Source organism: Vibrio sp. Vb1554 (assembly GCF_033344235.1).
This window is the reverse complement of sequence record NZ_JAWPOJ010000001.1, coordinates 346,029-403,699: the sequence shown is the minus strand read 5'-3', so window position 1 is coordinate 403,699 and position 57,671 is coordinate 346,029. Positions and strand designations below refer to the sequence as shown.

Genomic DNA, 57,671 nt, shown 5'->3' with positions numbered 1-57,671 from the left:
AAATCATTATGTTCAAGGCGCTTGTCTAAGACAGGCAGAAATTCGTAGACGCGTTGTTTTGATTCTTCGCCCCATGCTTCAACGCAACGTTCTCTGTCTCCATAAACTCCGGTCATGTTTCGAAACGCCTGAAATGCCGCATTTAGTCCTTGGAACTCCACCACACGATGCCACATTTCCACCTGAGCACGTTCGAGCTGGTTAGCACCAAACAGCGCCAGATCATTTTCAAACGCTTCATCTAGGTAGCGACAAATCGCCACGCTTTCACAGATCGTCGTACCATCATCCAGTTCCAGCAGAGGCACTTTGCCATTCACGCTTTTCGATTTAAACGGTTCAGATAGGTTATCGCCCTCACGAACGTTCAGCGCAATTCGCTCAACCTCGCCACCGATTTCCTTCAGAAAAATGCTAACTCGCTTACAACTTGGAGTCATTGCGGTTTCATAGAGCTTCATTTCACATCCTTTTATCTTTTTCTAACCGATTGGTTAGGATATACTGTAGTCAGTTTATAAACGATCAGTCAAGAACTTCACTATCAAAAATTTTCAAACAGTTGTGGGTCTGTTTGCTGAGCGAGATTTTTGATGCCGTTTGTGAGTTCACATGAATTTGGAGGCTGATACCCAAGAATAGATGGGTATTCATCATATTGGTTCAGTTCGAACGCTAGAGGTTCTCTGTACTATCCCTCCAAAGCAATTTAATTACCCGATAAGCAGGCCCAGGCAGGTAATTTATGGCAAGAAAAGCCAACTTCGACCGAGATGAAAAGCTTCTCGTGGCTATGGATGTGTTTTGGCGCAAAGGCTTTGCGAACACGTCTATCTCAGATCTCACCGACGAGTTGAACATCAACCGCTTCAGTCTTTACAACACCTATGGTGACAAGCAACAGCTCTACTACGAAGCGCTCGATACTTACTTAAAAAAGGTCTCGCTACCGTCACTGAATGATTTAGAAAAAGACGATGCGTCTTTACCTGAGTTGGAATCGTTCCTTAAATCTTTTGCTGAGCTGCAACGAAAACGCAGCTGCGGGTGTTTTATCCAAAATGCGTTGATTGAGCACGCTGGTGAAGACGATGATGTACTGCGTAAAGGGCATTTCTTATTTGACCATCTTATCGACATCATTGCAGATGCGCTGACCAATGCACAAAAAGAAACCTTAGTGCCGAAAACGCTTAAACCAGAAGAGCTTGCTCGTTTTGTTCTCAACAACATGCAAGGCATGCGCGTGCTTGGCAAAGCCAAACGTTATGCCGATTTGGATACGGCGCTTTCCTGCTTGCTGGTTTTGATTAGGAAGTGACATGTCGATTGAAGTGATAGCGGTACGTCTTACCAAAGGCATGGACTTAAAGCTGAACCTAGCGAAATTGGTCGAGCAGTATGGTATCAAAGCAGGCTCGATTGCTTCATGCGTTGGTTGTGTCTCTGACCTCAACCTTCGTTTGGCAGGTGCAGAGAGTACGTTAACCAAACAAGAGCCATTTGAAATCGTCTCTGTGATGGGAACCCTAACGCCTGAACATCAGCACGTTCATATCTCGGTGTCTGATCGTGAAGGACGAGTCTGGGGCGGGCATTTAATGGAAGGCACGGTTATAGATACCACCGCAGAATTGATCATCCATTCTTACTCAGAACTTGAGTTTACCAGAACGATGGACGACTCGACCGGCTATACCGAACTGCAAGTGAATCCTTCCAAATAGTAAAAAGCTCCAGAGCCATACTGTGCTGTCTCTGGAGCTCTATTCGCTTGTCTCTTACGCTAAAAATTCACTCATACAGAGCAAGCTAATTTCGAGGATCATTCTTCGACTATATGACAAACCTGATTATCGTCGACCGTTACTTGCCAAGTTTTTAGACCGTGCGCTTCGTCTTCTAAACACTGCCCGCTCTTTAAACTGAAGTGCTGTTTATACAGTGGTGATGCAACACACATCTCACCATCAATATCACCGACAATCCCTCGACTCATCACATTAGCCTTACCAATTGGATCCCAATCTTGAACGGCGTAAACACCGCTATCTGGAATGTAGAATAGCGCAACGTGCTCGCCTTCAATCAATACAGTAGCACCGATAAACGGCATTAAGTCATCAAGCTGACACAATTTCACTTTGGTTAAAGCTGCCATTTACACCTCCTGTTTCACTGGAATACGCTGACCGCGCACACGTTGGTACGGCAAGACTTTGCTGCCCGACGTGCTGTTCAAGAAAGGACGGAAGCGTTGCAATTTCTGAGGATTATCCAACGTACTCTTCCACTCACATTGATACGTATCTACGACTCGTGCCATTTGTTCATCCAAAGAATCACATAGGTTGAGAGAGTCATCCAAAATCACTTGTTTAAGGTAATCTAGGCCCCCTTCCATGTTCTCCATCCACACCGACGTGCGCTGCAAGCGATCTGCGGTGCTGACGTAGAACATCAATACTCGGTCGATCATGGTGATCAACTCTGATTTGGATAAGTCAGATGCAAACAAATCAGCGTGTCGTGGTCTCATGCCGCCATTACCACAAACGTATAGATTCCAGCCGTTTTCGGTGGCGATCACCCCAATGTCTTTACTTTGCGCTTCTGCACACTCGCGAGTACAGCCCGATACGGCAAACTTAAGCTTATGGGGCGCTCGCAATCCTTTGTAGCGGTTCTCTAACTCAATGGCTAACCCAACCGAATCATCAACACCATAACGACACCAAGTAGAACCGACGCAAGATTTCACGGTGCGCACCGATTTGCCGTAGGCGTGCCCTGTTTCAAAACCAGCATCAATCAAGGTTTGCCAGATTTCAGGAAGCTGTTCTAACTGCGCACCAAATAAATCTACGCGCTGACCGCCAGTGATCTTGGTGTACAGATCGTATTGCTGAGCAACTTCACCTAGCACGATAAGTTTGTCTGGTGTGATTTCGCCGCCCGGAACACGAGGCACAATCGAGTAAGAACCATCTTTTTGCAGGTTTGCCATAAAGGCATCATTAGAATCTTGCAGAGATTGATGCTGTGGCTCCATGATGTGTTCATTCCACAAAGAAGCAAACACAGATGCCGCTGTCGGCTTACAGATATCACACCCATGCCCTTTGCCATGCAGTGCAATTAAGGTGTCGAAGTCTTTGATCTGTTCCACTTGGCAAATATGGAACATCTCTTGGCGACTGAGCTCAAAGTGCTCACAAAGGTGGTTGTTAACCTCTACCCCCATGGCTGCCAGTTGAGTATCCAATACCGACTTCACCATATTGCTACAGCCACCACAGCCAGTACCGGCTTTAGTGTTGGCTTTAAGGTCCGTCAGGTTGGTAGTGCCAGCTTGAATCTCGGCAACTAAGTCGCCTTTTGTGACGTTGTGACAAGAACAGATGATGGCGCTGTCTGGCATCTCTCCATCTAACATTCCGGTATCAAACAGCAGGTTCGCCGCGTGGTCTGGCAGGACCGTTTTGTTCAAATAACACTGTAAGAGCGCATCGTAATCGCTGTTGTCACCAACGAGAATCGCACCGAGCAATTGGGTACCGCTCGCATCAACCACCAGCTTTTTGTAGATACCTGCAACCGCATCTTGCAACACCATTTCCTGTGCGCCTTCAGTTTGCATTTGTGCATCGCCGATAGACGCCACATCCACCCCAAGCAGCTTGAGTTTGGTGCTCATGTCTGCACCTTTAAAACCTTCGCTCGGCATACCAGTCAAGACATCGGCAGTGGTTCTCGCCATGGTGTAACCGGGAGCGACCAAGCCAAAGATCTTCTGCTCCCAAAGGGCACATTCGCCAATCGCGTAAATGTTCTCATCGCTGGTTTGGCATTGGTTATTAATCACAATGCCGCCTCGCTCGCCTATTTCTAGCTCAGCCAGCCTTGCCAACTCATCTTGAGGACGAATGCCTGCGGAGAAGACAATCACATCCACTTCGAGAGGATCTTTGTCTTTAAACACCATACGATGCTTAGCCGTTTCACCATCACAGATTCGTTCCGTACCCGTTGAGGTGTGAACGGTTAGCCCTAGCGCTTCAATCTTCTCTTTTAGCACTAAGCCAGCACCATCGTCTAACTGCACGGGCATCAGGCGGGGAGCAAATTCAATAACGTGAGTTTCTAACCCCAATAGTTTAAGTGCGTTTGCCGCTTCTAAACCCAACAAGCCGCCGCCAATCACTGCGCCCGTTCTTGCGCCTTCACATGCTTTTTTGATTTGTGAAAGGTCATCAAGCGTGCGATAGACAAACACGTTGTCTCGGTCTTTACCTTCAATTGGAGGCACAAACGGGTAAGAACCGGTCGCGAGCACAAGTTCGTCGTAACCCAGCACATCTTCACCATCAAGGAGAATGCGCTTTTGCTCTCTGTCGATGCCTGTTACTTGGCTGCCAAGTACGAGTTGGATGCCATGCATGTCGTACCATTCTTGGTTACTCAGCATCAAATCATCATGAGACTTACCCGCAAACAAAGAGGACAACTGTACACGGTCATACGCGATAAAACGCTCTGCACCAATCACGGTAATTCGGTGCTCCAAATGCGCGTTTTTCTGCACTAATTGCTCGACGAGGTGTTGCCCAACCATACCGTTACCTACCACAACGATGTGGCTCAATGCGTTCTTTACTGGAATCGTTAAAGGACTGTTCATCGCTGCCTCCTTATGCCGTTTGCGCTGCGGTTTTGGGTTTGTCTTCTTTCGAAGCAGGAATCTCGACTTTGGATTGCTTCTCGTAAAGGAACTTCAGCACCGCTTGTCGACACTTCTGATACTGCGCATCATCTGCCAGTGCGACACGCTCGCGAGGACGCGGTAGATTCACTTCCAACACTTCACCAATGGTCGCTGCCGGACCGTTAGTCATCATCACGATTTTGTCGGATAGCAGCACCGCTTCATCCACGTCATGTGTAATCATGATGACGGTATTGTTTAACTCGGCTTGAATCTTCATCAGTGCATCCTGTAAATGCGCACGAGTTAACGCATCCAACGCGCCAAATGGTTCATCCATCAGTAGAACCTTTGGTTGAAGTGCCAGTGCTCTGGCGATGCCGACTCGCTGCTTCATACCGCCCGAGATTTCATCCGGCTTTTTGTGCGCAGCATGCTGCATTTGAATCAACTCTAAATAGTGGTTCACTTGTTCCTGAATCCACGCTTTGCCCTTTTTGCCGGCGATTTGTTTTACTGCAAGCTCAACGTTTTGATACACGGTTAACCAAGGCAATAATGAATGGTTTTGGAACACCACTGCGCGGTCTGGTCCCGGTCCAGCTACTTCTCGTCCATCGACGATCACGCCGCCGTCTGTTGGCATGTGTAGCCCTGCGACTAAGTTCAATACCGTTGATTTACCACAGCCAGAGTGCCCAATTAGAGACACAAACTCGCCTTTATTGATTTGTAAATCGACGTTCTTAAGCGCGATGAACTCGCCATCTGGCGTTGGGAATCGCATCCCTAAACGCGTTAGATCTAATAATGCTTTTTCCATGATCTTTTCCCTTATCTCAACGCTTGTTGTTTATTCCAAGACAGCCACTTTTGAAGTTGCAACATGCCTCTATCGAGCATCAAACCTATAAAGCCGATGGTGATGACCGCCACCATGATGCGCCCCAATGATGCTGAGCTGCCGTTCTGGAACTCATCCCAAACAAACTTGCCTAACCCTGGGTTTTGCGCGAGCATTTCTGCCGCAATCAACACCATCCAAGCGATACCTAAAGAAAGACGTAAACCGGTGAAGATCATCGGAATGGCAGAAGGTAAAACGATGGTGCGAATGTGCTGCCACCACGAAAGTTGAAGCACTTTGCTCACGTTGATTAAGTCTTTATCAACGCTCGTTACACCCACTGCAGTGTTAATCAGCGTCGGCCATAAGCTACACAGCGCCACTGTGATCAGAGAGTTAATGAACGACTTTGCAAACATCGGGTCATCACTCACATAAGTGGCACTCACCACCATGGTTACGATAGGCAACCAAGCTAAAGGTGAGACAGGCTTGAGCAGTTGAATGATTGGGTTGAACGCTTGATACAATCCTTGATTCAGACCAAGCACGATGCCAAGTGGAATCGCAATGACAGTCGCCAACAGAAAGCCGGCAGTTACAGTCACTAAGCTCGTGACGATTTGGTCGAAGAACGTCGGTTTACCTGTGTAAGGACGAATCTTCACTTCCGCGTCTGGATTCTTCGCTAACTTCGCAGCATTGCGCTTTTCCTGACGCTCGATAAACGCTTGTTCCTTTTCTCGCTCTTGCCAATGGTCATCGACAAGGTTGCTGAACTGCTGAAAAGTTTGCACTGGCCCTGGTAGCGTACCTAATGAGGTTTGCACTTCTCTCGCTGCTAAGTGCCACATTGCCAAAAAGATCAGCAAACCAATGACGGGTAAAAGCACCAACCGACTTCGGTTCACTACCTGCTTAGCAGGAAACAGGGAAATGACATTACTAGACATACTCACTCCTAAGAAATTTACATCCTTGTTGCCACAAACGAATCCCCCTCGCCTGTGGCGTTTATCGTTATGGTTAAACCTTGTCTTTTCCTTTAAGCCCGATAGAGAACTTCTCTAGATATTTATTTGGCTCGCGACCGTCATAAACGATGTTGTCGATAAAGTGTGTTTGTGGCGCACGAAAACCATCTTCAGCACTGAAATCTGGGAAGTCTTTTTTGCTCAACACACCATCTTCAATTAGCGCTTGAGCCGCTTGTTGGTAAATGTCCGGACGGTAAACCTCTTTTGCGACATCCATGTACCAATCATCGGATTTCTCGCTTGAGATCTGTCCCCAGCGACGCATTTGAGTCAGGTACCAAATCGCATCGCTGTAATACGGATAAGTGGCGTTATGACGGAAGAACACGTTGAAGTCTGGCACGTCTCGTTTGTCGCCTTTCTCGTATTCAAATGTGCCCGTCATCGAGTTAGCAATAACTTCGGCATCGGCTCCAACGTATTCGCTTTTTGATAGCATCTTCACTGCTTCTTGGCGGTTGGCATTGTCGTTTTCATCCAACCAATGTGCCGCTCGAATCAAGGCTTTCACTACGCGAATGTGCGTGTTTGGATACTTCTCAGCCCAAGCTTTGGAAACACCAAACACTTTCTCTGGGTTGTTCTTCCAGATCTCGTAATCGGTCACGACTGGCGTACCAATACCTTTGAATACGGCTTGTTGGTTCCATGGTTCGCCTACGCAGTACCCTTTGATCGTGCCCGCTTCCATTGTTGCTGGCATTTGTGGTGGCGGTGTAACACTCAAAAGAACGTCAGCATCCAATTGGCCACTGTTATCACCTGAGTCTGGTGCATAAAAACCTGGATGAATCCCGCCTGCCGCTAACCAGTAACGCAGCTCATAGTTGTGCGTCGATACAGGGAACACCATGCCCATGTTGAACGGTTTACCTTTATCCAGATAGCTGTCGACCACAGGCTTCAGTGCATCCGCTTTGATTGGGTGAACAGGTTTGCCATCTGGTTGTTTTGGAATGTATTGCTTCATCTGCTCCCAAGTATCATTGGAAACCGTGATTGCGTTGCCGTTCAAATCCATACTGAACGCGGTAATCACTTCTGCTTTTGTGCCGACACCAATCGTTGCGCCCAATGGCTGACCAGCAAGCATGTGCGCACCAGCAAGCTCACCATCGATGACTCGGTCTAAAAGCACCTTCCAGTTTGCTTGCGCTTCTAAAGTGACGTACAAGCCTTCGTCTTCAAAAAAACCTTTCTCATAAGCAACCGCCAGCGGTGCCATATCGGTTAACTTAATAAAACCAAACTTCAGGTCTTCAATTTCTGGCTCACCCAACTCTGCCTTTACGCTGACCGTGGTGAATACCGATAACGAAATTGCTGACACTTTCAGCATCGAACTCCATTTCATTGGTTTGCTCCCATAAAAAAAGCGCCACTACTCCGAAGAGCAGTAGCGCCGTTGCTAAGTCTACAATTACCGCCGTTGATAATTGAGATAAGCGATTCAACAATAAACCCAATTCTACTAATCCAATTACTGTGCCAACTTATTTTTCACAGTAAATACAATGAATTAGTTTATTCTACCGTTTCTAATTCCCTGTTATTGCTTGCTGATAGTGCAACACGCACCACGTTAGAAAACGCACCCTAACCCCAAAGAGGTAGAGCGACTAATCCAACACTTCCAAAGTAGTTATCAAATTCTTGGCAACTTGTGCGAGCGTTTGGCTCGATTGCATGGCTGAATTTCGTAGCGCTTTATAAGCCTGTTCTTCATCAACGCTGTGCATCTTCATCAGCAGCCCCTTGGCTTTTTCCACCAGCTTGCGCTCTTCGATCTTAAAGGTCAGCGATTCAATTTTCGATTGCATACTTTCGAATTTCGCTCTCACTAGTGTCGCATGTTCAATCCAAGGCTGAAGCGCAAACTCACTATCGTGCGGCATGAGCACATAGTCCATTTTTTCTGATAACCGATTGATATCATTAGATGATAACTGCTTTAAGACGATAAGAAGTGGTGCCGATTTTCTGCGGCAGAAATCGACGATCAAACGCAGTTCCGCGGTTGGTTGCTGCCATCCAACCACAACGCTTGCCGACGGTTCTCGTTGCATTAACGTTTCTAGTTGTGCCAATTGGCAACCGATGATGTTGTCGTAATCTTTGCTCAATAAGCCGGACAATCGAGCCTGCTCTTGTAGGCTATCACAGCACACTATGATGGGTGTTTTTGACGTTGATTGAGTCATGCACATTCCTTGTTTATATCTCACTCACTAAGAGAGACATAACAAGGAATGTGCCAACTAAAGCTGAAGCGTTTTAACTAGAGGCAAGATGTTCTTTGAAGAAGCCGAGTGTGCGCTCCCAAGCGAGTGCTGCTTCTTCCGGTGCGTAGCGTGCTGTTGAGTCGTTATGGAAGCCGTGGTTGACGTTCTCATACATTAACGCTTGATACTGTGCGTCGGTTGCGATCAATTGCTGCTCATAAGCAGGCCATGTGTCGTTAACACGCTTATCGAGCCCTGCAAAGTGAATCATCAACGGCCCTTTGACTTGCTTTTGGATCTCTTGCGCCGCTGGCGTTCCATAGAAAGGCACACCTGCATCGAGCTCTTCTGGCATTACCGCTGCAAGCATGTTGACAATGTATCCACCGAAGCAGAATCCAACCGCGCCCAATTTACCGTTGCCACCCTCGTATTGTTTGAGGAAGTTAGCGGCTGCAATAAAGTCTTGTTCGATCTTGGCTCTGTCCATCTCTTTCTGCATGGCGCGACCTTCATCGTCGTTCCCCGGATAGCCGCCGAGTGGATAAAGTGCGTCTGGAGCGAAAGCAATAAAGCCATCTTTTGCAAGTCGTCTTGCGACATCTTTGATATAAGGGTTCAGACCTCGATTTTCATGAATCACCAACACGGTCGGCGATTTTAAGGTCTTCTTCTGTGGCATCACCAAATAACCACGCCCTTCTCCATGCCCATTTGGAGATGGAAAGGTTTCGTAAGTTGCTTTGATGTCAGGATCGTTAAATGAAACTTGTTCTGCCAGTGCGTAATTCGGGGTTAGCGCGTCGACCAGTGCTGTCATGCTAAAGCCAAGCACAGCAAGGCCACCCAGCCTATTTAGAAACTCACGGCGCGAGATTTTTCCGTGGGCGTATTCGTCGTACCAATCGAAGGCTTCTTGCGGGATCGGATGAGAAGCCTTTTCACTAGGAGTGGTATGCTTTAGAACCATTATCCATGTCCTCTGTGTCTTACCATATGGGATTTTCTCATTCTCAAACGCGAAGCGAGAAACGAACGCGATTGAGGCTAAAACTGCGGTTTCACCACTCTGATACGGAGCAACGTGGTGAAACACATCATTGGCGAGCTAGGATCTTTTACCTTCTTCAAACAATAGATAATGGATTCAGATTCAACAACTTTGCGTCGTTGGTTTTACATTAATTGACAATAGTATCTTATTGCTGGCCGCAATAGGCTTGCCAGTAAGAGAAAGCTCGTTCGAATGCTTTTTCCCTGTCATGCATTTGTGCAAATAGCACCACTGTCATGGTGGCAAGAACCGTATTTGCCATTTGGTTCATGTCGTCTTCTGACGTTCCAAACGGGCAGTTTGCAGGCATTGGCACCTCAGACAGCATTTGTTCCGTCCAGTAATGCGATGTCACGCCGCTTGTTTGGCTTAACCATACTGTTTGGCTTACTTTCGGGTTGTATTCTGACTCACCCGATTGTCCTTTGAATGACACAACAGCGTGAGCGGTTTGACCGATCTCGTATTCGACTTCAGCATGAAGTTGTTGGAAACCAGGATGGAAGCTACCACGAATACCAACCGTTGCTTGCCCCGGATTCAATGCTCGAACCACGGTATTAATCGGCGTTCTAAGCCCATAACGATTCTTCCAACCGATCATGGTTTCTGCTTGTGGAGCAAATGCGCTGAGCGGTAGATACACGATGTTTTGTGTTTCTAAGACACGCTTTGCTTCTTCTGCTGATTCCGCTTTCTCGATAGCAAACTTGTCGAGGTAATCTTCTGCGTGTAAACGTCCAGATTGACGGTCGTGATAGCCATGCATCAGCACTTTATGACCATTATCGGCAAGGATCTTCGCTGCTAACAGGTGCCAAGGCTGACCCGCCGCTTCACGTTTGCCTGCGTAACATGGCCAGTCGATGTCTGCACCAATAGCAGGCATGCGGGATTGGAATGCTTTCACAAAGCCAGCGATTTCTTGTTGAGTCTCGTTTTGTACGCGGATCAGCATCAGCAGCATTGCCATTTGATCATCATCGCACTCTCCGTTTAGGTATTCATCCATAACTCGAAACGCTTGGTCAAAGTTCAGTGGTTTTCTACCACGTTCGCCACGACCGACTGTTCTAATACATTCCAAAATGCTGCTCATATTCCCTCGTATTCCGTCACTGACTGTACGGTTTCTATTAGTTGTTCGCGCAGTTTGACAACTTCTCCCATCACAATCAATGCTGGGCTCACGCCTTTAAGTGTAATCGATAAATCATTGAGCTGATTGAGTTGTGTAACATGCACTTGTTGTTGAGGGCTGCAACCATGAGTGATGATCGCGACTGGAAAATCTTCTCTCAAACCAGAGCCTATTAAACCCGTTTGTATTTGCGATGACTTTTCTAACCCCATATAGAAGACTAACGTTTGTCCGCTTTGCATCAGTTGGCTCCACGCTTCAAATGCGCCTGTTACCACTTGCCCCGTCACAAAGGTAACGCTACGAGCAACGCCACGATGAGTCAGCGGAATCAAGCTGTTTGCTGAACATCCAATCGCAGCGGTAATGCCGGGAATGACTTCGTACGCGATTGAGTGTTTGACGAGTGCTAACGCCTCTTCGCCTCCACGGCCAAATACGAATGGATCTCCCCCTTTTAAGCGCACAACTCGCTTTCCTTGTTGAGCGAGCGATACCATCAAATCACAAATTTCTTCCTGACCAATGCTAGGTTGTCCGCATCGTTTGCCCACGTAAATCCAATCGGCTTGTGGCGAAGCCAACTCCAAAATATCTTTGTTCACCAAACGGTCGTACAGCAGAACCTCTGCCGACATAATCGCTTTCACAGCCTTTACCGTTAACAATTCAGGATCGTGCGGTCCTGCTCCGACGATCGAGACAAAACCTTTGTGGTTCGCGTCGAGGTCTACTGAATGGTCTTCTAAAAGTTGGTTCAGTTTGCTTGCTTGGTCATGCTTAGAAAAGCGAGACGAGCGTTCTTGTTTCTGACTCGCTTGTCCTTTCTTAAACCAAGACTTTTGATAAGGCGCTTCCATGTGCTTATCCTCTTTATGACTTACATTATTTGAATAGCCAAACTTTGCTGGTTCGCTTGCTGTTTGCCCTTTTGATGCTGATGGCTGTCGACCATTTGTTTGATTTGAGAGACGCACGAGCCACAGTTAGTACCGCATTTGAGTTTGTTTTGAAGTTGGGTCACTGACGTGCAGTCTTGTTTCTCCATCGCGTCATGTATTTGTTTATCGGTAACGCGGAAACAGCTACAAACCAGTTTGGCACTGCTTTGCGATTGAGTGATGGTAAGCAGTTGCGATAGCTCCATCGGCTTGCCAATCAAGCCGGTAAAGTTGGTGTAGTCGGTTTGAATCGGTTCACTAGACACCACCAAAACAGAGCGAATGATACGCACGTCTCCAACAAGGTCATAGTCCACCGCTAGCCAACCTTGGGCAATATCTATCGTAATTCTGCGGCTCTTTTCCGTTCGACAAAAACTCTGCTTCTTTGGTCGCTTATCATGTGCAAAGCGCCAAATGCCCAAATTGCTTTCTGCTTGAAATGCGCTGTAGAGAAATTTAACGGAATCAAACTGTGTACCGATGAACATACCGTAGGTTTTGACCGCGGCGTCTTGCACTTCAACATAAGACGACTTAAATGCAGGCTGCCCTGAAATAGGGTCTTTTGCGCTGTTTACTATCGCATTAACACTGCTTTCACCGCCATATCGACCCGCCCAGTGCATTGACATAAACAGCTCCTGAAAACCCAAACCTTCATCAATGGCAACTTTGGCATAAATACCGGTGTTTGAAGCAGGCTGAAACAGCTTGGTGAGCTGTCCTGCTTTTAAGCGATTTTGAGTGGCAGAGAGCGTGTTCATGTACACGGTTGGTTCTAACTCTGAGGCGGCAAGGTGGGCGATATGCCCTGTGCGCGTCATGGTATGCCATTGGTCACGTTGCCTGCCCGTATTGAGCCACCAGCCTTTTGTTCTTTCTAAGCGCGTTGGAGATTCACTGGTCACGACAAAACGCGCTTTTCCATCTGGGTGTGAATAGACGCCATCAGCAAAAGGGCGCTCTCCTCCCCATTGTGTCGGCACCCACTCTTCGTATTCTTGCTCGGTTAAGTTGGCGTATTGAGAAAGATCTAGCTTCAATGGCGAATCTGCATTCATGCCTGTCATCGTGGCATATTCCCTGAATACCGCCCGCTCAGAAGTAAACGCAAAGCCATTTTGTGTCTTTTCCAATGCACACAGAGCTTGCCCGACTTGGCTTATCGTCCACCAATCTGATTTTGCTTCACCCGGAGGCGTTTGAAACTGGCGCTGCCTTGAAAGTCGACGCTCAGAATTGGTCACCATGCCTTGCTTCTCCCCCCAGCCAGCGGCGGGTAGCAACAGATCCGCGTAATTCGCCACATCCGAATCCGCTGTGATATCGGAAACAATCACAAGCGGACAAATCTCTAGCGCACGTTTTACCAATTGGTTATCTGGTAAAGAGACAACGGGGTTGGTTGCCATGATCCACAGAACTTTAATCTCACCACGTTCTACCGCCTCAAACAGCTCAACGGCTTTTAAACCGGGCTGAGTGGCAATTTCTGGTGAATCCCAAAACGCCTGCACTTGCTTTATAGACTTTGCGTCAAAAGCACGATGAACCGCTAACTGGTTTGCCAATCCACCGACTTCTCGCCCACCCATCGCATTGGGCTGACCTGTAATAGAAAACGGCCCACAACCTGACTTGGCAATTTTACCCGTCGCCAAGTGTGCATTAATGATTGCATTGCCTTTGTCGACGCCATTTTCGGCTTGGTTTACCCCTTGGCAAAACAACGTAATTGCGGTTGGGCTTTGCGCAAACCATTGGAAGAATGTCGTGAGTTTTTCTTCTGAAATGCCAATGGAAGACGTCAAATTAGTGACATCGTAACGCAAATCAGAAACTTCTTCTCTAAGTGCATTAAATCCGTCGGTATAAGAATTTATGTATTCAGAATCAATCAATTGTTGTTCAATAAGAAACTTGAGCAGCCCATTGAAGAGTGACACATCACCATCGTTTTTAATCGGTAGATGCAAATCCGCTTGCTGTGCGGTGACCGTTTCACGCGGGTCAATGACCACCAGCTTGAGGTTAGGATTGTTTTCTCTCGCTTGTTGAATATGTCGGAATAAAACAGGGTGCGTCCAAGCGGTATTAGCACCGCAAATGATCAATAGCTCAGTCTTATCAATATCGTCGTAATTGACGGGAACGACATCTTCACCAAATGCTCGTACATGAGCCGCAACCGCCGAAGACATACACAAACGCGAGTTCGTATCGATGTTTGCGCTGCCAACATAGCCTTTCATGAGTTTGTTGGCGACGTAATAGTCTTCCGTCAACAACTGGCCTGACACATACATAGCGACGGAATCCGATCCAAACTCCGCTTTCGCTTGATGAATCTTTTCTGCAATCAGATCCGTGGCTTGTTGCCATTGCACTTCTTGCCCTTGAGGTCGTTGCTTGGTGACAAGCTTTGGATACAGCAAGCGCGAAGGCATATTCAAGCTCTCTGCCAGCGCGACGCCCTTTACGCACAGTGATCCCGCATTTGCAGGATGACACGCATCCCCAACGATTCCTTTCGCATTGACCTCGACACCACATCCAACACCACAATAGGGACAAGTGGTTTTTTTGCATCCTTGCGACATAACACCTCCAGTGCGATTCAGCCCAACTTACTAGCAAAAAAAAGCCTCTCCCGAATCGAGAGAGGCAGCAATGCCTTTAACGCTGTTAGTACATTTTCAAAAAGTAATACCCTATACCGCTCTCGCCTGCTATTGAGAGCGGCGCATCGAGTTATCGATGAACGTTTATGTAAAGCAAGTGAGGTGCCAAGATCAAAAACCTTTACTATACAACGAGTTAGCTTAAAACCAATTATAGCAACGTAATGCTACGCACTGATTGTGTGCAAATTTCGGTCATTATCGTGCAGTATTACTTTACTAATTCCATGACTAACCTGGATTCTTCGTCACCAAAATAATGCGCTTCTTCTTCTAACGTTTTAAAGCCAAGGGAGAGGTATAAAGACAATGCAGGTTGGTTCTTAGGATCGACAGTCAATTTCACGCTTGAGCCTAACTTCAACGGCGCAATAACGTTTTCTAGGAGGGAACGCGCAATACCTTTACCTCTATGTTGAATATCGACGGCCAATGACATGATCCAATATTGATGTGCATTTGTGCTAGTCGTTAGCAATATATACCCTGCGACCTGCTCTCCCTCTTTTGCTACCAGTAAGCTCTCTCCCCAACAATCAAAAGCTTGCCGAAAGAAAAATTGAGGATAGGCGTGTTCTCCAAATAAAGTATTTTCGAGCTTATATATGGCAAATAAGTCCTCTTTTTGCGCAGACAAGATGTCCATTCAATGACTCCTTCTTTAACATGAATGGCAGCAGTATACCTAAATCTCATCTAAATGACGGGACACAAACATCTCAATTAAGTGCTTAAGAAATGTAATATTCTTCCTGAAAATTAGGCCTAACTCACTTAGAACATACATCCGTGATTAAGTTTTGACCGCAAAATCAAAAACCACACAAGATGAAAATTTCAATACATACAACCATTAAGTGCATTAAAATTAAGAACTTTATTCTGGTTTATTGAAAAATTCATAGTTGGATAATTTACAACCACACCAAATCCACAGCATTATTCACCAAGCTTCGCATGTGATAATAAACACTAAAACCTTTACCATTTTCAGCATTATTATTTTTATAAAAGCGAGTTTTAAAGTGAAAGAATCTCGAAATGCCTTAAATCCTAGTGAAATAAACACAACCACAGCTTGGTCAAAACATGATACACATTGGGTTCTTAGCCTATTTGGAACGGCCGTTGGCGCAGGCATCCTGTTTCTGCCAATTAACCTTGGGATTGGTGGTTTTTGGCCTTTAGTCGCGATGGCAGTACTTGCTTTTCCAATGACCTATCTTGCGCACCGTGGCTTAGCTCGTTTTGTACTATCTTCTAAGATCAAAAACGCAGACTTCACTGATGTAGTGGAAGAGCACTTCGGCGCAAAAGCAGGCCGTTCTATTTCACTGCTGTATTTTCTTTCGATCTTCCCGATCCTGTTGATATATGGGGTTGGAATAACAAACACAGTAGATAGCTTCATGGTAAATCAGGCTGATATGGCTTCTTTACCTAGACCTTTGCTTTCTGGCGTACTAGTGTTTGCACTAATTGCTATTATGATGGCGGGTGAAAAAGTAATGCTACGGGCCTTTGCCATTATGGTGTTCCCACTTGTTGCCATTCTTGCCTTTCTATCATTTTACTTAATACCGAACTGGACCATGCCTGTCATGGATGTGCCAGAAGCGTCAGCTTTTGCTAGCACTATGTGGTTAGCAGTTCCTGTAGTGATTTTTTCGTTTAGTCACGCAGCTGCAATTTCAAGCTTTGCAAATGTACAACGTCGCCATTACGGTAAGCAGGCAGATGCCAAATCCGAAGTTATTCTTCGCCGCACTAGCATCATGCTGATTGCCTTTGTTCTTATTTTTGTATTTTCCTGTGTGCTAACACTGTCACCTGAACAATTGGCTCAAGCAAAAGAACAAAACGTATCCGTATTGTCTTACTTAGCGAACGCAACCGATAATCCATTTATTGCAACACTTGGTCCTTTAGTAGCGTTTGTTGCTATCACTTCATCTTTCCTTGGACATTTTTTAGGTGCGCGTGAAAGCTTAAATGGTTTAATTACCAAGCATTTTAACCTATCTGAGAAGCGTGTTGATCGTATCAGCGTGGCAGCACTGTTCTTCTCAATCTGGGCGGCGGCGATCATGAACCCAAGTATTCTTGGTATGATGGAAGCATTGTCAGGGCCTGTTATTGCAATGATCTTATTTATTATGCCAATGTTAGCGGTGTATAAAATCGAGGCGATGAAACAATATCGAGGAAATATCTCTACTTACTTTGTTCTAGCAGCAGGCATTGTGGCGGTAAGTGCATTGATTTTTAGCTTCTTCAGCTAATAACTAAAGACTAGCTTGGATTTTCAGGGGAATACCTTACACAAGGTTAAGGTGATTCCCTGAATTTTCTTACTCTTTAAAAGGTAATCATCGTTACCCTTGACTCTTAAATAAGAGCGAAAACACCCGCAATCATAAGTACTGAAGCGATGCAGGTACGGCCGATAATGCCGAAGTGCGAAGGTTGAATCATTTCATTATGCATAGTTAATCTCCTATTTATTATAAAAGCCATTTTTTATTGGCTTAATAACACTATGTCTAATATCCAGTTTTTTAACAACCCATACAAACATTAAATATTTATGACAGAAACGTAATTTTTTACACTTCGCCCTGATTTTGAGCGATGAATCCGCGGCTTAAATCATTAGATTGAGTCCACCCAATATGCTCGCCTACCTGTCATCGTTACCTTGTCTATACCATCGTCTAATCATTGCATAAGTTTTCAATAGATTTTGTTTTATAAATCATAATATTATAGAGAGCCTTCTCGTCTCTCACTCCCAAAACACTTTACCACTGGGAATCCATCCGCACTTAACCAACAAGAAATGGTAGACTTAACTGGTATTCGGTTAAGAGATCACATTTTATTAATACGCTCATGCACTTCTCAATTAAAAAACTGGCTTGCGCACTTTGTACTGCACTTGGACTTTTCTTGCATCCGACCAACGTACTGGCGAGTACCGAAAAGCAAGCTTATCTGGAAGAACACATTTCAGCAGAAAGCAAGCCCATGTTAAAACTCTACTTTCGCTCGATGGGTAAGCCGCGATCAATTCAAAAAGATGAGTTAAATGCGCCACAGAATGCATCAGCGGAGTCTCTTGCTCTGTATTACTTTGCACGAAAGTACCTTAAGCGTTACGAAGGCGTTCCATTACCGAAAGATATGCCCGATTTAATCGAATTCGGTAAAAAGCACCATTTGGAATGGGTCGTCGCTGAAGCACAGCTCAATAAGGCTGTAACAATGATTGAGCAAGACGATAACTGGAACGCAGAATTGTTACTCCATGACGTTGTTTCTACAGCCCGTGATCTTGGTTATCTAGCATTAGAAGGCCGTGCTTACCGCTGGTTAGGCAATCTAGAAGTATCTCGAAATCAACTACGCAGTGGCCTAAAATATTATCGCAATGCCTATGAGTTATTAGAAAAAACAGTGTTTGAAATACAAGTCGCGATGACACTGAACAACATTGGGACGGTCTACATCGACGCATCAGATTGGGCTCGGGCCAACAGTTACCTAACGCAAGCTCTCGACACTTACCTAGAGAGCGAATATCAATACGATAATAGCTTTTTTATGGGGGTTATCTACGCAAACCTTAGCATCGTTCACTCGAGCCTCGGAGATAACAAAAAAGCGGAATATTATTTCAATGAAGCCATTCGACTTTCAATGCAAACGGGGTCGGACACAGTCAAGCACCACTCTTTATCCAGCTTTTCACAAATGTTGAGCTCGGTAGGAAAAATTGATGATGCATTAATGGTCGCACAACGTTGCGTAGACCTGCCCATTCCAAAAAATCTAGAAATGCTAAAAACGTCTTGTTACGAGGCATTTGCAGAGGCTTACCTCGCAAACAAACAATACGATAAAGCTATTACAACAGCGCTTAACGTTCTAGAACAAACCAAATCAACCAGTGAATTAGAGCTGCGTCAGCGTATTGATATGCTTTCGGTACTGGTAAACGCTCATCAAATTCTTAATGACTATGAAGCGGCTTTTCATTATTTAACCCAATTAAGAGAGCTAGAGGCTGAGTTTTCTCATCATATTCATGGTGAAGAGATGATTAACATTAAGTTTGACCTCGAAGCTAAGTTAGCCCAGAAAGAACTCAAATTGCTAGAAACAAAAAATGCGCTACAAGCCTCTGAACTGCGTTCACAGCGCTATCGAGAAATGTTCTACTTTATCGCTATTGCGGCAATTGGAGTCGTTGGTTTTCGTTACGTACTGCGCGTTAGACGTATTAATAAAGCACTCACTCAAGAAAATACTACCGATCCATTAACTCAACTGCATAACCGTCGCTATCTTCACATTTGGTTGGACAAAATGGCTCGTAGAAGCCCAGATAGAACATTTGCCTTAGCCGTTTTAGATGTCGATCATTTTAAAACCTTTAATGATCAATATGGACACGATATTGGCGATAAAATGCTGACTCATATTGCCACGCTATTTAATGAATCCACCCGCTCTGGTGACCTACTCATTCGTTGGGGTGGAGAAGAGTTTGTCCTATTATTCGAAGTACAGCGAGTTGAAGATTGCGCTAAGTTTTTGGAGCGATTGAGATATACTGTTGAAAACACGCCATTGGTGGTTGACTCTAAACCATTAAACGCGACAATTTCCCTTGGAGCAGTGGACAAACTGTCGGCACAAATAATTAAACAAGAATGGGATCAATGGTTTTTCTTGGCAGACCAAGCTTTGTATGATGCGAAGCAAGCTGGTAGAAACCAGTTCGTCATTCATCCTACATCATAAAAAAGCACACATGAAAAAAAATCTAATCATTATTACTTTTGCGCCTCTATTTCTTATGGCGTGTAGTAATCAGCAAGCATCTCAACTGGGAATGCGCAGCAGCAGTGTCAACGTATATGCCCAGCAAATGAGTAACACTCAACTATGTGAAACTCTCTACTACAACCGTGCAACTAACCAAACCAAAGTGGCGATTGGTGCTGAGTTCAATCGACGTGGATTAAACAAAAAGTGGTGTGATAAAGAATTCGATAAGTTGTACATTAAAAAGTGGATTGATAACGTGCTGCCTAAAGAAAAAGCCGAACCTAAGAAACCAATGGCAACTATTCAACCCGCTTCAACTAAATAACTCCCCTCTTGAAGCAGACGGTACACTCGTATTTTCTGCTTTTCACTTTTCACGCATGCTCGATGCGACATATAAAAACCTCATGGTTTCAGTAAATTAACAAAGACTTATGTTGTCCATCGAACTTTTAATGTAAACAAGTTGTAAATGGTTTTCGTCCTTATTCTTTGTCGTTAGCTTTGTTTGTTCCTGTTAGCGGAATATGAAACAGGAACTAAAAAATTCCAAACAAAGACATGAGGTCAAAAATGGAAATACGCATTAATCGCCTATTTGCTGCTATGTTGGCAGTAGGCATTGCACCTGCCGTCTCGGCGTTTGATCCACTCTACTCTGAACAATGGCACTTAGACAACACGGGGCAAACTGCGTTTGCGGCTAATCCTGCTGTTGCTGGGAACGACTTAAACACTAAGCTCACTCAGGCAATGGGGATTGCAGGTGTTGGTGTGAAAGTTGCCGTCATTGATTCTGGAGTGCAGATCGATCACCCCGACCTTGCAGGTAATATAGTTACAGGTAGCAGAAACTTCGTCGAAGACTCTTCATTCCCACCAAGTTATCCGGTTGATACTAATGGTCATGGCACTGCTGTAGCCGGTTTGATTAGCGCCGTCGGCAACAACGGTGAAGGCGGACGCGGTGTCGCTTCTCACTCTTCCCTCATTGGTTTTAACTGGTTAGCCAACCAGACATTAGAAGGTTGGTTAATCTCCCATGGCATGGACCCAGCAACACGTGATGTTCGCGTATTTAACCAAAGTTACGGTTTCAGCCCTATAAACCCGATTACTTTTGATGAAAGCGACCCTCAACTAAAACTTGAAATGGACGTGATGAAAAACGTCAGCGAGAGTAACGCCTGGGGTCGAGGTGCTGTATTTGTAAAGTCAGCAGGTAATGGTTACCGCTATTTCAATGCAGGGCGATTCTTCGTATTGCCAAGTAACTTCTTTGCTGGTGGAGACAATCAAGGCTTACCGATGCACAACTCTGCTCAGTCTTATGATAACGCCAATTACTTCAATTTAGTCACTAGTGCACTACGAGCGGATGGTACGCGAGCGAGTTACTCATCGGTGGGTTCGAACGTGTGGGTTGCAGCACCAGCAGGTGAATATGGGCAAGATTTCCCTGCTATGGTCACCACTGATTTAATGGGTTGTGAAGAAGGGCAAAATACCAGTGAAGGCCTTGGCATTAATGGGTTACACGGCGGAACGGAGCTCGATCCGAACTGTAACTATACCAGTACGATGAACGGAACCTCATCGGCTGCGCCAAACACATCGGGTGCCATCGCGGCAATCATGTCAACCAACCACGCACTTTCTGCTCGTGATGTACGTGCTTTACTAGCGGAGACAGCAAAAGTAACGGATAAAGCGCATCAAGGCGTACAGCTTGAATTTACTAACCATAAAGGTGAACAGGTTAGCTACGAGGCAATTGCCCCTTGGCAGAAAAACGCAGCAGGCGTAGATTTCCATACTTTTTATGGCTTCGGCGCTGTAGATTTAGATGAAGCGATGCAACGTGCTCGCATGACGAATCGTGTTTTACCAGCTCAAGTCATTACGCCATGGGTTAATAACGCTACAGAAGTAAGTGTACCCGATGCAAGTCTAGTTGGTGGTTCTTCAAGTATCGCCATTGGCGATGAGCTGACAGTAGAATCCGTTCAAGTGACATTGACATTGGACCACGCTCGTCTGCCCGACTTAGCTATCGAGCTCATTTCGCCATCAGGGACTCGTTCTGTTTTGCAAACACCGCGCAATGGTCTTGTTGGTCAATCTCTTGATCCAACGATTACTGGCTACAAAGATCAATTAATGTTGTCTAACCAATTTTATGGCGAAGATGCAAAAGGCGAATGGACGTTGCGAGCAATAGATACGAACGGCGATGAAGCCTATTCTTACATTGCATATTTCAACTCTTCCACCATCTATGACGTTCCGATGGCAAACAACGCTCAACCCGGTGTTATTAAGAACTGGTCGATGCGCATATTTGGACACTAAGGAGTCAATAACATGAAATACAAATCATTTTCTATGCTGGCTCTCGTTATCATGACGTCGAGTGTATACGCAGAGCAACAGCTCTCTCAACAACCTGCACCAGAACTGTTTGTGCCATCAGAAGCGGTTGAGATTAATGGCCAAGACTATCGAAAAGTGCAAACTGGCACTGTTAGAACCCTATCTGAAGACGTAAAACTTCAAGCGGGTGATGAGGTGTTTAAGAATGCGTTTAGTAACGTATCCAAAGCCACTGGACTGGTTTACATCACCGTAAACAATCCTAACGAAGCGAAAGCAGTCGCCAAAGAGTTAAAATTAGAAGTTATCTTCGCAGAGGGGGAATCAGCGGTGTTAAAAGCATCTCAAGATCAAGATCTGCTAAGTATTAGCGACTACCTAAATGCAGACAGCCGGGTAAAAGCGTCTAAAATTGAACTAAACAGCGGTAAATACCGTGCACAATAATTCTCTAACAAGAGAAGTTGGCCTGTAAAACCATGCCTCAGCGATTGCTGAGGCATTTTTATGGGTAGGAACAGATACGCTATTATTCTTTAGTAACATTTCGCATAACTAGTATGATACCTAAACACCCTACTCGCTTGCGCCTGTCATTTCTTAAACAAAATAATTTCCGTTCTTAGCTCTTCTTCCGTGGTTTCCTTCGGACTATTCAGGTAGCGTTCGATTCCTAAAGGACTGGTTTTGACTTTCATGCCACTCTGACGAACCAAGTTCATCGCTAAAGCCCATGCATTTCCCAAAAACTGATATTCACCTCGGTGTTCGACGACAAATGTTTCACTCTCAGGAATGGTACCAGTAACCGCCCCTTGAGGCGCTGATACTGAGTTATGAAGAGGAAAGCAAGTGATAAACTCGAATGTACCTTTCTGCATATCCATCGACTGGTAATAACAAAACAATTCACCATTCACGGATAGGGTTTCGTCACTAATTAACTGTTCTAGTTGCTGAACATGCTTCTCAATTACCGAACCTAATTCCTGCAAGCTAGCCACACCCTTGATCCCAATGTAATGAATTTGAGGCAACGTTCGGTTACCTATTTCGACTAAGTCTGAATGCACTCTTCCGGTTTCAAGCTTACTTTTGAGCATGCGTAACCCACGTTGATAATCCATCTCTATCATCGACTTAAACATACTTTTCAGAAAGAACAGATACCAAGGGACGCGAGATTGCATTTGCCATTCGACTAAACAGCCATTTTGTGACGGCGTCACGATTAGAGTCACCTTTCCATGGCTCTTGATTGGGCGAAAGAAATGTAGCTCCATATCTAATCGATGCTCTTGAGTACTTTCCAGTACAATCGCGCCAGTCCCAATACGCTGACCATTCCATTGATAACCAGCTCCAACGTGGCCCTGATTATCACTGAATGTCAGCTCGCAGCTTGGTTCAAGAATGATCCATGGCGACCAGCTGGGCCAGTTATTGAAGTTCTTGAGATAGCCAATAATTTCACTTTGATTCTTATTAATTTCAATACTTCGGCTGACCTGATAAGAGAGCATAACGGTTCCTCGAGTTTCCGCTTCACTAACTTCAGTCTAATTCAAATTCCAGTTTTTTCTTGTTTGACTGCGGGTTAGATGCGTACGACAAGAAAAATCCAGAGCGTTAATTCTCACTTGAATCAATACGCGCAAAGCTAAGAGCAGAACTCCACTTTTGCACTAAATCGAACACCATCATCGTCCAGTACTAACGCCCACCCCATCCGTTCACATATTCGTTGTACGATAACAAGCCCACAACCATAACCAGCGTTGTACGTCTCGTTGCCATCGTGACGGTTTAGGATCTTAAGCGCATGACCTTTCAACTCAATTTCAATATCTCCCACACTATAGCTAAAGGCGTTTTTAATCAGATTGTTGATAACAATGGTCACAAAACTCTCTGGTGCATTCACGACACCACTATGTTGTTCGTGCAAAGCGTAATTCGAATCTTGCTTGGCAAATAAAGGAGCCAGCTCTTCCAGTTGTTTTTGTAAACAAGTAAGAAGCTGATGCTCTCCGTAATGCTGAGGCTCTATTTTCTCTTTACCAAGTAAGAGAAACGCTTCTGTCAGTACACGCATCTCGTCACAAGCTGACTGCATCCTCGTGATGGCTTTTTGCGCAACTCGAGGTTGATCAGGAAGACGCGTCAGAATGTCTGTTGAGCCTTTAATCACCATGATTGGCGTTCTCAACTCATGCGATGCAAAACGGCTAAATTCTTGTTCTCGTTTGAAGTAGCCCGCGATATCGTTCTTATTATCCAGCAAAGTCTGCTCTATCTGGCGTGTTTCGCTGAACTTAGTTTCAACTTGGAAAGCGGGTTGATCCGGTGACATTTGGCTAATTTTGTCTTCAATTTGCGCTAATGGCCGAGACAATATTCGCACCATGTAAATGCCATACCCAACCATGACAAATGAAAACAAACCACCGAGCAGCAGCGTAAACTGATGCAGCGAGCTTTCGTATTCGTCCAAGTAATCATCTGAGTCATCTTGAAATACAATGTACATAAGCCCCTTCCCTGAGGGATGGTTCAATACAACAAAGTGTTTATCTTCTTCACCAAGCAGGTATTCATAAAAACCAGGTGAAGTAAAAGAGAGCAACCAATCCGGTGTCGGAGCTTCACTCCAATATGAGTTGAACTCCAATACGTTTGGCAATGGCGCATCCCAGCCCTGTTTCTCGAAATTCTCACTATAAAGCGCAGCTTCAGTATCGAGCCAGTGATGTAAACTCAGCACTTCCAGTTTGTTTTCTGCCACATAAATCAGCGACCAAAAAAGAGTAAACATCACAAACGTCATGACCCCAAAACCCCAACGGATCTTGCGATAAATGCTTGGATATTCGTTATGCTTTAAGTCGGTAACCTTGTCCATGAATAGTCTCTAATCGTGATTCTTCAAAACCTTTGTCTAGTGCGGTTCTTAAACCATAAATATGGCTACGAAGTGCATCACTTCCCGGTGGTTCGTCTCCCCACACACTATCGATCACTTCTGTGCGCGAGACCGCTGCTGGAGCACGTTGGAGGAGCAATTTTAAAATTTTAGTTTGAATTCGACTCAGCTTAATTTCTTTGTCTTTTCTCGTTACTTTTCCTGTACGCGCATCTAAACAAATATCTGCAAATTTGAGCGTTCCGATATCTTGTCTTGGACCACGATTAGCCAAAGCATGAACACGCAAACTGAGCTCTTCCATCGCAAATGGCTTCATTAAATAGTCATCTCCCCCCGCTTTAAAAGCCGCGATTTTGTCATCTAGCGTATCTTTTGCCGTTAGGAAGAGAATTGGCGTTCCACATAACTTATCTTGTCGAAGCTTCTGTACCGTACTGATGCCATCGAGCTTCGGCATCATGATATCCATGATAATTACATCGTAATGATTTTCCTCGATTAACTTAATCGCAGCCTCTCCATGAAACGCACAATCGATAATCATGCCTTCGAGCTCAAGATAGTCTGCAATCGTCTCCGAGACGTTATGGTTGTCATCTACAATTAAAATTTTCATAAAATCACATTTCTTCACGATCTCTTCACGATATGCCCAATAAGATACAGGCAATTTCCTAAACTCGCTCGTAAATTGAGGTTAATACAATGAAAAAACTCGCTCTTATTTCTGTAGTAGGTTTGGCATTGTCTGGTTGTGGTGGTTCAGGTGGTGGCAGCAATAGCGATAGCACACCAACTCAACCAACAGTGAAACCAAGTGTAGCGATTGGCTCTGTTGAAGCGGTCAACGCTGAAGAAAGCACGTTAACCGTCAATGGACATACGTATCGTGTGTCTGAGGTGGTTTATGACGACACACAAGTGCAATTGGCCGATGTAAAACCAAAAATGGTGGTTCGCGTGGGTTCAGATATTCGGCAAGCTTCGGACAATGGCGTCCGAGTCACACTTGAACCAACCATTACTGGACGTGTGACAGCGATTGATCATGTGAAGAAAAAATTCACGGTAAACGGCATAGAGCTGCAGTTTGACGGTTTAAGTGATGATATAGAGATCAACGACTGGGTGATGGTGTCATCCTTACCGACTGCGGATGCGGGTTATCGAGTGTTGTCTGTGGTCGAAATCGACGTAGATAACGATTACCCAGCCCTTGGAAGCTACTACGAACTGGAAGGCAGTATTACCAGTATCGATGAAAATGCTGGCACGTTTGAGCTTGGTACAAATATAACCGTATCTTACGACAACATTAGCCAACTTAGCATCGGCCAATGGGTGGAAGTAGAAGGTGAAATGCAAAACGGTATCTTCATGGCACATGAGGTACAAGTTGAAGACTACGACGATCTAAAAAATGACAGCGATGTGGAAGGTATCGTGACTTGGGTTGCCAAGGATTATAGTGAGTTCTCTCTAAACTACCGAGGAGCATTCTTCATCGATAACGCAACACGATTTGAAGACGGCAGCAAAGCGAACCTAAAACAAGGCCAAGAAGTGGAAGTAACGTCTGTCATGAAAAATGGCAAACGCATCGCTACCGTTATTGAGTTTGAGCAACCAGACTTTGACGATAACAACCAATGGCAAGGTAAAGAATTTGAATGTGAAGGATACGTATCAAACTACGATGCTGAAGCAAGAACATTTGAAATCGAGCGTTGCGAAAACGACGCAGATCAATTGCTAAACAACACGACCGTTGTGATTGATGCACAAACACGCTTCCAAGGCATCGAAGAACTTAACCTAAATGGTGCTCGTGTCGAAGTCGAAGGTGTGATCATTAACGACCAAAATATTGCCCGTGAAGTGGAGTTAGACGTTTACGACAACTAATCCCTTCTACGCTTAAGAAAAAGTGTCACTTCGATGGCACTTTTTCTTTTCACCTTACTTTGCTTCCCAAGCTCAAACCAACAAATTCTCAGCCAAAGCCTTTTCTCTCCGTTACACTTTACCTATGTTTCACAACATTGGTGACAACTATGAAAAAACGCAACCTCATTTTGTTAATCTTGTTTTTTGGTTCAGCCACGAGCTTAGCTAGCGTTATGGATCCTGACTGCGATGCAGAAAAGGCAGCTAAAGCCGCTGCGACAAAAGCCGTGGTTGGTGTTGGTGGTCGCTGTACGCCTAAAGAGGCACTGAAAGATACCGCAGTTGATGCAGGAAAAGACAAATTGCCAGATGAAGGGATGGCGGGTAAAGCTGTTGATGCAATGACACCAGAAAAAGAGAAGAAAACGGTGAAAGACGTAACCAAAAAGCTCAATAAAGATTGATACGCTTTCTTGTCGTTAACTTTAATAGCGAAACTTCCCCCCCCCAAAAAAAAGAGCGCCGATTGACGCTCTTTCCGATCTCTAATAGATAACCAATTATGCGGTCTCTGCTTCACCTATCCAATGATAATGGTGGTTGGCTTTTTTCCCCACTAAACCGAGCTCTGCCAATTCTTCAAATACCTTGTCTACCTCTTCCGCAGACAGCCTAAACTGTTTAGCAACGGCTTTTTTGGTGCACGTAATTTGATGCGTTTTAAGTGCATCGCTAACTTGCTCTAACAAGGTTTTCGGTTCCTTTGGTTCTTCTGGCTCCGGCGCAGCTGGTATTTCTTGCTCCTCTTCCTCTTTTATATGAGGAAGATAACCCGCAGGCGCTGGATCTATATCGCGAACTGTTTTCAATATCATGCCCTCATTTCTGCGATAGAAATATCGGAACCGTTGCTCTTCACCAATCAAGCCAACAAAAAATGCAGCAAAGAAGTCCAAAAGAATCGAAAGAAATACAACCAAGCCAAGCTGAGCTTGCTGAGAGGTGGTACCAAATGCGTTGGCTAGGCTATCAATCAAACCAATCACTGAGCCTTGCGTAACCGGCGGTAAACTATCACGCTCCATAGCCAAGCGTTGCTGCTCTTCACGTAAGGTTTTGTTTTGATCCTGAATGCGAGTTACACCAGTCGCGATACGCTCCATCTCGATGTATTTCTGCGCTGCCATATTGTTGAGCTCAATCTGCTTATCGATTGCCGCAATCTGACGATTAAACGCTTCCACTTTCGCCTGCTCTACCGAAATATGACTTTGTGCACTATTGGTTGCACTATTAATGCCACCAATACTACCGCCAATGGAAATCGCAGCTAAGACTAAATAAAACACGAGAGCGGTTGCTGCTCCTGTGTAGTTGCGATGGGCTCGGCGCTCACCGTATTCATACCAAGCGTAAAATTTACCCGCTTCAAAAATGATCGCTAAACCACCAAATAAGGTTTGCATCATCGGATTTTCGTCGATAGACAAAAACAGCAATAGAGAAAAAATAGTCGATGCTAAAATCGCAGCACCGGTGAATGCATATACACTCACCATGGCAAATCGACCTTTAGGGTATCGATATCCAATCTGTTGTTCGTATTTCATTTGAGAAATTTCTTAAGATTAATCGCCCCTCCGACTAAGTAGGACGGACGTTTCTGGCATGTACAAAGGAGCGCAGAATACCGTATCCTTTATTAAATTACTGTCATAATTCCGTTAATGGAAAACAAGTGAAGATTCGGTGTGCATTTTGAATCGATATCAGCCAAATCTAGCACGTAAAAACACCACCACGACACCCACTAACCGAAGCTTCAGTGGCATATAAGAGAGATTAATTCGGTATCTTCAAAAGCGACTAGGCAAGACTGACAAGTTGAATTGGAGGTTGTGAATGTCAGCCGAATCAAGACATTAAAGCGTTAAAAATAGACAATAAAACAAATAATGCACACTTGCATCACCTTTTAGTAAACTGATAATTACATTGTTTGGTTAATTTGTTAGTATCCCGCGCCGAAGAAGATAAGCACTCAATTGTATGGAAAACACTCTAATACAGCACAAACACCATCGCTTGCACGCTATTGCGGTTATTATCGCGGTGTTGTTTCAGTTGTATTTAGCGTCCACAGCCGCTCTTAACCCTACACAAGTTCACAGCACAACTTGGCTCAACAAAGTCCAAAGTGAAAAGGTTTTACTGTGTACCGCAGATGGTTTCAAATGGGTGGATATCAATACGTTGATTGAGGCTAACGCTCAATCTTCTTCTAAGCTCATCCAAGATCTTAACTTACACGACGGCTTCCAGTTTGAATGCCCGCTTCTTCAAGCTGTTCAATTCTTTCTTTTAGTTGCGATTGGGCTTTACCTGACAACCATCCATTGGCTGCGCCGAGTAAAGTATGCACTGACGACTTATCACTTTTCAAAATGCGATAAGCTCGTTTACAAACACATCGCGCCTAAGCACTCTCCGCCGAGTGTTTTTCCTGCCTAACAGGCATCTAATCATTGACAACTTTATTCAAAAATAACGATGACTCTGTTTGTTGTCCATTCAGAGAAGCTATTAATTCAAAAGGAAAAACACATGCTTAAATCATTAAAAACCGCCGCTATCGCGCTTATTGCTGTCATCGCTAGCCCACTGAGTTTAGCGCACGATTATGAAGCAGGAAAAATTCATATCGACCATCCATGGAGCCGCGAAGCGCCACCAAACGCACCTGTTATCGGTGGTTTTTTTCAATTAACCAACCACGGTGACAGTGAAGATGCATTGATCGCAGCAGAAAGCCCAATCGCAGGGCATGTCGAAATTCACACGCATAAGAAAGAAGATGGTGTGATGAAAATGATTAAGATTGACGAAGTGCGCGTTCCAGCCAATGACTCAGTGTTGTTTAAGCCAGGCAGCTTCCATTTAATGATTTTTAACCCAACACAAACTCTTAAAGAAGGCGACCGCTTCCCTATGACGTTAACATTCAAAAACGCGGGTAAAGTGGAAGTAGAAATGGCGGTTGAAAAACAAGGTCACATGGAAAAACACATGCACCATTAATGACGTAAACAAAAGTGCCCGCTGATTTAGCGGGCATTTTTATCTCAGCTTAGTCAAAATCATTATTCCGGTAGATCCTAACTCGACTCTTCAGAATAATGGTGATGAATAACGCTCGGCGAAACGGGGTCACATATCATAACAGCGTGCTCGGGCAAGAGATTCTAAATCACGCTCGTCCCTCACAATTCAGAATGACCTTGAAAGACTTAAGATCCTAAAAAGGTTCCCTACCCGCTTAAAACTCAACCTCTCGACAAAGTTCTCCAACCATCACTTGGCAAGCCTAAATGAAATCATAAGTTTGGCAACAAAGACCCACTGTTAATCGGCTTTCTTTCTACTTGAAACAAACCTCAGCCCAACGAGCTAAGCCGGCAGTTACTGAGCCAAAATAGTTTCCACTGACAACCGGAATACTTGGCAGTACGGTTTGCACCGCATCGCGCAAGATTGGCGAGCGTGCCGAACCTCCAGTCATAAAGATAGCATCGGGTTTAACTCCAGCTTGCTCTACCGCTTCTGTCACCAACGCCGTCATTTTATTCTTTGGCGACTGGATCGCTTCGATCATTTCGTCACGTTGTACATCAACTTCAATCGTTTCTGATAGTAAGTTGATGCCAGTTCGGTAAGAAGCTTGTTCTGAAAGTGCCACTTTTGCCTCTTCGGCACGGCGAACAATGTTGTAGCCTAAAGACTCATGATACACCTCTAGCAAACGAGCAAGTTTTTCTGGCTCTTGAGCCTGCTTTTGAAGCAACTTTAACGCTGATAGGTTCTCTCGCGAATAGAAGTCACTCTGCGCTTCTACATTATTGATTGCTATCGGGTTCCAGAATTGGGTAGTCGGCATCACAATGCCTGACTCCATTTTACTTCCCATGCCAAAAGGGAACATGAGCTGCTTAAATGCTAGCGCGATATCAAGATCATTCCCGCCGACACGCTGGCCACTGTGAGCTAACAAGCTTGCGGTCCTATCTGCTTTGCCGCGCCAAGACGGTCCCATTTGGATCAACGAACAGTCCGTTGTACCACCGCCAATATCGACTACTAGAATGATTTTATCTTCGCTGAGTGTCGCTTCATACTCTAGGCCCGCCGCGACAGGCTCAAACTGAAACTCCACATTTTGGAAGCCCGCACGTTTCGCTGCCCGCAACAAAATGCGTTCAGCCTGAATGTTAGCCGTTTCACCGCCACGCCCATGAAAGTTAATTGGTCTGCCGATCACAGCATCGGTAATACTTTGCTGCGCATCGTTTTCGGCTTGAGACTTAATATTGTCCATCATCGCGCAGACAAGGTCTTCGAAAAAAGCCAATTGCACATCACGCAAGCCAGATGCACCAAGAAAAGACTTCGGCGATTTCACATAATAGATATCGCGAGGATCTTCCAAATAGAGATTAAGTGCATCCTGACCAAACGCAATGTCGTCGGATTCTAAGTCAATACTTTCTTCTCGGTTTAAATTGATTGCCCGGCGTAAAACCTGCTCACCAACTTGATCTAATGGTTTAATATCTCGATGGCGAAATAAATGCTCGGATACCGATTCACGACTCGGTGCAGCAAGGGTGGAAGGAATAAAAGGGCTGTTTCCTTCTAGATTAAGCAGTACTGGCTCACCCGGTTCCATTTTAGCCACTGAACAGTTTGCAGTACCATAGTCAAAGCCGATAAACATTGTTTCTCCCACTGTCCCACTGATTAGTGGCCTTTTGACCGTTAAAAAGCTGGCAATGCTAACTTAATGGCATAAGAATTACTATCCTAAAATCGAATGTAATTTAACGTGGAAAACCTATCTAAGGTACACTATTTTCTCTTTTTGCAGACGGCACAACAACCGCTACCAATAAAGCTAAAAATAGGAACACAGGGCTAAGCATTAATCCATGCCAGATTGAATACCCATCATGGAACAGCCAGAATATACCAAGCGTCAGTAGGTACGAAAAGTAGCTGCAAAACACCAAGCTAATCGCGACAAAGCGCTTTTGATTAATAATAAGAATCCGCACTAGATACTGGCTAAGAATACCAGAGCAGCGCATGGCAAGTTGCCAATTAATGATAAAGAAAGCAAGCGCAATAAACCCAGCTACGACCAGTGCATCATGCGTGCTTAAAATGAAGTAGCTACCAAATCGGCTTATGATGACCGGATAATCGCCTTCGTATATCGTTGACCAAGATATTGCGTTCGCTGCTGCTACGTAATTGGCAAAATAAGCAATAGCGTAGAAAGTCGTTTGAGAACTGAACGGCTGAAATACATCCCTACAAAATCCTCGCCACTCTTCTTTGTTGGCGGTAGGCCCAACCCAGTCACGTTTTTTTTGAGCGGTACGCCCGGCAAACGCAGGCCCGTTGCGAAACAACAGCCAAAATATATAGAGTGCAAGTATAACCAAGAGTATTGAAAACATACCCTTCCCCCTCATAAATTATCGGCGCCACTGCCAATGGCGTTGGGGTCGTAAACTGCACTTCCCTGCTATACCTATTTGATTTATCAAAGACTTATTATTTTATTACCACCAAAATTCATTTAATGGCATGCTAAACAGCAACATTTTCACGCTTTGTGCGTGAAGTTCGAAAGCCTACTTTTAGGTTTAGCACAAAAATAACTACAGCAAAGCGTAAGAGAGGGATTCCGCACCCATCAATGAAGATGAGGCGTTAAGCAGAAGCTGCGACCGCAATGAGAAGAGAAGGATTCAAAGCGGTCATGCATGGGCGAGAAGAGCAACTATTTCTCTAACTTTTCTTCAAATACACCAATCTCTCTGCCCAACCAAATCGCGCGTTCTGTGTGATCGAGCAACTCTTCTTCGCTTACTGGGTGAATAAGCACAGAAAAATCGCCTCGAATCGTATCAAGCCACGCCAAGAACTCTTCACTCAATGATTCTAGGTGAATTTCAAACATCGGCATCTTGTGTGGGCCAACTAACCTTCCAACTAATGGAAACACACGCAGCACATCTTGACGCTCTTGACGGATGATCTCGTTCAAGGCTTGCGCTTTATCTTGTTCTCTTAGGGGAAAATAAACATGAGCGTGGTACATAACTTCTCCATAATCACTTCCGCTTGAGCACCACCTACTTTGGATAAGCTCAAGGACTGCCGAGGGTATACATTTGTAATGCCGTCACCCTACCTTGATTCCACTCAGTTGGGAAGAAGTTATGCATTCTCATAAGGTCGAGGCTTCGAGCACAACAAAAATTTGCAATTCATCATATAGCAACTGTTTGAGTTGATTCATTAATAATGACTCACTTTGTCAAATTTTACAGCCAAATTTTGTTGCAAATATGTTTCATTAACCAGTAATTAAATTCGAGTTTAAAAATACCACCAACAAAATAGCAGCATATTACTCTGCAAAATCAGGGTGTAAGCAAAACTTTACTACTGAGCGAAAGTCAAAATGAAGCATAATTTAACAATTTGTTTACACTTATTGTATCTGGCTATACCACGATTTAGTTAGAGGGTTAGATACAGAAAAACCTTTCTCTGTATCTTGCGGTGAAATAGTCGCAGCGATGTTATCGACAAATAGTTTAAGGGACGAACAGATGCCTACCGCTATCGAAAGCACACGCAACCTTAGGTATGGCCTTTGCGCTGATATCAGAGTTTGAGTACCCATACAAACTCTGGTTTTGTATGAACAGCTGCAGTCCAAAAGACCCGCAGCGTCAAAAGGAGCTTGAGATGAACGTTCAGGCATTACCCATGCATCGGTTTATCGACCATCGTGGGGACCTAGTCGGCCAACTACCCAACTGGGCTGACACTGAAACATTGGTCGGGTTTTACCGAGATATGGTATTAACTCGCACTTACGACAACAAAGCAGTTGCCTTGCAACGCACCGGTAAGCTAGGGACCTATCCCTCACACTTAGGCGCGGAAGCCATAGGCATTGCGGTCGGCAGAGCACTTAAAGCCGATGATGTGTTTGTTCCTTACTACCGCGATATGCCTGCGATGTGGTGTCGTGGCATTGGCATGGAAAAGAACCTTCAATACTGGGGTGGCGATGAGCGCGGGAGTGATTTTGCTCCTGAAGGCAGTCCGGTTCCTAGCCGAGACCTTCCCTACTGTGTACCCATAGCGACGCAATGTACGCATGCTGTCGGGGTGGCTTCCGCACTAAAAATTCAAGGTAACCATGAAGCTGCGCTAGTCATGTGCGGCGATGGTGGTACATCCAAAGGGGACTTTCTTGAGTCAATAAACTGCGCAGGTACTTGGAATATTCCACTTGTTTTCGTCGTAAACAATAACCAGTGGGCAATTTCAGTGCCGCGTAGTCTCCAATGTGCCGCCGATTTCTTATCAGAAAAAGCGCAAGGTGCAGGTATACCGGGTATTACTGTCGATGGTAACGATGTCGTCGCCGTTTATGATGCAACTAAAACCGCCCTTGAGAGAGCAAGAAAAGGGAAAGGCGCAACACTCATCGAAGCGGTGAGTTACCGACTGAGTGACCACACTACGGCCGATGATGCGACTCGTTATCGTAAAGAAGATGATGTTCAAACTGCATGGCAATACGAACCTATCGCACGTCTTAAAACGTACCTCCTTAATCAAGGCGCTTGGAGCGACGAACAAGAACAGCAATGGCTAGATTACTGTAAAGAGCAAGTAGAGTTAGCTGTTGAACGCTATCTGAGCTTACCGCCACAAGCACCAGAAACCGGTTTCGATTATTTGTATGAATCGCTACCTCAAGAGCTTCATGCACAAAGAGATGAACTCATCAACAAGGCAATGAGAATGCAGGGAGGCAGACATGGCTGAGCTAACGTTGGTTGAAGCAGTAAACCTTGCCCTGCACCACGAAATGCAACAAGACCCCAATGTTGTCGTACTAGGTGAAGACGTGGGCGATAATGGTGGTGTATTTCGTGCCACTGTTGGACTCAAGCAAGAGTTTGGTCTTAAACGAGTCATCGATACGCCACTCGCTGAAGCCTTAATCGGCGGGGTTGCGGTCGGTATGGCAACGCAAGGATTACGACCTGTCGCCGAATTTCAGTTTCAAGGTTTCGTTTTTCCTGCGATGGAGCACTTAATGTGCCACGCGGCTCGAATGCGTAACAGAACTCGCGGTCGGCTCACTTGTCCCGCGGTTTTTCGTGCGCCATTTGGCGGCGGTATCCACGCTCCGGAACACCACTCAGAAAGCGTGGAAGCGCTATTTGCTCACACTGCTGGATTTAAAGTGGTGATTCCTTCTTCTCCACAACGCGCATACGGCTTACTTCTCGCTGCAATTAGAAGCAATGATCCCGTCATGTTCTTCGAACCGAAGCGCATATATCGCACCGTTAAATCTGAAGTCGTTGATAACGGCGAAGCACTCCCACTCGACACCTGCTTCACCTTGCGTAAGGGGCGAGATATCACGCTCGTTACTTGGGGCGCATGTGTCGTAGAGTCACTTCAGGCCGCGCAAACCTTGTCTAGTCAGGGGATTGAAGTCGAGGTGATTGATTTGGCGAGTATTAAGCCAATTGATACCGCGACGATTTTCAGCTCACTAGAAAAAACTGGACGTTTACTCGTTGTTCATGAAGCGAGTAAAACTTGTGGTGTGGGCTCTGAGCTATTAGCTCGAACCGCTGAACATGCCATGTGCTTACTTAAAGCCCCACCTAAACGAGTAACTGGAATGGACACCATTATGCCTTATTACCGTAACGAAGATTATTTCATGGTTCAGGAAGAAGACATTGTGACCGCGGCGCGCGAACTCGTGGAGGATTGGAAATGAAGACGTTTAATTTACCCGATCTCGGTGAAGGTCTCGCTGAGTCAGAAATTGTGAAATGGCACGTTAATGTCGGAGACATGGTTAAATTAGATCAAGTGATCTTAACCGTAGAGACAGCAAAAGCGACGGTAGACGTCCCTGCCCCCTATTCGGGCCGTGTGGTCAGCCGTCATGGTGAGGAAGGTGAAATCGTCAATATTGGTGCATTACTGCTAGAGATTGATGAAACAGGTGCCGGGAGAGAAGTAACGGCAGAGAAAAAAGCCACTGCTGACGCCGCAACCGTCGTCGGTAGCGTTTCTCACCAAGCGCATCATGTTAACGTTGATGATTTCTGGATTGGTGGCAACCACAACACGACAGAAAGTAACCTCGTTACCGCCCTGCCTTCGGCTCGCTTGTTGGCACAAAAACTTGGGGTAGATCTTAACCTTGTGTCAGGTAGTGGCCCGAACGGACTTATCGTAGATGCCGATATTTACGACGAAGCCGGAAAACAGCGTCCAGGCACCGAAGTTTTGAAAGGCGCTCGACGTACCATGGTATCGTCTATGACCGAATCGCACGAACATGTTGCTGCCGTAACCATTACGGAAGAAGCATTGTTGGAAGATTGGCTGCCAAACGAAGATATCAGTATCCGCCTTGTTCAAGCGATTGTTCATGCGTGTCAAGAAGAGCCCGCTTTAAACGCTTGGTTTGATGCCGAAACCATGACACGCTGTGTACACACAACGGTCAATGTAGGAATTGCAGTAGATAGCCGTCATGGATTGTACGTGCCAGTCTTGCGCCACGCAGATGAATACGAGCCACAAGATGTTCGTCGTTGGCTCGATCAAACCGTTGAAGGGATCAGAGAGAGAAAAATCGGTCGTGAGCAATTGCAACACGCGACGATTACGCTTTCCAACTTCGGCGCGATTGCCGGTATTTACGCGACACCTGTCGTCACACCGCCACAAGTCGCTATTGTCGGCGCGGGCCGAATACTCGACCGAGTTGTGATAAGAAATGGTCAAGCAATTTCGGTGAAAGCAATGCCGCTATCCGTAACGTTTGATCATCGCGCTTGTACTGGTGGTGAAGCTGCAAGGTTTACAAAAGTACTTGCAGAGCACCTGCAACGTCCGAGCGAAAAGTAACTTATAAAAATCAAATGATAAAGGCTTCCAGTCCGGAAGCCTTTTGTTTTAGGAAGCAAGACTATATCTACAGCTTCTCTAACAGCTCAGGCATTACCACAAACAAATCGTCGACCAATCCATAATCTGCAATGTCAAAAATAGGCGCATCAGGGTCGCTATTAATTGCAACAATCACCTTGGAATCTTTCATTCCCGCCAAATGCTGGATCGCGCCAGAAATTCCGACGGCAATGTATAACTCCGGTGCAACAATTTTGCCGGTTTGCCCAACTTGATGGTCATTAGACACATAGCCCGCATCGACCGCCGCTCGTGACGCCCCTACCGCTCCACCTAGCTTGTCAGCCAATTGTTCTACTAAAACAAACTTCTCTTTACTCCCGAATGCACGACCACCCGACACTACTACTCTAGCCGCTGGCAATTCTGGTCGCTCACTTTCTGGCGTTTGTTGCGAAACAAACTCACTAAGTTTATTGATAATCACCGTGTCGACTTGAGTAAGCTTAGGGACAACTGGCGTGTCAGATAGCTCTGCGGCATCAAAAGCCGTACTTCTTATGGTCATCACTTTATAGAGATCATTCGACGTGACTCTCGCCAATGCATTTCCAGCATAAATTGGACGAATCACCGTATTGATAGACTCGATTGTCATCACGTCAGAAAGTTGACCAACATTAAGCAACGCCGCCACACGAGGCATCACATTCTTACCAAATGTACTGGCAGGAGAAAGAATGTGTGAGTAGTTTTTGGCTACTTGTGAGATCAAAGGTGCGATATTTTCCGCTAATCCATGTTCATATCCCTTCGCATCAACCCAGATAATTTCTGCAACACCCTGAACGCAATTCAACTCATCCAAAACTGATTGGCACTGATAACCAATAAGCAACACAGAAACAGGAAGAGATTTATCATCATCCTTAATCTCAAATGCCGCTTTAATTGCACACAGCGTCCCTACAGCCAACGATTGGTTGTCATGCTCTGCGAGCACAAGTGTTGCTAATGGTCGGTCTTCCATGGTCATGCCTCATATAACACGTCAGATCCATTACTTGAGCTTAGTCCACTTCACGTTAACGTCAACTGAGCTATAGTTTTCTGTATAGAAACCAAAACCTGTCACGCAGATGACGATAATAGAAAGGAAGCATAAAGATGGAACGAGAATGCATGGAGTTTGATGTCGTGATCGTGGGGGCCGGACCTGCAGGCTTAAGCGCCGCTTGTCGGCTAGCTCAACTCAGCCAAGACAGTGAAGGTGACGCACTTTCAATTTGCGTTGTAGAAAAAGGCTCAGAAGTGGGCGCACATATTTTATCTGGCGCTGTTTTTGAAACTAGTGCCTTAGATGAGCTTTTCCCCAATTGGAAAGAAATGGAGGCCCCGCTAGCAGCCTCGGTTCAACGAGATAATTTCCTTTATCTTACTACTGAACAAAACCATATTCGCGTTCCCCACTTCCTTACACCGCGTCCAATGATAAATGGCGAGAATAATTACGTAATTAGCCTTGCCAACCTTTGCCGTTGGCTCGCTAACCAAGCAGAAAATCTTGGGGTGGAAGTTTTTCCGGGCTTTGCCGCTGCAAGCATCAATTATGATCAGACTGGCGCCGTGACAGGCATTAACACGAGCGATATGGGACTAGATAAGAACGGCCAGGCCAAACCTAACTTTGAACCAGGTATCGAGCTAAGGGCAAAATACACCCTTTTTGCTGAAGGTTGTCGCGGACATCTGGGTAAAGAACTTATTCAAAGGTTCGACCTAGACGCAGGAAAGCAACCACAGCACTACGCGCTTGGCCTAAAAGAGATATGGGAGTTACCCACTGACAGTAAGGATGTATCTGGCAGTGTTATCCACTCCGCTGGCTGGCCCTTGAGTGAAACAAATACCACGGGGGGCGGTTTTCTCTATCACATGGAGAACAACCAAATCGCCGTCGGGCTTATTGTCGACTTGAATTACAGCAATCCTTACTTGAGCCCGTTTGACGAATTTCAACGCTTTAAGCACCATCCTGCTATTGAACCACATTTGAAAGGTGCTCAGCGCATCGCTTACGGCGCAAGAGCCATTGCGAAAGGTGGACTTTCCTCTCTGCCGAGACAGCAATTCCCTGGCGGTTTATTGATTGGTTGTGATGCGGGGACTTTGAACGTTGCTAAAATTAAAGGCAGCCACACAGCAATGAAATCCGGAATCATTGCAGCAGAAGCGGTACATACGGCCCGACAAACTGGAGCTTCTGAGCCAGACTACCAGTCGTTGTTTGAATCATCATGGTTGTATGACGAACTCGCCGAAACGCGTAACTTTGGCGCGAACATTCATAAGTTTGGCAGCATACTTGGCGGTGCTCTTTCGACTTTTGAACACAACCTGTGGCAACCACTGGTTAAGAAGCCGTTACCCTGGTCTATCAAGGACTATTCGCACGATCATGATCAGTTAAAACCTAAACAAGAGTGCCACCCAATTGCATACCCAAAACCAGATGGTGAAATCAGTTTTGATAAGCCTTCGTCGGTATTTTTGTCGGGAACACAGCACGAAGAGAATCAACCTTGTCACCTTGTTCTGACTTACCCTCACATTCCAATTGATGTGAATTTAGGTATGTATGACGAACCAAGTCAGCGCTATTGCCCCGCTGGGGTTTACGAAGTGGTGGAAGTGAACAATAAGTTGAAGTTTCAGATAAATGCCGCCAACTGTGTGCATTGCAAAACCTGTGACATCAAAGATCCTTCGCAAAACATCACGTGGAAAGCACCAGAAGGTGGCGGCGGACCAAGCTATCAAAACATGTAGATACGTTAGTATGTTGACGATCTAACAAATGGATAAACAAACCGATTGGCAGAGCCTCATTACTCCTGCCAATCGACAAAATGATCAAGCAAGAAGTCGATAGCCAATCGCGCTCGTAGTGGTAGAAAGTGACGATTCTGATAAACAATCCAGCTGCTGTTGCCGCTTCCCCAATACGGCTCTAGTATTGGCACCAAACGACCAGACGAAATAGCATCGTTGAAACTACTCTTCGGTAAGTACGCCACACCTAATCCTTCTGCACAGGCTTGCAAGACCGTGTGTGCGTTATTGCTCTTCCATCTGCCCTGCACTTTTACGCCATCTAAAGGCTTGCCGTCTTTTTCAAACAACCAAACGTCCTTATTGGCAATAATGCAGCTATGACGCTTGAGTTGCTCTGGGTGCGTTGGTAAACCATGTTCATCGAGATAACGCTGACTGGCTGCCGCTGCCATGGGACGATCCACCAGCTTTCTCGCAACCAAGCCTGAATCACTCAACCTGCCGTAACGAATGGCAAAATCGAAACCATCTTCAATAAAGTTGACCATGCTGGTGTTGAAGTTAATTTCAACCGTGAGATTAGGATGTTGCTTGGCAAACGCCATCAAGGCAGGCGCTACATAGTTCTCAGAAAACGCACCAGCGGCGCTCACGCGTAACGTACCACTCAACTGAGTTTGCTGCGTGGTGAGCTGTTCATTGGCTTGCTGAAGCCCAATCACCAATTCTTTACACTGCTGATAATACGCTTGCCCCGCTTCCGTTAGACTCACCATTCTTGTCGAACGGGCTAACAAAGCGACACCTAATCGCTCTTCTAGTCTTGTGACTTGGCGACTGACGTGACTGGTACTGCAACCTAACTGTTTTGCCGCTGCAGAAAACCCTAAGCTCTCAGCAACCGTAACAAACTCATTGATGCCTTCAAAACTGTCCATACTTACCTTTGCTATATAGCAATAATGTTTTGCCAATTAATCGTATTATCACTTATTTGTTTAGCAATTAGTATGAAGGTGTTCAACAAATACACGTAAGCCAAAAAGGAAACCATCATGAAGAAAGTACTCATCATTGTGACGAACCATGCGACCCTTGGTGAAACTGACCAAGCAAACGGAACTTACGCGCCAGAGCTCACTCATGCGCTTAGCGAACTACTAGATGCAGGCTTCGATTACGACATTGCCTCTATCAAAGGCGGGCAAGCACCACTGTACGGAACCGACATCGAAGGCGACGCAGTCAACGAGAAAATCTTAGCGGATGATGATTTCCAGAACCGCATCAACAACACGATTCCAGTGTCACAAATCAACGGTGACAACTATGATGCGATCTTCTATCCGGGTGGTTTTGGTCTTCTTTCAGACCTAGCGAGCAACGAAGATTTTGCCAAGATTTCTGCAAAACACTATGAAGATGGCGGTATTGTTGCAGCAGTTTGTCACGGTCCGGGCGCTCTTCTCCCTATCACGCTTAGCAATGGCGAAAAGCTACTTTCGTCTAAATCAGTAACAGGCTTCACTCGTGAAGAAGAGATCGACTTCGGCACCATCAACGATATCCCATTCCTATTGGAAGAATCTCTTGCACGCAGCGCAGCGCGCTACTCTAAAGTGCAACCATGGCAAGAGTTTGTAATTGTGGATGATCGTGTCATCACAGGTCAAAACCCAACGAGCGCACACGGCGTAGGCAGAGCGATTGTTGAACACCTAGCTTAAACGCGCCGGAAACTACAACTATCCCAGAAGAGGAAAGCGTGCTTTGTCATGCTTTCCCTTGCTACAGGCGATCGCAAGATGCGCTTATACTTCTACCCCTGCTTCATCTTCTTCTACGATATCCGTTTCTTGGTTCGCCTCTTCCAACCATTGCTGTAAAGATTCACTTGCTAGCACCTTTTGTTGGTAAGCTTTGGCACCTTCCGATAACTCGATGCCATAAGTTTGGAAACGCAATGCCACAGGTGCATACATAGCATCCGCTATCGACCATTCTCCAAATAGCCAACCGTTTGGATGCAGTTCTGCTTGCTCTGCCCAAATGGCGTCAATACGAGCAATATCTTTAAGCGCACCCTTCGTTAAGTCGACTTTTCTGTGTGCGCGGATGTTCATTGGGAGTTCGTTTCTTAAATCAAAGAAACCCGAATGCATTTCTGATGCAATGGCGCGTGCTTTAGCTCGTTCTGCGGAGTTGCTTGGCCAAGCTTTACCTTGTAAGTATTGCTCGTTAACGTATTCCAAAATCGCTAATGAATCCCACACGGTTGCGTCACCATCCACCAAGGTAGGTACTTTCGCGGTTGGTGTAATACCTTCCAAGGTCTTATAAAAATCTTCTGTGAATAATTTGAGCTTGGTGACTTCGACATCTAGTTTGAATTGAGAAAAGATCAACCATGCGCGCAGTGACCAGCTTGAGTAGTTTTGGTTAGCAATAAACAGTTTCATGACGCCTCCATGCGGTTTGTGTTTTGAGTACCCATTCACAATATCTGATTGTATTTAAGGGCACTAACGGATAGTTTTGATGGAACACTTCAACAAAAACGATGGATGAGTTTTAGATATGGATATCGATGCGTTGCGCAGCTTTCTTGCTTTTGTCGAAACGGGCAGTTTCACTCGTGCAGCCAAGCAGATCAATCGCACCCAATCCGCGTTCAGTGCACAAATGCGTAAGCTAGAAGACGAACTCAGCGTCAGCTTGTTTGAAAAAGAAGGCCGTAACCTCGTATTGAGTGAAGCGGGACTGGCACTGCGCTCTCACGCCGAGCAATTGGTCAGCTTGCACAATCAAGCACTGAAACAAGTGAGGCGCTATGAAAACAAGCGCCCTCTTCGCTTAGGTTGCCCAGAGGATTACAACGACAATATCTTGCCTAAAGTCATCCGCGTATTACAGCAATCTGAGCCCACATGTTCGATTCAAGTCTTTAGTGAGCCAAGCATCACCTTGAGAGAAAAACTCGATGAAGGAAAGCTAGACGCCGCTATTGTGACAAGAGCACCGGACAGTGAGGAAGGTTACTGGCTAGCAAGCGACAAAGGCGTGTGGATTGCTCATCCTGATTTTGACATTGAGAACGCCCAACCTCTCCCTCTCGCCCTATTCCAAACCGACTGTAAATACCATGCGGCAGCAGTAGACGGATTAACCAAACGTGGCACTCCTTATCAACTACTGGCATGTTGCAATACGGCTTCTGCACAACGAGCAATTGTACGTTCAGGCATGGCTATCGGTGCGATGGGCAGTGTTAGCGTTAGCGAGGATCTTAAGATCTTAGGCGATATGCCATCGCTGCCTTCCGTGGATATCGTTTTGGTCACGGGCGTCGAGCCTCATCCGATACTGGATAAAGAATGCTTGGCGCAATTGGTTGAGTTAATGGCTTAACTGAATTCGCTAACCAATCACAAAGTTGAATTCGCCCGTTAATCGCCCGTCGATTCGTATGGTTTCAAACTGTAGATAATCACGGGCTTTGCCACCCCACCATTCATCACCAGTATTGCCTTTTAAGTACAACTGAGTGGTCAGAAGCTCTTGGTTATCCCGCCACAACTTAACGTGAATGTGCGGAGGACGAGAGGCATAAGGCACAGGATACAAAGTCTGGAATAAGTAGCGACCATCCGATTGAGTTTCGAATGCGCCAAAGCCTGCAAAGTGAGCATCAAACTTATCATTATTTGGCTGCTTAGGATGATCGTAAATCCCCTGCCCATCGCATTGCCAGGTTTCTACTTTGATGCCTGAGACAGGGTTTCCCGATGTATCTACTACTCTGCCTTGCAACACGATAGGTTCACCGACCAAGCCTTCTGATTGCAGAATCAAGTTTTGACGAAGAGGAATATCCACTACTGGATAAAATGGCCCTTCAGTTTGTGCTGGCGTTGGCCGCATTGGTGTTTTCGCTTTTAAAGAGGGGGCGAACAACAATGTCCACAGCGCTAAAAAGTGTCTTCTTTCCATGGTGCCACCAATACAATTGCGTTGAATTAAGTTTGGGGGAACTTAAGGAATTTGCCATGACGAATATAAAAAATGCCCCTGCAAGAGAGCCATTCGCAGAGGCACTGTGGAACTAAATGATGAGTGTTGATTGAAGGATTATGCGGCTTCGAACGCCAATGCTTTCTTCTCTACCTGACGGAAAATGAGAGTTAGCACACCATTTACCGTTAAATAAAATGCGCCTGCAATACCAAATACCGTCAACGTATCGTAGGTTTGTACGTTAATGCGCTGCGCATAACCCATCAGATCCATGATCGTAATCGTGCTTGCTAGTGACGTGCCTTTGAAGACCAAAATCACTTCGTTCGAGTAAGCAGGAACAGCACGACGAATAGCGTATGGTAGCAGCACTTTTAGCGTTGCGGTTTTGTTCATACCCAGAGCACGACACGCTTGCCATTGACCGGAAGGAATCGCGTTAAACGCTCCTTTGAACAACTGAGTGCTGTATGCAGCGGTATTGAGTGCTAGCGCTAACATCGCACAGAACCAAGGTTGGCTTAACCATGTCCAGAATACACTTTCTCTTACGGCATCAAACTGACCCGGACCGTAGTACACCAAGAAGATCTGTACCAGCAAAGGCGTACCTGTGAACAAGGTGATGATGCCACGACTTACCCAATGCAAACCCGGAGTACGTAGGATCAGAGTCAGCGTCATCATCAGAGCTAAAAGACAGCCCACAACCAAGGAAGCGGCGGTCAATTGGAGGCTAGTGCCTAAGCCATCCAGCATTTGCCAAACGTGTTGTTCGTTCATGCGGTCGCCTCCTGTCCCATGCTCATGCCTTGAATTGAGAACTTCTTATCAATCAGTTTGACGGCACGTTGTGTAATCAAAGTAATGCCTAGGTAAATCACCGCAGCGGTTGCGTACCATGTAAACGCTTCATGCGTCGCTGCAGATGTTAGCTGCGCTTGTTTCAACAAATCCGTTACGCCAATCAGTGATACAAGCGCGGTGTCTTTCAGCAGAACCAACCATTGGTTAGTTAAACCTGGTAGTGCGTGTCTTACTGCTTGTGGTAAAACAATGCGAACGAAAGCGTGTGCTTGACTGATGCCGAGTGCACTTGCTGCTTCTCTCTGCCCTCTTCCAACGGCTTTTAATGCGCCACGTAGAGTTTGAGAAGCGTAGGAAGCGAAGATCAATGACAACGCCACCACGCCAGACAAGAACGGGCTAACTTCAATAAAGTCGCCGGTGATTAAAAACAGAACCTGCGTCGAACCAAAATAGATGAACAACACGACAAGGATTTCTGGCAAGCCACGTACAATCGTCACAAACGCCGTCATTGGCCATTTAACGAAAACGCGGCGAGACATTTCACCACTGGCGAATACCACTGCCAGAATCAAACCGACTAAGAGGCTTGTGAAGGCTAGCTGGACAGTCATCCAACTAGCTTGAACAAGCGATAAAGAGTAACCCGTTAGTGCCATATTACTTACCGAAGTATTTGTTGTAGATTACGTCGTATTCGCCGTTTGCTTTCACTGTTTTCAGTGCTGTGTTCAGCTTGTTCACTAGCTCGTCGTTACCTTTATTTACTGCGATACCGAAACCGTTACCGAAGTATTTAGGGTTAGTGATGTGCTCACCCACGTAAGCTAGGTTGTCTTCTTTCTTGAACCATTCTGCTACGACTGCTGTGTCACCGAATACAGAATCAATACGGCCATTTTTCATATCGATGAACGCGTCTTGGTAGCTTGAGTAAGGAACCGCGGTTACGCCCGGCATTTGCTCAATCAGGTAGCTTTGGTGTGTTGAGCCGTTTTGAACACCAACACGCTTACCTTCTAGTGCTTTTTGATCAGCCACTTTTTCTTTGATAGAAACAAACGCTGCTGAGTTGTCATAGTATGCATTCGTGAAATTCACTTGCTCCAAACGCGCCTCAGTAATGTCCATTGCAGAGATTGCCGCATCGTAGCGCTTGAATTTTAATGCTGGGATCAGGCTGTCAAAAGATTGGTTGTGGAAGGTGCATTTTGCTTCGATTTCTTTACATAGTGCATTCGCCAGATCCACATCAAAACCTTGGATTTGGTTGTTTTCATCCATGTATTCGAATGGGGCGTACGTCGCTTCCATCGCAAATTTGATCTCTTCTTGTGCTGCTGCGTTCGCTGAGACAAGTCCGATTAGTGAAGCTAGTAGAATCTTTTTCATTGCAATACTCCGTGTGTACTTAGTGGGCTGACACTCGCAATGACAGCCGAGCTTATCTGTTAAATAGACTGAACTTTAAAAACGTGATTTAGTGATTTAAGTAGTCAGCAAACTGGGCGGTTTGCGGGTTAGAAAACGAATCATTTGTGCCGTGCTCAACGATGTGTCCTTTTTCTAAATACAGTACGTGACTAGCGATTTTCTTGGCGAAATCCACTTCGTGCGTCACAACTACTTGTGTAATTCCGGTTTCGCTTAAATTTTTAATAATCTTAACGACTTGGTTAGTAATTTCCGGATCAAGCGCAGCGGTCGGTTCATCAAAAAGCAAGACTTCCGGTTTCATCATCAATGCACGAGCAATCGCCACACGTTGTTGCTGACCACCAGAAAGTTGCATCGGCCATGCATCCGCTTTGTCTGCCAAATGCAGCGTCGCGAGAATTTGCATTGCCTGCTTCTTCGCTTCTTCTTTATCCATGCCAGCGACTTTTACCGGAGCCTCAATCAGGTTCTCCATCACTGTCATATGCGGCCATAGGTTGTACTGTTGGAACACCATGCCCACTTTACGACGAAGCGCTAAACCTTGCTTCTCTTTGATTTCAGTTGAAAAGTCGAATGCGTCATTAGCGATGTTTAACTGGCCGTTATCCGCTCCTTCAAGAAGGTTAAGAACACGTAGTAGAGAGCTCTTCCCTGCACCACTCGGACCGAGTAACACCAGTGTTTCCCCGCTTTCACACTTAAAGCTGACATCGTGAAGCACTTGTGTCTCACCGTAGGATTTATTGATTCCGCTTACCTGAATAGTCATGCTGACATACCGCATTAATTGTCACTTGGTATTTATATTACTCAACTGGACTTTTTATGCAATAAAAATGTATAAAAATTTAATTTGTTAATTTTTTGTATGATCAGCTACCACCAAGACAGAGTATCTGACTGGTTTGAAGAGTTAGTTTTAACTGAATTTGTTGAAGAAAAATCCAACAACATGGTGACGACCGAAACAAGGTTAAAATGGTGGTTATTTTTGTACTGACGTGTAGAGGAAGTTTTGAGTCTATGAGGATGATCTATTCCAAGTACACCTTCTCATTTTTGCCGGGCTTCCCCCCTCGATTTCCGGTAAAGCCTTCTATCGGCGGGTTCCTGATTAGGACTTTGTGAATGGACTATAATTTCTCTTTGTATTCTGGCCCTTAATTCGAGTCATCTAAGTATGAGTGAGATAACCCCATGTTGAAGTCGCATTGTTTTTCTCTCATTGCACTTGCTTCTCTGAGCTTACTTTCTATACCCAGCGTTTGGAGTAGAACATCAATCGTGTTACCTGGATTGCATGAACAGGGTATTGATCTTCAAGATAAGCCTATATCTGCTGCCGCTGCACTTGAATGGGAGTTGGATAATGCCGATATCGTGTTTGGAGCTTACAAAGATAAGAGTGATAACGAGCGTGTAAAAGCGCTTGGTTACATGTACAACCAAAAGCTGGAACTTAACTCAGGTTGGCTGGAAAACGATATACGTAACCAAGCAGAACTGAATGGAATTGACTACGAAGATTTCTTTCTCCACTTTTCTGAAGACACTATCCTAGCTGAAGTCGACTCAAGCCATGGTGAAAATACCTTACTCAATCGAAAACCGATGATCGTTGGCTATACCGCCAGCGCTGACCACGCCGGCTTTTGGCTATATCAACCACCGCCATGGGATGCTGATGTATTTGGCCAGGCGAATAATGGTGGAGCCCTCTATGTCTATCACTCAGAGAAGTTCGACCGCTTAGCCTTTACGTTCTCTCAGTTTGCTCAAGGCGGCAGCTTCACGATTGAATACCCTTCTGCTATCGACTCGTTTGGTCGGGTAACAGAATGGAAACGCTTCGCGATTAAAAAAGACAAAACTGAGAACATGACTAAAAACCAAACAGTAAACTGGTCTGTTCCTTCGGATTGGGTTCGCGCTACAACGCATGATGGTAGCGGAAAAACTTATGGTGGCGGTCAGTACTTTGGCTCCACCTTTTTACGCGACGGCGGCCGCCTTTACTTTGCGAAAATTACTTGGCATGACGGCAACATAGAAAACCGCCCACGTCTCGAAAACATTCAACTCAAAAATAGCTTCCCTGCCGTCAATATCTCAGTAGCACCAACGGAGACACCGGAAGGTCAAACCATTCAACGCTGGCGTAAAATTCGTGGCTTCGACAAATCTGCAGATCGAAACCAAGACAATTATCTTTCTTGGAATGAATACAAAAACCGTTCGAATAAGAATGCAACGGCCCGATTTCGTTGGGAGTCACGGGTTATTCCATTTGGTCGTATGTGGAATCAAACCTCTTCTTGGGCATTGACCAATCTCGGTAATCCCGTTTTTACCAATACAATGCGCCACTATTACCAAGCTGAATGGGCGAAACAAGGTTTAAATGGTGCGTACAACGACGATACGAATAAGTTACTCGGTGCAAATCAGTTCTACATATATTCCGGAGGCACAGTGGATGAACTTGGTTTGGTGGCGGGTAGCCAAGCTGCTGACGATGCTTACAAAGCGCAATTCTCGGCGTTCTTGAATAAACTGGCAACGCTGGATGAAGATGCGTTAATTGGCCTCAACATAGGTACGGCAAACTTATTCGGTCGTAATGGGCAAAACCACTTGGTTTACGCTGGCTCCTTGTACTTGCGCGAGCACTACCTTTTCCCTGCTACCGGCTTTAGTGGCTATGCTGGCTTGGCTAAATTTTGGGATAACTCTGCACTCGCCAAAGCTGGCCAGAAAGTGATTTATCAAGCGACCACGCGTTATGGTCGCGTTCAATACTTTGGTAACACAGAAAACAATTGGAAACAGGACCAATACTCTGCACTAGCGGTGTTCTACTTAAACTATCACCCTGAGCGCATTTACTTTAATCAGTGGAACAATGGCTACTTATATGGAAGTAATAACACAACAAGTGACAACTTCTGGAAGGCAGGCGTACCAAAGAATATTGCTTATCAACCTAGCACCTTGCTTGCCGTTGATTTAGGTATGCCAACCAATCAAATCCCAGATGGGTATCAGGCGACTCCGCTAATGATGTCCACCAGCACGCCCTATTCCGCCGATTACACAGTGATTGGAGATGCTTCTATGAGCAAAGTGGCTCATCCTGACTTGCCTAATGGCGCTATCGATTTGTTACCAACCCATACGTACTTTGCGTATCACTCAGACGATACGGTAGTGATGCATGGCCCTACAGAGATGGTGTTAGCCCGCGAATTCACCAAAGGCCGAGTTCTGTATCGAACTGATTTCTTTGGCAAGAATATCGATTATTTCACCTCACCGAAGATGACAATCGTGCTTCCAGAGCCTATGCGACCTGTAGATCAAGACGGTAACATCGGCGACTATGTTTCTCATATTGAGATTGGCGGCTACGAAGGAGTGTTCTTGCTGTATTAACTCCCTTTCAACACGCCTCACCAAACGCTTCATAAATCACCGTTTTTATGCTTAACGTCACTGAAAAAAACTTGTTCACTGAATCTTTATAAACCGATGTATATACTGAAGTAAATGACAACGACAAGGAAATTCAGTCACATGAAAACGACACCTTCAATGCTCTCTGTTCTGCTGCTATCAGCATTATCTACTCATGCAAATGCGGACGAATGCGGAAAAATAACCATCGCAGACATGAATTGGAATTCGGCCAGCTTAATGGCGCACATCGACCAATTTGTCTTAAATGAAGGCTACCAGTGCGATGCGGAATTGATCCCTGGTGATAGCGTTCCTACAGGCACCTCTATGATTGAAAAGGGACAGCCTGACGTTGCGCCAGAGTTATGGACAAACGGTATTAAAGAAGCACTTGATAAAGGGATTGCGGATAAACGCTTGCGCATCGCTAGTGAATCGCTTGTCAATGGTGGTGAAGAAGGGTTTTGGGTTCCCGCCTATCTGGTAAAACAGTATCCAGAACTCGCGACGATAGAAGGCGTCATCAAGCACGCCAAACTATTTGAACACCCAGAAGATGATGACAAGTTCGCGTTCTATAGCTGCCCTGCTGGTTGGACATGCCAAATCACCTCCGGTCACTTGTTTAATGCATTAGGGTTAAGTGAGCACGGCTTTGAGATGGTTGACCCAGGATCTGGCGCAGCATTAGCTGGCACCATCGCCAAAGCCTATGATCGCAAAATGCCTTGGTTTGGTTACTACTGGTCACCGACCCCCGTATTGGGCAAGTATGATATGGTCAAAGTGGATTTTGGTAGCGGAACAGATTTAGAAGAGTATCGCAACTGTACCACTCAGCCTGATTGCGCTTCACCAAAAGTAACAATGTACCCACCTTCTCCAGTTCGCACAGTAACAACTGAGGCGTTTGCGAGCAAAGAACCCCAAGCATTCGCGTACTTGCAGAAACGCGGATTTACCAACGAGCAAATGAGTGAAATGCTGGCCTGGATGGAAGATAACTACGCGGACGGTGAAGAAGCGATGTTTTACTTCTTTAATACCTACCCTGACTTGTGGAAAGGCTGGGTATCTGAAGACGTCGCGGTGAGAATCGAAAAAGCGCTTTGATGATTAATACTTAAAGTGCCACAAATCATTTAACCTCCCATACCGTTTGAATAAACGGCATGGGAGACTCGTCAACGACTCGTTAATACATGGTGTGACCATTCAATGTTTCTTTAGGAATCTCTTGCAGAGCGTCCCAATGTTCAACAATCTTCCCATTATGATCAAAACGAAAGAAATCCATCGTCACGTATTCAATATCATTAGGCCATGTTTGGTGAGTGTGTAGTGCCACCAAGTTCCCTTCAGCAATGGCTCGCACAAACGTAATGTCTTTATTGGGATACTCATTTTGCATCCGCTCAAAATACTCGATAAAAGCCTCGGGGCCATTTCCAACTAATGGATTGTGCTGGATGTACTCATCGCCAACATAGTCTTCAACCGCTTTTCTTGGATTACCTCGATAGGAGGTTTCGTAAAACGCAATGGCATTTCTTTTATTCTCTTGCAGATCCATTTTTCTTACCTGTGTTGCTCCATCTTGCGGATAACGGTAATCATAGTCTTTGAACTTCAGAAGTGACCAAACTTCGCGCACAAAAAAGGCCGCTAAAGAGCAGCCTTCATCACTTCTACTTGGAATCATCGCCTTTCATCGCTTAAACCACACCGCCAGCACCGAGCATAGAACGCTCACTGTTCTCCACCAGCAACGCGGTTGCGGTTTGTTTCAGTGTTTCCCATTCTTGGTCTTCGACAAAAATACCATTTTGCCAAGAGGCTTGTTGCGTGTTGCTTAACTCATCGCCTTCAATGTGAATGGTGTATCCCTGTGCGCTTTTCTCGATATCGAAATCGTTCACAGAGAGTTCGATAACCATACTATGCAAATCCGTATCATGCCCATCAAACTGATCCGAGAAAAAGACTTCTGGCGCGATTCGTCCGCGGTTTAACACATAAAGCGTTCGCTTGGGACTAGAGCCATTGACCCATTGTGCGCGACACGCGATGCCTTTCGCAGAGAGCTTCAACAACTCACTGAAACCCAACCAACGGTTATGACACTGCTTCAACGTAATGGTAATCGACTTACGGTTAATCATTTTCTCAAGCGCGAAATCCAACACAGCGGGTAAATGACACGCTACACTCCCGTTATGCAGTTCTACCTCTATGCTTGACGGCGTAATGTTGGTCACCGATACGGCGCAGTCTGAATCTAACCCAAGAAATAGACTGGCGTTATTAAAATGACGAACTCCATGTAAGCCAACCATTTGCAAGTCCGCCACCATGTTCGCAATGACATCCGCCTCACCACAGTGACGGCGCATGCCAAGAAATGCCTTATTAACCGCGGCCACCAATTCGTTGTGAGAGACGATCATAATGCAAATCCTCCGTTGATTTTTTGATTGTCACTTTGCGCAATTTCGTCACGCGGCGGCATGCTAGGGAAAATCCATGTGTCTGCCAGTTTAGGGTCGTGAATTTCATCTAACAACGGCGCACCTTGGAAGAAAGTTACTCGAACCCAACGATCCGAGCGCGGATCAAACTTAGTCGCACCAAAGATCGCCAATTTACAGCGCAGTAAGTGCATTGGTAACGCATCTTTACGCAGCACATTCATTTGAATATCCCCCATCGCACGGTTGCCTAACGTCCATACGCGACGTGTGATCGAACGATAAGCCGGTTTTTGCAATAGAAACTCTGCTACGGACATTTCTACATCACAGTCAAGCAAGGCCTGGTACAAGCGATTCACTTGTCTGCCGATATCAAGCGGCAGTTCTTTTTCTTCTCCAGCCTCTTCCCCGCGAACACCAAGCCTTGGCTCTTCTTTGTCTTGTGAGCGATACCAGAACCAATAATTGTTCTCGGCCAGTGAGTAATCCGCATCAATCGCCCAGCGGTACTTGCTTTGCAACACTTCCAGTAAATCTTGGATCTTTTTCCCGCCCGGAATAGATAACGTTTCATCCGTATTCATTTGGCTAGCAAATTCATCCACTAAAGATGGGTAGAGTTCGATCAAGCAAGAGGTGAGGATTTCTTGGGCTTCCACACTCATTGTTTTCTTATGCTCGACCAAACTCGCCCAGTTCGGATGTAATGCCATTAACGTTGTTAGCTCCGATAGCAGTTGTTTGATGTCTGCTATCGCTTGATGATTGAGCCTGTCTTGATGTTCATTAATGGTGATGACTTGCTCTAAATGACGCTGTGCTTTTTGCAGCAATCCTTGCAAAGGAGCATGGAACGACGCTTCACACGGCATCGCAAAGACTCGCGCTACCGCACGTTCGCGAGAAGTCATCCATTGGTCAACAATACACGGGTGATTAATCAAGTATGGAGCCATGCCTAAGCCAGTAGCATTACCGACACCAAGGTAGCGCTGCAAGCCACGATGCAAAGCCACCGCGTTGTCGCCACCTTGTTGAAGTGCCAGATAGTGCACCCAATCTAGGCTGAATTCACGCAACATATATACGGCACACATTTGCGCACTAAAAGACTGGCTGAAATCTGAGTTGTTCTCTAACAGTTTGAAATCGGCGATACCAAACTTTCCGTTACCATAAACAGCTGTGGTACGCAGGATATAACCCACTTCCGCTAATTCTTTCGGCTCAGGCTGCTCGCCTTGAGAAAGCGCGCTAACAATGTGCTCAAACACGCGCACACTTTTATTTGCGCGAGCAAGAACAAGTACGTTGTTTGGATTACGTCCCGCTTCTTGCAGCGGTACATTTTCTCGCAATCTTTCCAACAAAGTAACATCAACATCGCCTTGAACCAGTGCAAATGTGACGTCCCACTTTTCAGCAATTACGCGATCATTACGCTCGTCGTCGGCAATTTCATCACAGAATACCACCAAATGATAAACGTGCTCTGGCGTGGTCAATTTGTAAATCACATGACCATAACCACGAGGACAAAGCTGCCACTCATGCTTGGTTACTTGCCAGTTTTGGCTTGCCATATTACGAATCAGACTGCGAACAAAGCTGATTCGGTTTTGGTGCATTGCGCCAAGCCTTTCGGCTGCCATGACAATCGCTGCATCGCGCATAGTTGCTTCCGTATAAGTAGAACGATGTGCATCCATTTTGCTCACCACCTATTTGTTATTGTAAGAATACTAGGGTTTGTGCGGACGCAGGAGGAAAACACCCGCACAAGCTCCACGTTGTTTGAATTGGATAATTGTTATAGCCCTTGCTCTTTCGCCATTTTGATTGCAATTTGTGGCGCATTCCAAAGTGACGGTAACAGAATCAACGAAACCGGAACCGCGGTAATCACAATGAAAGATTGCAGAGCAGAGATGCCGCCAGAGCCAAGGGAAATTAGGATCAATGCCGTCACACCCATCATTACTCCCCAGAAGGTACGGATGATCGCATTCGGCTCCGTTTCACCACTGATCACGACACTGATTGTGTAGGTCATTGAGTCGCCCGTCGTGACGATGAAGATCGTGGTTAAAATCAGAAATAGAATTGAAGTCAGCATTGGCATTGGTAGTTGCTGAGTCACTGCAAGCAAAGCACCTGGCAAGTTAAAGCCCTCAAACGCCGCACTCACGCTACCCGGTTCAGCAATTTCAAACGCAAGGCCTGAGCCGCCCACAATCGTGAACCAAAAACAGGTGGTTAACGGAGCCACAATGCTGATGGTGGAAATGACTTGGCGAATAGTGCGACCACGGGAAATACGCGCAATAAAGATTGCCATCATCGGACCATAACCCAGGAACCAGCCCCAGAAAAATACTGTCCACCAACTTAGCCAACCTTCGTCACCGCGATAGGTCGCCATTGGGATAAAGTTATCTAGCATGCTCCCTACACCTTGAATGTATCCGTTAAAGATAAAATTCGTAGGGCCAAAAAACAGGATGTAAACCATCAATGCCATTGCCAGAATCACGTTGTAACGACTAAGCAGTTGCATGCCTCGACTTAATCCACTGAGTGCTGACAAGGTGTAAAGAGCAATCGCAAACAAGATGATGATAAGCTGAGTGGTAAAGCCATCAGGAATATCAAACAGCGCATTTAACGCGTAGCTAACCTGCAAGCCTAGAAACCCAATTGGCCCGATGGTGCCTGCGGCTACCGCGATAATGCAGCACGCGTCAATCAATGCACCGAGTTGGCCTTTAAGTGCTCGTTCGCCCAAGACTGGGTAAAGCAAAATACGGGGTTTTAGTGGTAAACCTTTGTCGTAATGCAGGTGCATCACCACGATGGAAGTTAAGCTACCTACAATCGCCCAAGCCAGAAAGCCCCAGTGCATAAAGGATTGCGACAACGCATTCACCGCACCTTGCTGCGGGTTATCTTGCGCGCCGTACAAAGGGGGTGGGCTAACATAGTGTGCGATAGGCTCAGCCGCGGCCCAGAAAACGCCACCACCAGCCAACAAGGTACAGAAAATAATCGCCATCCAGCGGAAAGAATCCATTTCTGGTTTAGCAATCCCGCCCAACATCACCTTGCCTGTTCGCCCTGCAGCCAAGCCAAGACCAATAAGAAAAGTGAGAAGCAGCAGTAACTGCCAGTAAGGACCAAACACCTGAACTGCCCAGCCAAAGCCAGCGTTAACGATCGTAGATAACAACTCGCCGTCATAAAGTGCAATAGCAACGAACAACGCGATAAAACCACCGCTATACCAAAAGGCCGGGTTATTCAGTCCCAATTTGTCCGTCGTGTTTTCTGTTGTTGATGTGTTGTGTGTTGCTTTTGACTTGCCCGATGACACGCTCATCGTGGAAGCTTTCATGCTATTGGTTAAATCAGACATACTCTGGCTCCAGAGGTTCTTTGCAGCAGCCAAAGACTGGCTACAAATGTGAGTTTTACGCCTGCCGTATTGTTATTATGTGGACAGGCGGTTCCTACTTTGGGGAATGCTATGAAATAGGCTCTAATCCTTCTTTAAGGAAGTTGAACCAGTTTTCACCCAATATTTTTCCAGCCTCAGATTCACTGAATCCGTGACCCATTAATCCGTTGTAGATGTTCTCCATCCCTGCGCTGCCGCAGAACCATGGCAGCGCATCTGGCCATCCCGAGTTACTTGCTGAACCTTCGCCGTAATCCATCGCTTTTGACCAACGACCGTTGCGCATCCACTCCAACACTTGTTGCGGCTGATTTAGGCACAAATCGCTACCGATACCTAAATGGTCAACGCCAAACATGTCTGCGGTTTTCGCAACCATCTGGCAGAAATCATCCAGCGTGCACTGGCTGCCATTTGGTAAATGGAACGGATATAAACTGAATCCAATCAAACCACCGCGCTCCGTCAGTGCTTTGATCACGGTGTTGGACTTGTTGCGCAGTGCGTCATGCGCAAACGTCGGGTTAGCATGGCTGATACAAATTGGACGCGAAGAAAGATCGATGGCTTCCAACGTCGAACGCTCCGCACTGTGGGACATATCAATGATCATCCCGACTCGGTTCATCTCTTCAATCGCTTGTTTACCAAAGCGAGTTACGCCGGAATCGTTTTGTTCGTAACAACCTGTCGCCAGTAAGCTTTGGTTGTTGTAGGTCAGTTGCATGATCAGCAGACCTTGGCGGCGCATCACTTCAATCAGGCCAATTTCATCATCAATCGGTGAGCAATTCTGCGCGCCGAAGAAGATTCCGACTTTACCTTCTGCTTTGGCTTTTTCTACATCTGCCATTGAATAAATAGGCATGATGAGGTCCGCATTTTGCTCGAAGCGCAAGTTCCACTCAGCAAAACGCGTCAAGGTTTCGCGCGCAGTTTCGTGGTAGACGATGGTGGCATGAACGGCGGTAATGCCACTCGCCTTAAGTGTTTGGAAATACTCTCGATCCCAATTGCAGTACTGCAATCCGTCAATCACAATCCGTTGTTGGTACATAACCACTCCTTAAACAATTTCTTAGCCTTTTCGTGCGGGCAACTGACACCATCAGTTACCCTGCCGATCTTAGTAAGGACGCTGATAAGCGGTTTTCACTACGGTGTAGAACTCTTTGGCGTACTGACCTTGCTCACGAGGACCAAAGCTAGATTCTTTACGACCACCAAATGGAACGTGATAATCTGTACCCGCAGTTGGCAAGTTAACCATGACGCAGCCCGTTTGGACTTGCTGTTTGAAGATCGCGCTATTGCGCAAGCTTTGCGTGATAATGCCGCCTGTCAGGCCAAAGCGCGTATCGTTCGCGACTGCAATTGCCTCATCCAGATCAGAAACGCGAATCACGCTCGCCATTGGCGCAAAGACTTCTTCTTGGTTCACTTCCCAGCCATTCTGTGTATTTAAAAACAGAGTTGGTGACATGTAGTAACCGTCATGCTCTAGGCTCAGACGCTCACCACCGAAAGCCAGCTCCGCGCCTGCTTGGCGTGCGTTTTCGATCCACTCAAAGTTCGCATTCAGCTGGTTACCATCAACCACAGGGCCCATGAACACGCCCTCTTCCAGTGCGTGACCCACTTTAAGTTCGCTCATGCGTTTGATTAGCGCTTCAACATACGCGTCGTGAATTCCGTCCATAACCACAAGACGAGAAGACGCGGTGCACTTTTGACCTGCACCCGAGAATGAGCCTGCGATTGTTGCTTCGACAGCAATCTGAATGTCTGCATCATCTGCCACTACGAGCGCATTTTTGCTACCCATCTCTAGCTGACAACGCACAAAATTTGGTGCTGTTGCCGCTGCAACTTTGCGGCCAGTGTCCACAGAACCAGTGAAGCTAACGCCGTTCACATCCTTCGAATTGATAAGGGTATTACCGACTTGCGAACCGCTACCCAAAACGAGGTTAAACGTGCCAGCAGGTAAACCTTGGCGATGGATAATCTCTGTCAGCGCAACGGCACTTGCTGGGGTTAGGTTGGCAGGCTTCCAGACGACGCTGTTGCCAAACGCAAGTGCTGGCGCGATTTTCCAAGCCGCTGTTGCTGTTGGAAAGTTCCAAGGAGAGATAATGGCGATAACGCCGACGGCTTCGCGAGTAACTTCAACGGAGACACCTGGACGGACGGAAGCAGCGTTATCGCCAATTTGACGCAGTACCTCAGCAGCAAAGTATTGGAAGAATTGGCCAGCACGGTAAATCTCACCTCGACCTTCAGCAAATGGCTTACCTTCTTCACGCGAAAGCAAGGTACCCAATTCGTCACATCGTGCAATGAGCTCATCACCAATCGCTTGCAGCACTGCTTGTTTGCGCTCGATTGGTGTTTTTTCCCACTCTGGCTGCGCTGATTTAGCCGCTTGAATCGCTTGCTCTACTTGCGACACACTCGCTTGTGCGAAATCGCCAATGTTTTCGCTGATATCAGAAGGGTTAAT

53 protein-coding genes (2 of these 53 cut by a window edge) are annotated in these 57,671 nt (G+C 45.8%); 19 read left to right on the top strand and 34 right to left on the bottom strand.

Annotation, left to right across the window (positions count from 1 at the left end):
* A protein-coding gene (locus R8N28_RS01775) for a glutathione S-transferase family protein (RefSeq protein ID WP_005375905.1) crosses the window boundary here: on the bottom strand, window positions 1-461 show its 5' portion. The gene continues 154 nt to the left of window position 1, outside the view; the window shows 461 of its 615 coding nt (coding positions 1-461); it begins with the start codon at window positions 459-461; its stop codon lies off the left edge, out of view.
* Window positions 462-745: 284 nt separating this feature from the next.
* On the opposite strand from R8N28_RS01775, the gene R8N28_RS01770 reads away from it, so the two are divergent.
* Window positions 746-1,321 (top strand): TetR/AcrR family transcriptional regulator, encoded by a 576-nt coding sequence (locus R8N28_RS01770; protein WP_005387553.1) that lies wholly within the window; start codon window positions 746-748, stop codon window positions 1,319-1,321.
* A 1-nt stretch (window position 1,322) separates the two neighbouring features.
* Window positions 1,323-1,727, top strand: a complete 405-nt coding sequence (locus tag R8N28_RS01765; protein WP_042604124.1) for a PPC domain-containing DNA-binding protein — start codon at window positions 1,323-1,325, stop codon at window positions 1,725-1,727.
* Window positions 1,728-1,825: 98 nt separating this feature from the next.
* Here R8N28_RS01765 and nirD read toward each other — a convergent pair whose 3' ends face one another.
* The 11 genes from nirD to R8N28_RS01710 all read right to left on the bottom strand — a co-directional run bounded on the left by nirD (window position 1,826) and on the right by R8N28_RS01710 (window position 15,277).
* Window positions 1,826-2,161 carry a nitrite reductase small subunit NirD gene (gene nirD / locus R8N28_RS01760; RefSeq protein ID WP_017634206.1) on the bottom strand — a complete coding sequence of 112 codons (336 nt, stop codon included), beginning with the start codon at window positions 2,159-2,161 and terminating at the stop codon, window positions 1,826-1,828.
* On the bottom strand, window positions 2,162-4,681 hold the full coding sequence (gene nirB / locus R8N28_RS01755) for a nitrite reductase large subunit NirB (protein WP_065275352.1): 2,520 nt from the start codon (window positions 4,679-4,681) through the stop codon (window positions 2,162-2,164).
* A 10-nt stretch (window positions 4,682-4,691) separates the two neighbouring features.
* A complete protein-coding gene (locus R8N28_RS01750; protein ID WP_005450080.1) occupies window positions 4,692-5,528 on the bottom strand; it encodes an ABC transporter ATP-binding protein in 837 nt (278 codons plus the stop codon).
* A gap of 11 nt (window positions 5,529-5,539) precedes the next feature.
* Entirely contained in the window at window positions 5,540-6,505 is a 966-nt protein-coding gene (locus tag R8N28_RS01745) for an ABC transporter permease (protein WP_012842517.1), read from the bottom strand.
* 73 nt (window positions 6,506-6,578) lie between these two features.
* A complete protein-coding gene (locus tag R8N28_RS01740; RefSeq protein ID WP_005375887.1) occupies window positions 6,579-7,943 on the bottom strand; it encodes a CmpA/NrtA family ABC transporter substrate-binding protein in 1,365 nt (454 codons plus the stop codon).
* 265 nt (window positions 7,944-8,208) lie between these two features.
* Complete coding sequence (locus R8N28_RS01735; protein ID WP_065275353.1) at window positions 8,209-8,790, bottom strand: ANTAR domain-containing response regulator; 582 nt, start codon at window positions 8,788-8,790, stop codon at window positions 8,209-8,211.
* A 73-nt stretch (window positions 8,791-8,863) separates the two neighbouring features.
* Complete coding sequence (locus R8N28_RS01730; RefSeq protein WP_009704599.1) at window positions 8,864-9,781, bottom strand: dienelactone hydrolase family protein; 918 nt, start codon at window positions 9,779-9,781, stop codon at window positions 8,864-8,866.
* Window positions 9,782-10,010: 229 nt separating this feature from the next.
* Window positions 10,011-10,964: a glycosyl transferase family protein gene (locus R8N28_RS01725; RefSeq protein WP_065275354.1), complete on the bottom strand. Its 954-nt coding sequence runs from the start codon at window positions 10,962-10,964 to the stop codon at window positions 10,011-10,013.
* The gene (gene cobA, locus R8N28_RS01720; RefSeq protein WP_065275355.1) at window positions 10,961-11,866 is read right to left on the bottom strand and encodes a uroporphyrinogen-III C-methyltransferase; all 906 of its coding nucleotides are present in this window, start codon (window positions 11,864-11,866) and stop codon (window positions 10,961-10,963) included. The genes R8N28_RS01725 and cobA overlap by 4 nt, the downstream gene beginning before the upstream one ends.
* Window positions 11,867-11,886: 20 nt before the next feature.
* A complete protein-coding gene (locus tag R8N28_RS01715) occupies window positions 11,887-14,550 on the bottom strand; it encodes a nitrate reductase (RefSeq protein WP_065275356.1) in 2,664 nt (887 codons plus the stop codon).
* A 292-nt stretch (window positions 14,551-14,842) separates the two neighbouring features.
* Window positions 14,843-15,277 (bottom strand): GNAT family N-acetyltransferase, encoded by a 435-nt coding sequence (locus R8N28_RS01710; protein WP_031781129.1) that lies wholly within the window; start codon window positions 15,275-15,277, stop codon window positions 14,843-14,845.
* Window positions 15,278-15,656: 379 nt separating this feature from the next.
* Here R8N28_RS01710 and R8N28_RS01705 point away from each other — a divergent pair, with 379 nt between their 5' ends.
* The 5 genes from R8N28_RS01705 to R8N28_RS01685 all read left to right on the top strand — a co-directional run bounded on the left by R8N28_RS01705 (window position 15,657) and on the right by R8N28_RS01685 (window position 22,284).
* On the top strand, window positions 15,657-16,913 hold the full coding sequence (locus R8N28_RS01705; protein ID WP_065275627.1) for an aromatic amino acid transport family protein: 1,257 nt from the start codon (window positions 15,657-15,659) through the stop codon (window positions 16,911-16,913).
* Window positions 16,914-17,523: 610 nt separating this feature from the next.
* Window positions 17,524-19,437, top strand: coding sequence for a tetratricopeptide repeat-containing diguanylate cyclase (locus tag R8N28_RS01700; protein ID WP_082240191.1), 1,914 nt, complete (start codon window positions 17,524-17,526; stop codon window positions 19,435-19,437).
* A gap of 10 nt (window positions 19,438-19,447) precedes the next feature.
* Window positions 19,448-19,789, top strand: a complete 342-nt coding sequence (locus tag R8N28_RS01695; protein WP_033906993.1) for a hypothetical protein — start codon at window positions 19,448-19,450, stop codon at window positions 19,787-19,789.
* A gap of 248 nt (window positions 19,790-20,037) precedes the next feature.
* Complete coding sequence (locus R8N28_RS01690; protein ID WP_065275357.1) at window positions 20,038-21,816, top strand: S8 family peptidase; 1,779 nt, start codon at window positions 20,038-20,040, stop codon at window positions 21,814-21,816.
* A gap of 12 nt (window positions 21,817-21,828) precedes the next feature.
* Complete coding sequence (locus R8N28_RS01685; protein ID WP_025767689.1) at window positions 21,829-22,284, top strand: hypothetical protein; 456 nt, start codon at window positions 21,829-21,831, stop codon at window positions 22,282-22,284.
* Between the two features lie 146 nt (window positions 22,285-22,430).
* Here R8N28_RS01685 and R8N28_RS01680 read toward each other — a convergent pair whose 3' ends face one another.
* From R8N28_RS01680 to R8N28_RS01670, 3 genes are all read right to left on the bottom strand, one after another.
* The gene (locus R8N28_RS01680; RefSeq protein ID WP_065275358.1) at window positions 22,431-23,360 is read right to left on the bottom strand and encodes an SRPBCC family protein; all 930 of its coding nucleotides are present in this window, start codon (window positions 23,358-23,360) and stop codon (window positions 22,431-22,433) included.
* 137 nt (window positions 23,361-23,497) lie between these two features.
* Window positions 23,498-24,739, bottom strand: coding sequence for a sensor histidine kinase (locus R8N28_RS01675; protein ID WP_054576761.1), 1,242 nt, complete (start codon window positions 24,737-24,739; stop codon window positions 23,498-23,500).
* Complete coding sequence (locus R8N28_RS01670) at window positions 24,711-25,379, bottom strand: response regulator transcription factor (RefSeq protein WP_025767686.1); 669 nt, start codon at window positions 25,377-25,379, stop codon at window positions 24,711-24,713. Before R8N28_RS01670 ends, R8N28_RS01675 begins: the two co-directional genes overlap by 29 nt.
* Before the next feature lie 89 nt (window positions 25,380-25,468).
* On the opposite strand from R8N28_RS01670, the gene R8N28_RS01665 reads away from it, so the two are divergent.
* Both R8N28_RS01665 and R8N28_RS01660 read left to right on the top strand, forming a co-directional pair.
* Window positions 25,469-26,668 (top strand): DUF5666 domain-containing protein, encoded by a 1,200-nt coding sequence (locus tag R8N28_RS01665; RefSeq protein WP_065275359.1) that lies wholly within the window; start codon window positions 25,469-25,471, stop codon window positions 26,666-26,668.
* Between the two features lie 149 nt (window positions 26,669-26,817).
* Window positions 26,818-27,114 carry a hypothetical protein gene (locus R8N28_RS01660; protein WP_017634219.1) on the top strand — a complete coding sequence of 99 codons (297 nt, stop codon included), beginning with the start codon at window positions 26,818-26,820 and terminating at the stop codon, window positions 27,112-27,114.
* A gap of 96 nt (window positions 27,115-27,210) precedes the next feature.
* On the opposite strand, the gene R8N28_RS01655 is transcribed toward R8N28_RS01660, so the two are convergent.
* A complete protein-coding gene (locus R8N28_RS01655; RefSeq protein WP_017634220.1) occupies window positions 27,211-28,260 on the bottom strand; it encodes a hypothetical protein in 1,050 nt (349 codons plus the stop codon).
* A 439-nt stretch (window positions 28,261-28,699) separates the two neighbouring features.
* On the opposite strand from R8N28_RS01655, the gene R8N28_RS01650 reads away from it, so the two are divergent.
* Together R8N28_RS01650 and R8N28_RS01645 are read left to right on the top strand one after the other, a co-directional pair.
* Complete coding sequence (locus R8N28_RS01650) at window positions 28,700-29,161, top strand: hypothetical protein (RefSeq protein ID WP_005388493.1); 462 nt, start codon at window positions 28,700-28,702, stop codon at window positions 29,159-29,161.
* A 93-nt stretch (window positions 29,162-29,254) separates the two neighbouring features.
* Window positions 29,255-29,728 (top strand): copper chaperone PCu(A)C, encoded by a 474-nt coding sequence (locus tag R8N28_RS01645; RefSeq protein ID WP_005375841.1) that lies wholly within the window; start codon window positions 29,255-29,257, stop codon window positions 29,726-29,728.
* A 340-nt stretch (window positions 29,729-30,068) separates the two neighbouring features.
* On the opposite strand, the gene yegD is transcribed toward R8N28_RS01645, so the two are convergent.
* From yegD to R8N28_RS01625, 4 genes are all read right to left on the bottom strand, one after another.
* Window positions 30,069-31,421, bottom strand: coding sequence for a molecular chaperone (gene yegD / locus R8N28_RS01640; RefSeq protein WP_065275360.1), 1,353 nt, complete (start codon window positions 31,419-31,421; stop codon window positions 30,069-30,071).
* A gap of 121 nt (window positions 31,422-31,542) precedes the next feature.
* The gene (locus R8N28_RS01635) at window positions 31,543-32,166 is read right to left on the bottom strand and encodes a hypothetical protein (RefSeq protein ID WP_065275361.1); all 624 of its coding nucleotides are present in this window, start codon (window positions 32,164-32,166) and stop codon (window positions 31,543-31,545) included.
* Window positions 32,167-32,492: 326 nt separating this feature from the next.
* Window positions 32,493-32,813: a DOPA 4,5-dioxygenase family protein gene (locus tag R8N28_RS01630; protein WP_005375836.1), complete on the bottom strand. Its 321-nt coding sequence runs from the start codon at window positions 32,811-32,813 to the stop codon at window positions 32,493-32,495.
* Between the two features lie 396 nt (window positions 32,814-33,209).
* Entirely contained in the window at window positions 33,210-33,404 is a 195-nt protein-coding gene (locus R8N28_RS01625; RefSeq protein WP_127891143.1) for a hypothetical protein, read from the bottom strand.
* 65 nt (window positions 33,405-33,469) lie between these two features.
* Between R8N28_RS01625 and pdhA the strand changes: the two genes are divergently transcribed.
* The 3 genes from pdhA to R8N28_RS01610 are packed head-to-tail and all read left to right on the top strand — an operon-like array spanning window position 33,470 to window position 36,685.
* On the top strand, window positions 33,470-34,564 hold the full coding sequence (gene pdhA / locus R8N28_RS01620) for a pyruvate dehydrogenase (acetyl-transferring) E1 component subunit alpha (RefSeq protein ID WP_025998586.1): 1,095 nt from the start codon (window positions 33,470-33,472) through the stop codon (window positions 34,562-34,564).
* Window positions 34,557-35,540, top strand: a complete 984-nt coding sequence (locus tag R8N28_RS01615) for an alpha-ketoacid dehydrogenase subunit beta (protein WP_017634235.1) — start codon at window positions 34,557-34,559, stop codon at window positions 35,538-35,540. Before pdhA ends, R8N28_RS01615 begins: the two co-directional genes overlap by 8 nt.
* Window positions 35,537-36,685: a dihydrolipoamide acetyltransferase family protein gene (locus R8N28_RS01610; RefSeq protein WP_005375831.1), complete on the top strand. Its 1,149-nt coding sequence runs from the start codon at window positions 35,537-35,539 to the stop codon at window positions 36,683-36,685. The genes R8N28_RS01615 and R8N28_RS01610 overlap by 4 nt, the downstream gene beginning before the upstream one ends.
* Before the next feature lie 67 nt (window positions 36,686-36,752).
* Here the strand turns inward: R8N28_RS01610 and R8N28_RS01605 are convergent, their stop codons facing one another.
* The gene (locus R8N28_RS01605) at window positions 36,753-37,718 is read right to left on the bottom strand and encodes an electron transfer flavoprotein subunit alpha/FixB family protein (protein WP_065275362.1); all 966 of its coding nucleotides are present in this window, start codon (window positions 37,716-37,718) and stop codon (window positions 36,753-36,755) included.
* 137 nt (window positions 37,719-37,855) lie between these two features.
* Here R8N28_RS01605 and R8N28_RS01600 point away from each other — a divergent pair, with 137 nt between their 5' ends.
* The gene (locus R8N28_RS01600) at window positions 37,856-39,517 is read left to right on the top strand and encodes an electron transfer flavoprotein-ubiquinone oxidoreductase (protein WP_065275363.1); all 1,662 of its coding nucleotides are present in this window, start codon (window positions 37,856-37,858) and stop codon (window positions 39,515-39,517) included.
* Window positions 39,518-39,576: 59 nt separating this feature from the next.
* Here the strand turns inward: R8N28_RS01600 and R8N28_RS01595 are convergent, their stop codons facing one another.
* The gene (locus R8N28_RS01595; RefSeq protein WP_065275364.1) at window positions 39,577-40,461 is read right to left on the bottom strand and encodes a LysR family transcriptional regulator; all 885 of its coding nucleotides are present in this window, start codon (window positions 40,459-40,461) and stop codon (window positions 39,577-39,579) included.
* A gap of 117 nt (window positions 40,462-40,578) precedes the next feature.
* Here R8N28_RS01595 and R8N28_RS01590 point away from each other — a divergent pair, with 117 nt between their 5' ends.
* Window positions 40,579-41,250 carry a type 1 glutamine amidotransferase domain-containing protein gene (locus tag R8N28_RS01590; RefSeq protein WP_065275365.1) on the top strand — a complete coding sequence of 224 codons (672 nt, stop codon included), beginning with the start codon at window positions 40,579-40,581 and terminating at the stop codon, window positions 41,248-41,250.
* 84 nt (window positions 41,251-41,334) lie between these two features.
* On the opposite strand, the gene R8N28_RS01585 is transcribed toward R8N28_RS01590, so the two are convergent.
* Window positions 41,335-41,982 (bottom strand): glutathione S-transferase family protein, encoded by a 648-nt coding sequence (locus R8N28_RS01585; RefSeq protein ID WP_065275366.1) that lies wholly within the window; start codon window positions 41,980-41,982, stop codon window positions 41,335-41,337.
* A 118-nt stretch (window positions 41,983-42,100) separates the two neighbouring features.
* Between R8N28_RS01585 and R8N28_RS01580 the strand changes: the two genes are divergently transcribed.
* A complete protein-coding gene (locus R8N28_RS01580) occupies window positions 42,101-42,931 on the top strand; it encodes a LysR family transcriptional regulator (RefSeq protein WP_065275367.1) in 831 nt (276 codons plus the stop codon).
* A 9-nt stretch (window positions 42,932-42,940) separates the two neighbouring features.
* On the opposite strand, the gene R8N28_RS01575 is transcribed toward R8N28_RS01580, so the two are convergent.
* From R8N28_RS01575 to artP, 5 genes are all read right to left on the bottom strand, one after another.
* A complete protein-coding gene (locus R8N28_RS01575) occupies window positions 42,941-43,513 on the bottom strand; it encodes a protocatechuate 3,4-dioxygenase (protein WP_054578999.1) in 573 nt (190 codons plus the stop codon).
* A 138-nt stretch (window positions 43,514-43,651) separates the two neighbouring features.
* Window positions 43,652-44,320 carry an arginine ABC transporter permease ArtM gene (gene artM / locus R8N28_RS01570; RefSeq protein ID WP_065275368.1) on the bottom strand — a complete coding sequence of 223 codons (669 nt, stop codon included), beginning with the start codon at window positions 44,318-44,320 and terminating at the stop codon, window positions 43,652-43,654.
* The gene (gene artQ / locus R8N28_RS01565; RefSeq protein ID WP_042521067.1) at window positions 44,317-45,006 is read right to left on the bottom strand and encodes an arginine ABC transporter permease ArtQ; all 690 of its coding nucleotides are present in this window, start codon (window positions 45,004-45,006) and stop codon (window positions 44,317-44,319) included. Before artQ ends, artM begins: the two co-directional genes overlap by 4 nt.
* A 1-nt stretch (window position 45,007) precedes the next feature.
* Window positions 45,008-45,739 carry an arginine ABC transporter substrate-binding protein gene (locus R8N28_RS01560; RefSeq protein ID WP_054579000.1) on the bottom strand — a complete coding sequence of 244 codons (732 nt, stop codon included), beginning with the start codon at window positions 45,737-45,739 and terminating at the stop codon, window positions 45,008-45,010.
* An 88-nt stretch (window positions 45,740-45,827) separates the two neighbouring features.
* Window positions 45,828-46,556, bottom strand: coding sequence for an arginine ABC transporter ATP-binding protein ArtP (artP, locus tag R8N28_RS01555; protein ID WP_114139536.1), 729 nt, complete (start codon window positions 46,554-46,556; stop codon window positions 45,828-45,830).
* Between the two features lie 428 nt (window positions 46,557-46,984).
* Between artP and R8N28_RS01550 the strand changes: the two genes are divergently transcribed.
* Both R8N28_RS01550 and R8N28_RS01545 read left to right on the top strand, forming a co-directional pair.
* A complete protein-coding gene (locus R8N28_RS01550; RefSeq protein ID WP_065275369.1) occupies window positions 46,985-49,219 on the top strand; it encodes a hypothetical protein in 2,235 nt (744 codons plus the stop codon).
* Window positions 49,220-49,360: 141 nt separating this feature from the next.
* A complete protein-coding gene (locus R8N28_RS01545; protein WP_005375798.1) occupies window positions 49,361-50,356 on the top strand; it encodes an ABC transporter substrate-binding protein in 996 nt (331 codons plus the stop codon).
* 82 nt (window positions 50,357-50,438) lie between these two features.
* On the opposite strand, the gene R8N28_RS01540 is transcribed toward R8N28_RS01545, so the two are convergent.
* The 6 genes from R8N28_RS01540 to R8N28_RS01515 all read right to left on the bottom strand — a co-directional run.
* Window positions 50,439-50,816: a nuclear transport factor 2 family protein gene (locus R8N28_RS01540; RefSeq protein ID WP_065275629.1), complete on the bottom strand. Its 378-nt coding sequence runs from the start codon at window positions 50,814-50,816 to the stop codon at window positions 50,439-50,441.
* Between the two features lie 142 nt (window positions 50,817-50,958).
* Window positions 50,959-51,690 (bottom strand): DUF3726 domain-containing protein, encoded by a 732-nt coding sequence (locus R8N28_RS01535; protein ID WP_042521073.1) that lies wholly within the window; start codon window positions 51,688-51,690, stop codon window positions 50,959-50,961.
* Window positions 51,687-53,423 (bottom strand): hypothetical protein, encoded by a 1,737-nt coding sequence (locus R8N28_RS01530; protein WP_042521075.1) that lies wholly within the window; start codon window positions 53,421-53,423, stop codon window positions 51,687-51,689. The genes R8N28_RS01535 and R8N28_RS01530 overlap by 4 nt, the downstream gene beginning before the upstream one ends.
* A gap of 101 nt (window positions 53,424-53,524) precedes the next feature.
* Window positions 53,525-55,126, bottom strand: a complete 1,602-nt coding sequence (locus tag R8N28_RS01525) for a BCCT family transporter (protein WP_005390956.1) — start codon at window positions 55,124-55,126, stop codon at window positions 53,525-53,527.
* A 109-nt stretch (window positions 55,127-55,235) separates the two neighbouring features.
* Entirely contained in the window at window positions 55,236-56,225 is a 990-nt protein-coding gene (locus tag R8N28_RS01520; protein ID WP_005388594.1) for a membrane dipeptidase, read from the bottom strand.
* Between the two features lie 69 nt (window positions 56,226-56,294).
* A protein-coding gene (locus R8N28_RS01515; RefSeq protein WP_042521079.1) for an aldehyde dehydrogenase family protein crosses the window boundary here: on the bottom strand, window positions 56,295-57,671 show its 3' portion. The gene runs 84 nt beyond the window's last position; 1,377 of the gene's 1,461 nt are visible here — the last part of the coding sequence; its start codon lies beyond the right edge, outside the window — the gene reads right to left on this strand; it ends in the stop codon at window positions 56,295-56,297.

Excerpts from the sequence above, each read along its gene's own strand:
- R8N28_RS01770 (WP_005387553.1), top strand. The coding sequence starts at position 746 with ATGGCAAGAAAAGCCAACTTCGACCGAGATGAAAAGCTTCTCGTGGCT.
- R8N28_RS01765 (WP_042604124.1), top strand. The coding sequence starts at position 1,323 with ATGTCGATTGAAGTGATAGCGGTACGTCTTACCAAAGGCATGGACTTA.
- nirD (WP_017634206.1), bottom strand. The coding sequence starts at position 2,161 with ATGGCAGCTTTAACCAAAGTGAAATTGTGTCAGCTTGATGACTTAATG.
- nirB (WP_065275352.1), bottom strand. The coding sequence starts at position 4,681 with ATGAACAGTCCTTTAACGATTCCAGTAAAGAACGCATTGAGCCACATC.
- R8N28_RS01750 (WP_005450080.1), bottom strand. The coding sequence starts at position 5,528 with ATGGAAAAAGCATTATTAGATCTAACGCGTTTAGGGATGCGATTCCCA.
- R8N28_RS01745 (WP_012842517.1), bottom strand. The coding sequence starts at position 6,505 with ATGTCTAGTAATGTCATTTCCCTGTTTCCTGCTAAGCAGGTAGTGAAC.
- R8N28_RS01740 (WP_005375887.1), bottom strand. The coding sequence starts at position 7,943 with ATGAAATGGAGTTCGATGCTGAAAGTGTCAGCAATTTCGTTATCGGTA.
- R8N28_RS01735 (WP_065275353.1), bottom strand. The coding sequence starts at position 8,790 with ATGACTCAATCAACGTCAAAAACACCCATCATAGTGTGCTGTGATAGC.
- R8N28_RS01730 (WP_009704599.1), bottom strand. The coding sequence starts at position 9,781 with ATGGTTCTAAAGCATACCACTCCTAGTGAAAAGGCTTCTCATCCGATC.
- R8N28_RS01725 (WP_065275354.1), bottom strand. The coding sequence starts at position 10,964 with ATGAGCAGCATTTTGGAATGTATTAGAACAGTCGGTCGTGGCGAACGT.
- cobA (WP_065275355.1), bottom strand. The coding sequence starts at position 11,866 with ATGGAAGCGCCTTATCAAAAGTCTTGGTTTAAGAAAGGACAAGCGAGT.
- R8N28_RS01715 (WP_065275356.1), bottom strand. The coding sequence starts at position 14,550 with ATGTCGCAAGGATGCAAAAAAACCACTTGTCCCTATTGTGGTGTTGGA.
- R8N28_RS01710 (WP_031781129.1), bottom strand. The coding sequence starts at position 15,277 with ATGGACATCTTGTCTGCGCAAAAAGAGGACTTATTTGCCATATATAAG.
- R8N28_RS01700 (WP_082240191.1), top strand. The coding sequence starts at position 17,524 with ATGCACTTCTCAATTAAAAAACTGGCTTGCGCACTTTGTACTGCACTT.
- R8N28_RS01695 (WP_033906993.1), top strand. The coding sequence starts at position 19,448 with ATGAAAAAAAATCTAATCATTATTACTTTTGCGCCTCTATTTCTTATG.
- R8N28_RS01690 (WP_065275357.1), top strand. The coding sequence starts at position 20,038 with ATGGAAATACGCATTAATCGCCTATTTGCTGCTATGTTGGCAGTAGGC.
- R8N28_RS01685 (WP_025767689.1), top strand. The coding sequence starts at position 21,829 with ATGAAATACAAATCATTTTCTATGCTGGCTCTCGTTATCATGACGTCG.
- R8N28_RS01680 (WP_065275358.1), bottom strand. The coding sequence starts at position 23,360 with ATGCTCTCTTATCAGGTCAGCCGAAGTATTGAAATTAATAAGAATCAA.
- R8N28_RS01675 (WP_054576761.1), bottom strand. The coding sequence starts at position 24,739 with ATGGACAAGGTTACCGACTTAAAGCATAACGAATATCCAAGCATTTAT.
- R8N28_RS01670 (WP_025767686.1), bottom strand. The coding sequence starts at position 25,379 with ATGAAAATTTTAATTGTAGATGACAACCATAACGTCTCGGAGACGATT.
- R8N28_RS01665 (WP_065275359.1), top strand. The coding sequence starts at position 25,469 with ATGAAAAAACTCGCTCTTATTTCTGTAGTAGGTTTGGCATTGTCTGGT.
- R8N28_RS01660 (WP_017634219.1), top strand. The coding sequence starts at position 26,818 with ATGAAAAAACGCAACCTCATTTTGTTAATCTTGTTTTTTGGTTCAGCC.
- R8N28_RS01655 (WP_017634220.1), bottom strand. The coding sequence starts at position 28,260 with ATGAAATACGAACAACAGATTGGATATCGATACCCTAAAGGTCGATTT.
- R8N28_RS01650 (WP_005388493.1), top strand. The coding sequence starts at position 28,700 with ATGGAAAACACTCTAATACAGCACAAACACCATCGCTTGCACGCTATT.
- R8N28_RS01645 (WP_005375841.1), top strand. The coding sequence starts at position 29,255 with ATGCTTAAATCATTAAAAACCGCCGCTATCGCGCTTATTGCTGTCATC.
- yegD (WP_065275360.1), bottom strand. The coding sequence starts at position 31,421 with ATGTTTATCGGCTTTGACTATGGTACTGCAAACTGTTCAGTGGCTAAA.
- R8N28_RS01635 (WP_065275361.1), bottom strand. The coding sequence starts at position 32,166 with ATGTTTTCAATACTCTTGGTTATACTTGCACTCTATATATTTTGGCTG.
- R8N28_RS01630 (WP_005375836.1), bottom strand. The coding sequence starts at position 32,813 with ATGTACCACGCTCATGTTTATTTTCCCCTAAGAGAACAAGATAAAGCG.
- R8N28_RS01625 (WP_127891143.1), bottom strand. The coding sequence starts at position 33,404 with ATGGGTACTCAAACTCTGATATCAGCGCAAAGGCCATACCTAAGGTTG.
- pdhA (WP_025998586.1), top strand. The coding sequence starts at position 33,470 with ATGAACGTTCAGGCATTACCCATGCATCGGTTTATCGACCATCGTGGG.
- R8N28_RS01615 (WP_017634235.1), top strand. The coding sequence starts at position 34,557 with ATGGCTGAGCTAACGTTGGTTGAAGCAGTAAACCTTGCCCTGCACCAC.
- R8N28_RS01610 (WP_005375831.1), top strand. The coding sequence starts at position 35,537 with ATGAAGACGTTTAATTTACCCGATCTCGGTGAAGGTCTCGCTGAGTCA.
- R8N28_RS01605 (WP_065275362.1), bottom strand. The coding sequence starts at position 37,718 with ATGGAAGACCGACCATTAGCAACACTTGTGCTCGCAGAGCATGACAAC.
- R8N28_RS01600 (WP_065275363.1), top strand. The coding sequence starts at position 37,856 with ATGGAACGAGAATGCATGGAGTTTGATGTCGTGATCGTGGGGGCCGGA.
- R8N28_RS01595 (WP_065275364.1), bottom strand. The coding sequence starts at position 40,461 with ATGGACAGTTTTGAAGGCATCAATGAGTTTGTTACGGTTGCTGAGAGC.
- R8N28_RS01590 (WP_065275365.1), top strand. The coding sequence starts at position 40,579 with ATGAAGAAAGTACTCATCATTGTGACGAACCATGCGACCCTTGGTGAA.
- R8N28_RS01585 (WP_065275366.1), bottom strand. The coding sequence starts at position 41,982 with ATGAAACTGTTTATTGCTAACCAAAACTACTCAAGCTGGTCACTGCGC.
- R8N28_RS01580 (WP_065275367.1), top strand. The coding sequence starts at position 42,101 with ATGGATATCGATGCGTTGCGCAGCTTTCTTGCTTTTGTCGAAACGGGC.
- R8N28_RS01575 (WP_054578999.1), bottom strand. The coding sequence starts at position 43,513 with ATGGAAAGAAGACACTTTTTAGCGCTGTGGACATTGTTGTTCGCCCCC.
- artM (WP_065275368.1), bottom strand. The coding sequence starts at position 44,320 with ATGAACGAACAACACGTTTGGCAAATGCTGGATGGCTTAGGCACTAGC.
- artQ (WP_042521067.1), bottom strand. The coding sequence starts at position 45,006 with ATGGCACTAACGGGTTACTCTTTATCGCTTGTTCAAGCTAGTTGGATG.
- R8N28_RS01560 (WP_054579000.1), bottom strand. The coding sequence starts at position 45,739 with ATGAAAAAGATTCTACTAGCTTCACTAATCGGACTTGTCTCAGCGAAC.
- artP (WP_114139536.1), bottom strand. The coding sequence starts at position 46,556 with ATGACTATTCAGGTAAGCGGAATCAATAAATCCTACGGTGAGACACAA.
- R8N28_RS01550 (WP_065275369.1), top strand. The coding sequence starts at position 46,985 with ATGTTGAAGTCGCATTGTTTTTCTCTCATTGCACTTGCTTCTCTGAGC.
- R8N28_RS01545 (WP_005375798.1), top strand. The coding sequence starts at position 49,361 with ATGAAAACGACACCTTCAATGCTCTCTGTTCTGCTGCTATCAGCATTA.
- R8N28_RS01540 (WP_065275629.1), bottom strand. The coding sequence starts at position 50,816 with ATGGATCTGCAAGAGAATAAAAGAAATGCCATTGCGTTTTACGAAACC.
- R8N28_RS01535 (WP_042521073.1), bottom strand. The coding sequence starts at position 51,690 with ATGATCGTCTCTCACAACGAATTGGTGGCCGCGGTTAATAAGGCATTT.
- R8N28_RS01530 (WP_042521075.1), bottom strand. The coding sequence starts at position 53,423 with ATGGATGCACATCGTTCTACTTATACGGAAGCAACTATGCGCGATGCA.
- R8N28_RS01525 (WP_005390956.1), bottom strand. The coding sequence starts at position 55,126 with ATGTCTGATTTAACCAATAGCATGAAAGCTTCCACGATGAGCGTGTCA.
- R8N28_RS01520 (WP_005388594.1), bottom strand. The coding sequence starts at position 56,225 with ATGTACCAACAACGGATTGTGATTGACGGATTGCAGTACTGCAATTGG.